The 57,671-nt window shown below is 71.1% G+C and carries 48 protein-coding genes (1 of these 48 running past the window's edge); 20 read left to right on the top strand and 28 right to left on the bottom strand.

From position 1 onward, the window contains the following. The 3 genes in view from ADK66_RS10100 to ADK66_RS10090 are tightly spaced (at most 10 nt apart) and all read right to left on the bottom strand, a layout consistent with a single transcriptional unit that may run on beyond the window. Positions 1–464: the 5' portion of a carbohydrate ABC transporter permease gene (locus ADK66_RS10100; protein WP_231639991.1), read on the bottom strand. It extends 445 nt beyond the left edge of the window; 464 of the gene's 909 nt are visible here — the first part of the coding sequence; the start codon lies at positions 462–464; its stop codon lies off the left edge, out of view. Beyond that, a complete protein-coding gene (locus tag ADK66_RS10095) occupies positions 461–1,450 on the bottom strand; it encodes a sugar ABC transporter permease (protein ID WP_053653777.1) in 990 nt (329 codons plus the stop codon). The genes ADK66_RS10100 and ADK66_RS10095 overlap by 4 nt, the downstream gene beginning before the upstream one ends. A 10-nt stretch (positions 1,451–1,460) precedes the next feature. Next, positions 1,461–3,863: a glycoside hydrolase family 3 N-terminal domain-containing protein gene (locus ADK66_RS10090; RefSeq protein ID WP_053653775.1), complete on the bottom strand. Its 2,403-nt coding sequence runs from the start codon at positions 3,861–3,863 to the stop codon at positions 1,461–1,463. Positions 3,864–4,175: 312 nt separating this feature from the next. Between ADK66_RS10090 and ADK66_RS10085 the strand changes: the two genes are divergently transcribed. The 3 genes from ADK66_RS10085 to ADK66_RS10075 all read left to right on the top strand — a co-directional run bounded on the left by ADK66_RS10085 (position 4,176) and on the right by ADK66_RS10075 (position 7,716). After that, the gene (locus tag ADK66_RS10085) at positions 4,176–5,210 is read left to right on the top strand and encodes a LacI family DNA-binding transcriptional regulator (RefSeq protein WP_053653772.1); all 1,035 of its coding nucleotides are present in this window, start codon (positions 4,176–4,178) and stop codon (positions 5,208–5,210) included. A 55-nt stretch (positions 5,211–5,265) separates the two neighbouring features. Next, positions 5,266–6,276, top strand: a complete 1,011-nt coding sequence (locus ADK66_RS10080) for an acetylxylan esterase (protein WP_053653770.1) — start codon at positions 5,266–5,268, stop codon at positions 6,274–6,276. Positions 6,277–6,444: 168 nt separating this feature from the next. Further along, positions 6,445–7,716, top strand: a complete 1,272-nt coding sequence (locus tag ADK66_RS10075) for a cellulose binding domain-containing protein (RefSeq protein WP_369814774.1) — start codon at positions 6,445–6,447, stop codon at positions 7,714–7,716. A 52-nt stretch (positions 7,717–7,768) separates the two neighbouring features. On the opposite strand, the gene ADK66_RS10070 is transcribed toward ADK66_RS10075, so the two are convergent. Then, entirely contained in the window at positions 7,769–8,710 is a 942-nt protein-coding gene (locus ADK66_RS10070) for a nucleoside hydrolase (RefSeq protein ID WP_157552379.1), read from the bottom strand. Positions 8,711–8,804: 94 nt separating this feature from the next. On the opposite strand from ADK66_RS10070, the gene ADK66_RS10065 reads away from it, so the two are divergent. Next, on the top strand, positions 8,805–9,596 hold the full coding sequence (locus tag ADK66_RS10065) for an aminoglycoside adenylyltransferase domain-containing protein (RefSeq protein WP_053653766.1): 792 nt from the start codon (positions 8,805–8,807) through the stop codon (positions 9,594–9,596). 58 nt (positions 9,597–9,654) lie between these two features. Beyond that, positions 9,655–10,515: a PhzF family phenazine biosynthesis protein gene (locus ADK66_RS10060; RefSeq protein WP_053653764.1), complete on the top strand. Its 861-nt coding sequence runs from the start codon at positions 9,655–9,657 to the stop codon at positions 10,513–10,515. Between the two features lie 87 nt (positions 10,516–10,602). Here the strand turns inward: ADK66_RS10060 and ADK66_RS10055 are convergent, their stop codons facing one another. The 4 genes from ADK66_RS10055 to ADK66_RS10040 form a co-directional block, all read right to left on the bottom strand. Next, entirely contained in the window at positions 10,603–12,813 is a 2,211-nt protein-coding gene (locus ADK66_RS10055) for a glycoside hydrolase family 3 N-terminal domain-containing protein (protein WP_231639990.1), read from the bottom strand. A gap of 152 nt (positions 12,814–12,965) precedes the next feature. Then, positions 12,966–13,832 carry a carbohydrate ABC transporter permease gene (locus ADK66_RS10050; RefSeq protein WP_053653760.1) on the bottom strand — a complete coding sequence of 289 codons (867 nt, stop codon included), beginning with the start codon at positions 13,830–13,832 and terminating at the stop codon, positions 12,966–12,968. Further along, complete coding sequence (locus ADK66_RS10045; RefSeq protein ID WP_053653758.1) at positions 13,829–14,827, bottom strand: carbohydrate ABC transporter permease; 999 nt, start codon at positions 14,825–14,827, stop codon at positions 13,829–13,831. Before ADK66_RS10045 ends, ADK66_RS10050 begins: the two co-directional genes overlap by 4 nt. Then, positions 14,824–16,008 carry an extracellular solute-binding protein gene (locus tag ADK66_RS10040; RefSeq protein ID WP_231639989.1) on the bottom strand — a complete coding sequence of 395 codons (1,185 nt, stop codon included), beginning with the start codon at positions 16,006–16,008 and terminating at the stop codon, positions 14,824–14,826. The genes ADK66_RS10045 and ADK66_RS10040 overlap by 4 nt, the downstream gene beginning before the upstream one ends. Positions 16,009–16,295: 287 nt before the next feature. Between ADK66_RS10040 and ADK66_RS10035 the strand changes: the two genes are divergently transcribed. Next, complete coding sequence (locus tag ADK66_RS10035; protein ID WP_209274173.1) at positions 16,296–17,276, top strand: LacI family DNA-binding transcriptional regulator; 981 nt, start codon at positions 16,296–16,298, stop codon at positions 17,274–17,276. A gap of 22 nt (positions 17,277–17,298) precedes the next feature. Here the strand turns inward: ADK66_RS10035 and ADK66_RS10030 are convergent, their stop codons facing one another. From ADK66_RS10030 to ADK66_RS09980, 11 genes are all read right to left on the bottom strand, one after another. Next, positions 17,299–17,763 carry a MaoC family dehydratase gene (locus ADK66_RS10030; RefSeq protein WP_053653752.1) on the bottom strand — a complete coding sequence of 155 codons (465 nt, stop codon included), beginning with the start codon at positions 17,761–17,763 and terminating at the stop codon, positions 17,299–17,301. 17 nt (positions 17,764–17,780) lie between these two features. Then, entirely contained in the window at positions 17,781–18,929 is a 1,149-nt protein-coding gene (locus tag ADK66_RS10025) for an acyl-CoA dehydrogenase family protein (protein ID WP_053653750.1), read from the bottom strand. A 59-nt stretch (positions 18,930–18,988) separates the two neighbouring features. Beyond that, complete coding sequence (locus ADK66_RS10020; RefSeq protein WP_053653748.1) at positions 18,989–21,775, bottom strand: AAA family ATPase; 2,787 nt, start codon at positions 21,773–21,775, stop codon at positions 18,989–18,991. A 51-nt stretch (positions 21,776–21,826) separates the two neighbouring features. After that, on the bottom strand, positions 21,827–22,438 hold the full coding sequence (locus ADK66_RS10015; protein WP_053653746.1) for a TetR/AcrR family transcriptional regulator: 612 nt from the start codon (positions 22,436–22,438) through the stop codon (positions 21,827–21,829). A 94-nt stretch (positions 22,439–22,532) separates the two neighbouring features. Further along, the gene (locus tag ADK66_RS10010) at positions 22,533–23,300 is read right to left on the bottom strand and encodes an SDR family oxidoreductase (RefSeq protein WP_053653744.1); all 768 of its coding nucleotides are present in this window, start codon (positions 23,298–23,300) and stop codon (positions 22,533–22,535) included. Positions 23,301–23,467: 167 nt separating this feature from the next. After that, complete coding sequence (locus ADK66_RS10005; RefSeq protein WP_053653844.1) at positions 23,468–24,757, bottom strand: ABC transporter substrate-binding protein; 1,290 nt, start codon at positions 24,755–24,757, stop codon at positions 23,468–23,470. An 85-nt stretch (positions 24,758–24,842) separates the two neighbouring features. Further along, positions 24,843–25,955: a branched-chain amino acid ABC transporter permease gene (locus ADK66_RS10000; RefSeq protein ID WP_053653742.1), complete on the bottom strand. Its 1,113-nt coding sequence runs from the start codon at positions 25,953–25,955 to the stop codon at positions 24,843–24,845. Then, entirely contained in the window at positions 25,952–26,830 is an 879-nt protein-coding gene (locus tag ADK66_RS09995) for a branched-chain amino acid ABC transporter permease (RefSeq protein ID WP_053653740.1), read from the bottom strand. The genes ADK66_RS10000 and ADK66_RS09995 overlap by 4 nt, the downstream gene beginning before the upstream one ends. Before the next feature lie 29 nt (positions 26,831–26,859). Next, positions 26,860–27,582, bottom strand: coding sequence for an ABC transporter ATP-binding protein (locus ADK66_RS09990; protein ID WP_053653738.1), 723 nt, complete (start codon positions 27,580–27,582; stop codon positions 26,860–26,862). After that, entirely contained in the window at positions 27,579–28,379 is an 801-nt protein-coding gene (locus ADK66_RS09985; protein ID WP_053653736.1) for an ABC transporter ATP-binding protein, read from the bottom strand. The genes ADK66_RS09990 and ADK66_RS09985 overlap by 4 nt, the downstream gene beginning before the upstream one ends. A 172-nt stretch (positions 28,380–28,551) precedes the next feature. Then, complete coding sequence (locus ADK66_RS09980; RefSeq protein ID WP_082377379.1) at positions 28,552–29,451, bottom strand: alpha/beta hydrolase; 900 nt, start codon at positions 29,449–29,451, stop codon at positions 28,552–28,554. Between the two features lie 175 nt (positions 29,452–29,626). On the opposite strand from ADK66_RS09980, the gene ADK66_RS09975 reads away from it, so the two are divergent. Then, positions 29,627–31,888: a catalase gene (locus ADK66_RS09975; RefSeq protein WP_053653734.1), complete on the top strand. Its 2,262-nt coding sequence runs from the start codon at positions 29,627–29,629 to the stop codon at positions 31,886–31,888. Positions 31,889–31,960: 72 nt separating this feature from the next. Here ADK66_RS09975 and ADK66_RS09970 read toward each other — a convergent pair whose 3' ends face one another. Continuing rightward, a complete protein-coding gene (locus ADK66_RS09970; RefSeq protein WP_053653732.1) occupies positions 31,961–32,836 on the bottom strand; it encodes an LLM class F420-dependent oxidoreductase in 876 nt (291 codons plus the stop codon). Between the two features lie 148 nt (positions 32,837–32,984). Between ADK66_RS09970 and ADK66_RS09965 the strand changes: the two genes are divergently transcribed. Genes ADK66_RS09965 through ADK66_RS09955 form a run of 3 tightly spaced genes read left to right on the top strand, consistent with a single transcriptional unit; the run spans position 32,985 to position 36,297 of the window. Continuing rightward, positions 32,985–34,160: an acyltransferase family protein gene (locus tag ADK66_RS09965; protein WP_053653840.1), complete on the top strand. Its 1,176-nt coding sequence runs from the start codon at positions 32,985–32,987 to the stop codon at positions 34,158–34,160. Further along, complete coding sequence (alr, locus tag ADK66_RS09960; RefSeq protein ID WP_082377371.1) at positions 34,157–35,290, top strand: alanine racemase; 1,134 nt, start codon at positions 34,157–34,159, stop codon at positions 35,288–35,290. The genes ADK66_RS09965 and alr overlap by 4 nt, the downstream gene beginning before the upstream one ends. Next, positions 35,287–36,297, top strand: coding sequence for a D-alanine--D-alanine ligase family protein (locus ADK66_RS09955; protein WP_053653730.1), 1,011 nt, complete (start codon positions 35,287–35,289; stop codon positions 36,295–36,297). Before alr ends, ADK66_RS09955 begins: the two co-directional genes overlap by 4 nt. Before the next feature lie 101 nt (positions 36,298–36,398). On the opposite strand, the gene ADK66_RS09950 is transcribed toward ADK66_RS09955, so the two are convergent. The 4 genes from ADK66_RS09950 to ADK66_RS09935 are packed head-to-tail and all read right to left on the bottom strand — an operon-like array spanning position 36,399 to position 40,060. Further along, on the bottom strand, positions 36,399–36,905 hold the full coding sequence (locus ADK66_RS09950; protein WP_053653729.1) for a hypothetical protein: 507 nt from the start codon (positions 36,903–36,905) through the stop codon (positions 36,399–36,401). Then, the gene (locus tag ADK66_RS09945) at positions 36,902–38,368 is read right to left on the bottom strand and encodes a HAMP domain-containing sensor histidine kinase (RefSeq protein ID WP_053653727.1); all 1,467 of its coding nucleotides are present in this window, start codon (positions 38,366–38,368) and stop codon (positions 36,902–36,904) included. Before ADK66_RS09945 ends, ADK66_RS09950 begins: the two co-directional genes overlap by 4 nt. Further along, complete coding sequence (locus tag ADK66_RS09940) at positions 38,365–39,060, bottom strand: response regulator transcription factor (RefSeq protein WP_053653725.1); 696 nt, start codon at positions 39,058–39,060, stop codon at positions 38,365–38,367. Before ADK66_RS09940 ends, ADK66_RS09945 begins: the two co-directional genes overlap by 4 nt. 16 nt (positions 39,061–39,076) lie before the next feature. After that, positions 39,077–40,060 carry a phosphatase PAP2 family protein gene (locus ADK66_RS09935; protein ID WP_053653723.1) on the bottom strand — a complete coding sequence of 328 codons (984 nt, stop codon included), beginning with the start codon at positions 40,058–40,060 and terminating at the stop codon, positions 39,077–39,079. A 302-nt stretch (positions 40,061–40,362) separates the two neighbouring features. Here ADK66_RS09935 and ADK66_RS09930 point away from each other — a divergent pair, with 302 nt between their 5' ends. Then, positions 40,363–40,869, top strand: coding sequence for a winged helix-turn-helix domain-containing protein (locus ADK66_RS09930; protein WP_053653721.1), 507 nt, complete (start codon positions 40,363–40,365; stop codon positions 40,867–40,869). A 136-nt stretch (positions 40,870–41,005) separates the two neighbouring features. Here ADK66_RS09930 and ADK66_RS09925 read toward each other — a convergent pair whose 3' ends face one another. Continuing rightward, positions 41,006–45,415 (bottom strand): S8 family serine peptidase, encoded by a 4,410-nt coding sequence (locus ADK66_RS09925; protein ID WP_053653719.1) that lies wholly within the window; start codon positions 45,413–45,415, stop codon positions 41,006–41,008. A 288-nt stretch (positions 45,416–45,703) separates the two neighbouring features. On the opposite strand from ADK66_RS09925, the gene ADK66_RS09920 reads away from it, so the two are divergent. Then, positions 45,704–46,270 carry a winged helix-turn-helix domain-containing protein gene (locus tag ADK66_RS09920; protein ID WP_231639987.1) on the top strand — a complete coding sequence of 189 codons (567 nt, stop codon included), beginning with the start codon at positions 45,704–45,706 and terminating at the stop codon, positions 46,268–46,270. 148 nt (positions 46,271–46,418) lie between these two features. Here the strand turns inward: ADK66_RS09920 and ADK66_RS09915 are convergent, their stop codons facing one another. After that, complete coding sequence (locus tag ADK66_RS09915; protein WP_053653715.1) at positions 46,419–47,309, bottom strand: diiron oxygenase; 891 nt, start codon at positions 47,307–47,309, stop codon at positions 46,419–46,421. Positions 47,310–47,357: 48 nt separating this feature from the next. On the opposite strand from ADK66_RS09915, the gene ADK66_RS09910 reads away from it, so the two are divergent. The 8 genes from ADK66_RS09910 to ADK66_RS09875 all read left to right on the top strand — a co-directional run bounded on the left by ADK66_RS09910 (position 47,358) and on the right by ADK66_RS09875 (position 55,903). After that, positions 47,358–48,086: a TetR family transcriptional regulator gene (locus tag ADK66_RS09910; RefSeq protein WP_053653713.1), complete on the top strand. Its 729-nt coding sequence runs from the start codon at positions 47,358–47,360 to the stop codon at positions 48,084–48,086. Continuing rightward, entirely contained in the window at positions 48,083–48,382 is a 300-nt protein-coding gene (locus tag ADK66_RS09905; protein WP_053653710.1) for a DUF4873 domain-containing protein, read from the top strand. The genes ADK66_RS09910 and ADK66_RS09905 overlap by 4 nt, the downstream gene beginning before the upstream one ends. Then, complete coding sequence (locus ADK66_RS09900; protein WP_053653708.1) at positions 48,382–49,875, top strand: NAD(P)/FAD-dependent oxidoreductase; 1,494 nt, start codon at positions 48,382–48,384, stop codon at positions 49,873–49,875. Before ADK66_RS09905 ends, ADK66_RS09900 begins: the two co-directional genes overlap by 1 nt. Next, positions 49,865–50,737: an SDR family oxidoreductase gene (locus ADK66_RS09895; protein ID WP_053653707.1), complete on the top strand. Its 873-nt coding sequence runs from the start codon at positions 49,865–49,867 to the stop codon at positions 50,735–50,737. Before ADK66_RS09900 ends, ADK66_RS09895 begins: the two co-directional genes overlap by 11 nt. Then, a complete protein-coding gene (locus ADK66_RS09890; RefSeq protein ID WP_053653705.1) occupies positions 50,734–51,576 on the top strand; it encodes an alpha/beta fold hydrolase in 843 nt (280 codons plus the stop codon). The genes ADK66_RS09895 and ADK66_RS09890 overlap by 4 nt, the downstream gene beginning before the upstream one ends. A 40-nt stretch (positions 51,577–51,616) precedes the next feature. After that, a complete protein-coding gene (locus tag ADK66_RS09885) occupies positions 51,617–52,237 on the top strand; it encodes a TetR family transcriptional regulator (protein ID WP_053653703.1) in 621 nt (206 codons plus the stop codon). Positions 52,238–52,324: 87 nt separating this feature from the next. Next, complete coding sequence (locus ADK66_RS09880; RefSeq protein ID WP_053653701.1) at positions 52,325–53,902, top strand: MDR family MFS transporter; 1,578 nt, start codon at positions 52,325–52,327, stop codon at positions 53,900–53,902. A 444-nt stretch (positions 53,903–54,346) separates the two neighbouring features. After that, positions 54,347–55,903 carry an OFA family MFS transporter gene (locus ADK66_RS09875; RefSeq protein ID WP_053653699.1) on the top strand — a complete coding sequence of 519 codons (1,557 nt, stop codon included), beginning with the start codon at positions 54,347–54,349 and terminating at the stop codon, positions 55,901–55,903. Between the two features lie 55 nt (positions 55,904–55,958). Here the strand turns inward: ADK66_RS09875 and nrfD are convergent, their stop codons facing one another. Beyond that, on the bottom strand, positions 55,959–57,020 hold the full coding sequence (nrfD, locus tag ADK66_RS09870; RefSeq protein WP_053653697.1) for an NrfD/PsrC family molybdoenzyme membrane anchor subunit: 1,062 nt from the start codon (positions 57,018–57,020) through the stop codon (positions 55,959–55,961). Next, positions 57,017–57,671, bottom strand: a 655-nt coding sequence (locus ADK66_RS09865; RefSeq protein WP_157552377.1) for a 4Fe-4S dicluster domain-containing protein, incomplete at its 5' end; no start/stop codon positions are given. The genes nrfD and ADK66_RS09865, both read right to left, overlap by 4 nt.

Genomic DNA, 57,671 nt, shown 5'->3' with positions numbered 1-57,671 from the left:
GCCCAAATGGTGTTCTTCATCCCCAGGCTCGTGACCAGCACGTAGTTGGGGATCAGGCCACCGGAGAAGAACATTGTGAACAGCGCGATGCCGACGAGGAGGCCACGCCCCTTGAGCTGCGGCTTCGACAACACGTACGCGTAGCAGGTGGTCAGGACTATCGAGATGATCGTGGCGACCACCGTGTACACGACGGTGTTGCGGTAGTTCGTCCAGAACATCGCATCCGACATGACCAGCTTGTACGCGGTCACGTCGAACCCGCGCGGGACCAGGGTCACCTTCCCCGCGATGATGTACGCCTCGTCGCTGAGCGAACGGGCCACGATGGTGAGGAACGGATACAGCGTCACGATCACCACGCCGGTCAGGACCACCGCGTTGACGACCCGGAAGACCCGGTAGCCACGGCTGTCCACCGGCCCGCGCGTGGTCGGGGCGTCCGCCTTCCGGCCGAGGATCACCACAGGCTCGTCCCCACCGTGCGACGGGAGATGAGGTTCGCCGACAGGACCAGAATCAGCCCGATCACCGCCTCGAAGAGGCCGATCGCTGCCGCGTAGCTGAAGTTGCTGGACTGGAAACCCATCCGGAACAGGTACGTGGAGATCACGTCCGCCGTCGGGTACGTCAACGGGTTGTACAGCAGCAGGATCTTCTCGAACCCGACGGCCATGAAGCTGCCGATGTTGAGGATCAGCAGCGTCACCATCGTCGGCCGGATCCCGGGCAGCGTCACGTGCCAGGTCTGCCGCAGCCGGTTGGCGCCGTCGATCCGGGCCGCCTCGTAGAGGTCCTCGTCGATCGTGGTGAGCGCCGCGAGGTAGAGGATGGTGCCCCAGCCGACGGTCTGCCAGACCTCGGAGGAGACGTAGATGGTGCGGAACCACTCGGGCTGTTGCAGGAACGCCACCGGGTCGCCGCCGACCAGCCGGACGAGCTGGTTGGCGGTGCCGTCGACCGAGGTCAACTGCATGACCATCGCCGCCACGATCACGATCGACAGGAAGTGCGGCAGGTAGGACACCGACTGGACGAACCGCTTGAACCGGCGGGCACGCACCTCGTTGAGCAGCAGCGCCAGCACGATGGGCAGCGGGAAGCAGAACAGCAGGGTCAACGCCCCGAGCACGAGCGTGTTGGTGAACACCTCCCAGAACGTGGGGTCGGTGAAGAACATCCGGAAGTACCGCAGCCCGACCCAGTACTCGCCGAAGATGCTGCCGCCCGGCTTGAACCGGCGGAACGCGATGACGTTCCCGATCATCGGCAGATAGCGGAAGATCAGGAAGAACAGCAGCGGCAGGACGGCGAGTGAGTAGAGCTGCCAGTCCCGGCGCAGCGCCTGCCGCCAGGTCCGACGGTGTCGCCGCGAGCGCGGGGCGGGTGCGACAGTGGCCGCCGGAGCGGGAGGCGGTGCCGGCGGCGGCCGCAGCGTCTCGGATGTCATGAGCGGCCTCCTATGCGGAGTGCGGGACGGCCAGGAGGTGCTCGATCCGCACCGACGTGAGCAGCTCCCGGTCGTGGCCCACCTGGCGTTCGACGCCTGTCAGCCGCAGCGCGAGGGCGGCCACCGTTTCGCCGCTGGACCGGCCGAGCCGCAGCTCGACGGCGCCGGGCTCGACGATGCGCCGCCCGGACCGCCCGGTGAACGACGTGACATCGGCGGGTACGTCGAACGTCACGTCGGCAGCCGCGCCGGGCTCCAACGGCACCCGGGCGTAGCCGACGAGCCGCGTCACCGGTCGGGTGGTCTGCGCCACCGGGTCGTGCAGGTAGAGCTGCACGACCTCGGTGCCGGGTCGGGAGCCGGTGTTGCGGACTGTGACACGTACCCGCGCCTCGCCGTCGACCGGCCAGGTGACCGGGTCGGCGGGATCGGCGTACGCCTCGCCGGCCAGCCCGACGGCCGAGGCGTCGGACCAGTCGAAGCTCGTGTAGCTCAGCCCGTGGCCGAACGGGTACGCGGGCGTCGGGTCGATCGAGGACACCTGGTTGGCGTGCCCCAGCGGTGGCGCCAGGTAGGTGCCCGGCAGGCCACCCGCGTCGCGGGGCACGCTTACCGGCAGCCGCCCGGACGGGTTCACCGCGCCGGTGAGCACCTCGGCGAGCGCCTGCCCGCCCCGTTGGCCGAGGAAGAACGCCTGCACCACTGCCGCCGCCGCGTCGAACTCCGTGCCGAGCGCGTACGGCCGGCCGGTCATCAGCACCAGCACGACAGGGGTGCCGGTGGCCAGCACGGCGCGGACCAGGTCGGACTGCACCCCGGGCAGTGTCAGGTCGACGGCGTCGCAGCCCTCACCGGAGGTGCCCCGGCCGAACATGCCCGCCCGGTCGCCGACGGCGAGCACGCACACGTCGGCGGCAGCGGCCTCGGCGACCGCAGCAGCGATGCCCGAGCTGTCGTCGCCGGTGATGGCGCAGCCGGGCTCGTAGCTGAGCTGCGGGACGTGCCGGGCCAACTCGTCGCGGAGCGTGGGGATGTCGACGCCCATCTCGAACTCGCTGTGCTTGACACCCACGTGGTTGGGGAAGGTGTAGCAGCCGAGCATTGCCATCGGATCGTCGGCGACCGGGCCTACGAGCGCGACCCGGCGACCGGCCGGCAGCGGCAGCACACCGGTGTTGCGCAGCAGCACCACTGACTCCCGGGCCAGGCGTACGGCGACGTCCTGGCTGGCCTCGTCGTCGAGGCGCAGGCCCGCCACGTCGTCGGGCAGTTCCTGCCAGCCGTCGTCGAGCAGGCCGAGTTCGATCTTCTGGATCAGCACACGTCGCAGCGCCCGGTCGATGAGCGCCTCGTCGACCTCGCCGGCGCGGACCGCCGCCAACAGCGGGTCGCCGAAAGTGTCCACTGTGGGCAGCTCGACGTCGATTCCGGCGCGCAGGGCGAGCCCGGCGGCGTCGGCGGAGCGTTCGGCCACCCCGTGCAGGGTCTGCAGGAACCGGATGGCGAAGTAGTCGGCGACAACGGTGCCGGTGAAGCCCCACTCGTCGCGCAGGAGCACGGTCAGCAGTTCCTCGTCGGCGGCAACGGGCAGGCCGTCGATCTCGGCGTACGAGTGCATCACGGAGCGGGCACCGCCGAGCCGTAGCGCCATCTCGAACGGCGGCAGGATGACGTCTGCCAACTCCCGGCGGCCCATCGGCACCGGCGCGAGGTTGCGCCCGCCCCGGGAGGCCGAATATCCGGCGAAGTGCTTGAGGGTGGCCACGATGCCTGTGCTCTCCAGCCCCCGCACGTACGCCGCGCCGGTCGTCCCCACCAGGTACGGGTCCTCGCCGATCGTCTCCTCGGTACGTCCCCAGCGGTAGTCGCGGGTGACGTCGAGGACCGGTGCGAGCCCCTGGTGTACGCCTGCGGCGCGCATCGACCGGCCGATCTGGGCGGCCATCTCCTCGACAAGCTCCGGGTCGAAGGCGGCGCCCCAGCTCAGCGGGGTCGGGTAGACGGTGGCCCGCCAGGCGGCGAAACCGGTGAGGCACTCCTCGTGCACCTGCGCCGGGATGCCGAACCGGCTGGCCGCCACGATCTGCGCCTGGGACGCGGCAAGCGATCGCGCGCCGCGTACCGGGTCGACGGGTGCGGTGCCGAACGGTCGGGTGAGCTGGCCCAGCCCGTACCGGATGACGGTGCTCCACGGCGGCAGCTCGTTGAGCATGTCGGCCTGGTGGGGAGCGACGCCCTCGCCGGACGCGTCGGCGCCCACCCACACCCCGACGAGCTGGGCGAGCTTTTCCTCAAGCGTCATCTGCGGCAGCAGCGCCTCGGCCCGTTCGGCTGGCGACAGCCGTGCGTCGCGCCAGGGCGTGACGTCGCGGGACGCCGCCGGTGCGCCGTCGACGGGCACGTTACTTCTCATGCCGAGACCCCTTAGCTCCGGCCACGTCCCGCACCCCCGTGGGACGGTTCCGTGGCGGGTGACCACGAGCCGAAACTTTCCGGAAACCCGCGTAACCTTTTCGGCAACCTAAGTGCACCGTCTGAGCGTGTCAAGACCTTCGATGCGTCGATGGTCAGCTCGGCCATCCAGCCGGTGACACCGAACCTCCGCGATCCACTGCCGACCGACATACCGGAGCAAGGCATCGAACATACCGAATGGCGTGCACCAGGCCGTCCGATCAGTCGTGTTATGGTCGTCCGAAATTTTCGGATGCTGTATGGGGCTGCGATGACAGAGCACCGCCCGCTCGGCCCACAGGCCTCCACCATCGCGACGATCGCCAACGACGTCGGCGTGTCCGTCGCGACGGTGTCCAAGGTCCTCAACGGGCGCGAAGATGTCGCGCCCGCCACCAGGGCCCGGGTCGAGGCGAGCCTCGACCGCCACCAGTACCAGCGCCGCAACCGACGGCCGTCGACCGGCCAGCGCCGGATCGACCTGGTGTTCCACGAGTTCGACACCGGTTGGGCACTGGAGATCCTGCGCGGGGCCGAGGCGGTGACCGCCGCCGCCGGAATCGGCCTCGCCGTGTCCCAGCTCGACGGTGCGCACCGACCGCCGTCGCGATGGATGGACGCGCTGCTCGCCGACCGTCCGCTCGGCGTACTGCTGGTGCTCTGCCACCTGACCGACAGCCAGCAGCAGCACCTACGGCGGCAGGGCATCCCGTTCGTCGTCGTCGACACCGACAGTGCCACCTCCGCCTCGGTGCCCACCGTCGGCTCCAACAACTTCAATGGCGGTCTGCTGGCCGCCCGACACCTGCTGGAGCTGGGCCATCGGCGGATCGCCGTCATCTCCGGGCCACCCGACATGCTGTGCAGCCGGGCCCGCGCCGCCGGTTTCCACTCCGCCCACGAGGAGGCCGGGGTCACCGTCGACCGCGAGCTGGTCTGCTACGGAAGCTTCTCCGCGCATGCCGGGCACGCCCACGGCCTGCGGCTGCTGAGCCGGCCGGACCGGCCCACGGCGATCTTCGCCGGCTCGGACATCCAGGCCATGGGGGTGCTGCGGGCCGCCCGCAAGTGCGGCCTGCGAGTGCCCGAGGATCTCTCGGTCATCGGGTACGACAACCTGCCGGTCTCGGCCTGGACGGACCCCGCCCTGACCACGATCAACCAGCCGCTGGGCGACATGGCCGGCATCGCCACCCAGATGCTGCTCGACATGGCCAAGGGCAACGAGCTGGCGACCAGCCGGATCGACCTGGTGACCGAGCTGATCGTGCGGGAGAGCACCGCCCCGCCGGCCCACCCGCGCTGACCCCACGCCGCCGCGACAACCGCCCCGATCCGCGCCCCCGGACCCACGAGGAACCATGACCGACTTCACCCCCGCGCTCGACGAACTCCGGCGCTACGCGCCCACCGTCGTCGAGCCCGACGATTTCGACGGGTTCTGGCGCGACACCCTCACCGAGGCCGCCGCCCGACCGGCGCTCGTGGACGTCCGACCGGAGCCCACTGACCTGCGACTGCTCGACTCGTGGGACGTCACGTACGCGGGCTTCGCAGGCGACCCGGTGCGGGCCTGGTACACGCGCCCGGCGGGCGTGCTGGACCCGCTGCCCACGGTGGTCGAGTACGCCGGCTACGGGCGCGGCCGGGGCCTACCGCACGAGCGGCTGACCTGGCCGGTCGCCGGGTACGCCCACCTGCTGATGGACAACCGGGGGCAGGCCGGGCAGTACGGCGCCGGCGACACCACGGACCCGCACGGCGCGCCCGGCGGCCCGTGGCCCGCCACCTGGGGAATCCTCGACCCGCACGACTACCACTACCGTCGCCTGATCACCGACGCCGTCCGGGCCGTCGACGCGGTCCGCGCCCTGCCCGGGGTCGACGCGGGCCGGGTCGCCGTGGTCGGCAACAGCCAGGGCGGCGGTCTCGCCCTGGCGGTGGCCGGTCTCGCCGGCGACCTCGCGGCGGTGCTGACCACCGCCCCGTTCCTCTGTGACGTCCAGCGGGCCGTCTCGCTCACCGACGCCTCGCCGTACGGGGAGATCGCGCGCTACCTGTCGGTGCACCGCGAGGCCGAGGAGGCCGTGCGGCGCACGCTGTCCTATGTCGACGGAGTGAGCTTCGCCCGCCGGGCCACGGCTCCGGCGCACTTCGGGGTCGGCCTGCGCGACACGGTGTGCCCGCCGAGCACCGGCTTCGCCGCCTACAACCAGTATGGCGCGGCCACCGGTCGGCCCACCCCACCGGAGCGCGAGATGCACGTCTACCCGTTCAACGGGCACGAGGGCGGTGAGGCCGTCCACGTCCGGCGGCAGCTGCGCTGGCTCGCGTCGATACTCGACGCGACGGTCACCGCCAGCCCGCACTGACCGCACCGCCAGCCCGAACCGACACTGCCATAGTCGCATGTCGATCGATTGCCTTTGTTAGCGATAACACGCTATCGTGCGACCGACGGGGTGCAGGGCACACTTCCGTCGCGGTTCGTCGATCCGTCGCAGCCGGCCCGTCGACGACCATGGCAACCTCGACCAGCAGTGCTGACGTCCGGGCTCGTGGTCGCCTGCCAGCTCGCTCCCGCGTACCGCGAAGTGGTGGCGACCCCGCACGGCGCCGCCCGCTGGCGCACGCTCCCCCACCACCGGAGGAAGCCCATGAACGTCCCGCAACTCGACCACCCCGTCCCTCCGACACCCGCGACCACCGCCACGACGCCGAGGCCCCGACGGGCCCGCCTGTGGTGGGCGGCCCTGGCCGCCGTCGCGGCCGTCGCCGCCGCCGTCCCGGTGGCGACGATGCCCGCCAGCGCCGAATCCAACGGCGGGGTACGCGTCATGCCGCTCGGCGACTCGATCACCGACGGCTTCAACGTCCCCGGCGGATACCGCATCGAACTCTGGCAGCGGTTCACGAGTGGCGGATACCGGGTCGACTTCGTCGGCTCCCAGTTCAACGGCCCGGCCAGCCTCGGCGACCACGACCACGAAGGTCACTCCGGCTGGACGATCGCCCAGATCGACGCCAACGTCGTCAACTGGCTGCGGGCGACGACCCCCCGGACGGTGCTGCTGCACATCGGCACCAACGACATGTACGGCGACACGTCCGGCGCGCCGGGCCGGCTCGCCGCACTCGTCGACAAGATCACCAACAACGCGCCGAACGCCGATGTGTTCGTGGCGACGATCGTCCCGAAGTCGGGCGCCGACAACCAGGTGCGCGGATACAACGCGGCGATCCCCGGGATCGTCCAGACCAGAGCCGCCGCCGGCAAGCGCGTCCACCTTGTCGACATGTACCGCGCCCTGACGTTGAGCGACCTCGCCGACGGCGTCCACCCCAACGCCACCGGCTACCGCAAGATGGCCGACGCCTGGTACACGGCGCTCCGCGCGGTGCCCGGCAGCATCGGCGGTGACACGCCGCCCACGACACCTCCGCCCACCACGGCCCCGCCCACGACTCCCCCGCCGAGCACGCCCCCGCCGGCCGGTGGGTGCCAGGTCTCGTACACGGTCAACGCCTGGAACAACGGCCTCACGGCGGCCATCTCGGTGACCAACACCGGCAGCGCGCCGATCAACGGCTGGTCGTTGGCGTTCACGCTGCCGAGCGGGCAGACCATCACGGGCGGCTGGAACGCCACGTACTCCCCGACCAGCGGGGCGGTGACCGCACGCAACGTCTCCTACAACGGCACGATCGCCCCGAACACCGCTGTCGACATCGGCTTCCAGGCCACCCACAGCGGCAACGCCGGTCGGCCGTCGGCCTTCACCCTCAACGGCGCCGCCTGCGCGGTCGCCTGACACACCGTGTCGCGGTGCCGGGCGGCAACGGCTGCCCGGCACCGCGTCCAGGTCACCTGATCGTCAGCGACGCCAGCCGACAGGTGATGAATTCCAACGCGGACGGCACGTCGACGTCCACCGCCACCTCGGCGGTCGGCTGACCCCGCAGGTCCACGAGGGTGTTGCCGCGGCTCGGCCCGGTCGTGGTGTCCACCTCGATGTACGCCGGCTCGGCGGTGACCAAACCCGGCCGGATCGCCTCCGCCATCGCCAGCGGGTCGTGCAGCGGCACGGCGTCCATGCCGTGGTCGCGCCGGTAACCCGCGAGGTAGTACTCGAGCGCGTCCGCGCAGAGAGCGGCGACGCTGCCGGCCGAGCGGAGCCGCCGCAGGTCGTCCGGACCGTAGGTGGTGCGGTACGTGACGTCCAGCCCGACAAGCGTGGTCGGCACCGGCCGGGGCAACCCCGGTTCGGTGAGCACCCGGTAGGCGGCCTCCGGGTCCGCCCAGATGTTGAACTCGGCGGCCGGAGTCCGGTTGCCGGCGCCGATCGAGCCGCCCATGACCACCAGCCGGGCCAACCGCGACGCCACCTCGGGGTGCACCGCGAACAGGTGCGCCACGTTCGTCAGGGGTCCCGTCGCCACCAGCGTCACCGGCTCGGCGCAGGAGCGTACCGTCTCGACGATCAACTCCAGCGCGGTGGCGTCGACCGGGCCGACGGCGGAGGTCGGCAGCGTGATGCCGCCCAACCCCCGGTCCCCGTGCACCGACGCGGTGCGGTTGCCCGTCGACCGCAGATAGGGGCGGTCCGCGCCACGGGCAACGGGGATGTCGGCCCGGCCGGCCAGGGCGAGCACGTCCAGCGCGTTGCGGGTGGTGATGTCGATTCCGACGTTGCCGCCCACTGTGGTGACCCCGACGAGTTCCACCTCCGGGCTGGCCACCGCCGTGAGGATGGCGACCATGTCGTCGATGCCGGGGTCACAGTCGAGCAACACTGGGCGAGTCACGCGCAGGACCCTATCGCCTGAACATCGCCGCCCGGCGTCGACCACGAGCCGCACCTTCTGGTGGGGCGGACGGTCCGCAGCGGAGGATGACCTGATGGCATCGCCCGAAATGGTTCTCGCCGATCTTCGTGACGCGTGGAGTGCCTCGTTGTCCCGCACGCTTCTGGGCCTGTACCTGCACGGCTCACTGGTCGCCGGCGACTTCGCCCCGGATCGCAGCGACCTTGATCTGCTCGCGGTACTCGACAGCGACCCGGACGAGACGCTACTCGCCGTGCTCGCCGGTCTGCACGCGGACCTTGGTCGACGGCACCCGCAGTGGGCCGGCAGGATCGAGGTGGAGTACGTGTCCCTTGGCGCCACGCGCGACGCCGCGCTCGGCCGTGCCAGCCAGACCCACGCCATCGCCCGGATCAGCCCCGGCGAATCGTTGCACCTGTTACCCGCCACCATCCATCGCGTCGTCACCTGGTCGGCCGTCCGCGATCACGGCCGCGTGCTCGTGGGGCCCTCAGCCGTCGCACTGCTACCCGCCGTCGCCCCCGACCTCGTCCGATCGGCTCTGCTGGCGCACGTCCGCGACTGGCCGATCTGGGTGACCCGGATGACCACCCCCGGAGCTCAGTCCTACGCAGTACTCACCCTCTGCCGGGCCCTGCATCGTCTTCAGAACGGCCGGCAACTGTCCAAGCGACGGGCCGCCGACCGGACCATCGCCGCCCTTCCACAGTGGGACGGCTTGATCACCTGGGCGCGCGATTGGTGGTACGACGGCGGCAAGGACGCCGACACCGGCAGGGCAGACGACATCCACACGTTCGTGCACGAGATCAGTTCCACCATCCTGGCCTCGGAACCACCCACCAATGCCGGTCTTCCCCGATGATCTCGTCATGGTGATGCGGTGCGCCGACGCTGACGCCGGCCGAAGCTAGAATCCGATCATGGAAATCCTGCGGTACGCCGCCTTCACCACCGACCCAGCCGGTGGCAACCCGGCCGGTGTGGTCCTCGATGCCACAGGGCTCGACGACGCGGAGATGCAGCGGGTGGCGGCCCAGGTCGGGTATTCCGAAACGGCATTCCTCACGCCCGGCCGCGATGGGCACTTCACGGTGCGCTATTTCAGCCCGAAGGCAGAGGTTCCCTTCTGCGGTCATGCGACCATCGCGTCGGCAGTCGCCTACGCCGAGCGGCACGGTCCGGGAGCCCTGCGTCTGGACACCCGCGCCGGCCTCGTTGAGGTCACCACCGAGGTACGGGCGGACGGGACCACCACCGCCACGCTGATCAGCGTCGAACCGCAGAGCAGACCCATCGCCCATGGCGACCTCGCGGCGCTGCTGGACGCGCTGCGCTGGAAGCTGGACGACCTCGACCCGACGCTGCCGCCGCGGATCGCGTTCGCCGGAGCATGGCATCCCATCGTGGCCGCCGCGAGCCGGCAGCGCCTGGCCGACCTGGACTACGACATGGCGGCGTTGGGCAGCCTGATGGCCGAGCGAGACTGGACAACCATCGACCTGGTCTACCGCGAATCGCCGCTGGTGTTCCATGCGCGCAACCCGTTCCCACCCGGTGGCGTCGTCGAGGACGCCGCGACAGGTGCGGCCGCTGCGGCGTTGGGTGGCTACCTGCGCGAGCTGCACCTGGTGACTCCGCCCGCGACGGTCACCGTGCGGCAGGGCGACGACATGGGCCGTCCAAGCCTTCTCGCGGTAGGGATCCCCGCCGAAACCGGCAGCGGGATCGCGGTGACAGGCACCGCCGTTGCCCTCCCTGACGTCCTGACGAGCGGGGCCTGACCTGGTTTCACGCCCGTCGGTCCCGGTCAGCGACGCCGGACGTCCGAAGCGGTCCGCCGACGTCCCCCAGACGTCGGCGGACCGGCCTCAGCGGATGTCGGCGGTGCTCCAGCGGGGGGATGCGTTGGTGACCGCGACGGTGTCACCGACAAGCGTGGTCACCGCCTCGGTGGCACGCTGCGCGCTGGTACCGACCCAGACTTCGATGTCGCCGGGCTCCACGACGCGGGTGAAACTGCGATCGGAGAACGCCAGGCGGGTGGTGGGGACCGTCAGCTCGACCGTGACGGACTGGCCCGGTGCGAGGTGGACCCGCCGGTAGCCGAGCAGCTGCGCCACCGGCCGGGTCACCGAGGCGACCAGGTCGCGACCGTAGAGCTGGACCACGTCGTCGCCGGCGACCGCGCCGGTGTTCGTCACCCGCACCGTCACGGCCACCGCCCCGTCGGTGGGCACCGTGGCGGGCACGGTGAGGTCGGTGTACGCGAAGGTCGTGTACGACAGGCCGTGGCCGAACGGCGCCACGGGCGTCGCCGGCAGGTTCGTCACCTCGTTGCCCGCACCGAGGGTGGGGTGCAGGTAGGAGTACGGCTGCGCGCCGGCCGACCCGGGCAGGGTGACCGGCAGCCGGCCCGACGGGTTGACCCGCCCGGAGAGCACCCCCGCGATAGCGCCGGCGCCCTCCTCGCCCGGGAAGAACGCCTGCACCACCGCCGCACAGCCCGCGAGCGCCCAGCCGAGGGCGTACGGCCGGCCGGTGAGCAGCACGAGGACAACCGGCGTGCCGGTTGCCTGCAGCGCCTCGACCAGGTCGCGCTGGACGCCGGGCAGCTCCAGGTCGTCCCTGTCGCAGCCCTCCCCGACCGTGCCGCGCCCGAAGAGGCCGGCGTGGTCGCCGACGACCAGGACCGCGACATCGGCGGCGGCGGCCGTGGCGACAGCCTCGTCGAAGCCGGACCTGTCGTCGGTGTCCACGTCACAGCCGCGTGCCCAGGTGACGAGATCGTCGCCGAACTCGGCCCGTACGGCGTCGAGCACGGTGGGCACCTCGATGCCGGTCTCCACGCCGGGATGCTGGACGAGGACGTGGTTGAGGAAGGAGTAGCACCCGAAGAGGGCGCCCTGCCGGTCGGCGTTCGGGCCGATGACTGCCACCCGTCGCCCCGCCGGCAGCGGCAGCGCGTCCCGGTTGGTGACCAGCACGATCGACTCCTCGGCGAGCCTGCGGGCGATCGCCCGGTGCTCGGGCGAGTCGAGGTCGATCGCCGAGGGCGGCTCGTCGTCGAACGTGGCGTCGAGCAGACCCAGGTCCTGCTTCTGGCGCAGCACCCGCAGCACCGCGCGGTCGAGGAGCGCCTCGTCGATCCGGCCCGCCCGCACCGACTCCCGCAGGGTCAGATAGGCGTCGCCGGTAGGCAGTTCGACGTCGACACCTGCCGTCAGCGCCTGGCCGGCCGCCTCGGCGTGGTCGCCCGCCACGTGGTGCAACAGGTTCAGGAACGCGACCCCGTAGTAGTCGGCCACCACCGTGCCGTCGAAGCCCCACGTGTCGCGCAGGATGCCGGTCAGCATCGTCGGATCGGCAGCGACGGGTACCCCGTCGATCTCGGCGTACGAGTGCATGACACTGCGGGCGTCACCGTCGAGGATCGCCATCTCGAACGGGACGAGCAGCACGTCGGCCAACTCCCGGCGGCCCATGTGCACCGGGCCGAAGTTGCGCCCCGACTGCGACGCGGAGTAGCCGGCGAAGTGCTTGAGGGTGGCGTGCACCCCCTGCGACTGCAGCCCGCGCACGTACGACGTGCCGATGGTGCCGACCAGGTACGGGTCTTCGGCTATGCACTCGTCCACCCGACCCCAGCGGGGGTCACGGATGACGTCGAGCACCGGAGAGAGCCCCTGGTGGATACCCAGGGTCCGCATCGAGGCGCCGATCGCCGCGGCCATCTCGGTGACCAGTTCGGGGTCGAACGCGGCGCCCCAGGCCAGCGGCGTGGGGAAGGTGGCCGCCTTCCACGCCGACAGCCCGGTGAGGCACTCCTCGTGGACGATCGCCGGGATGCCGAGCCGGGTCCCCGTGACAAGCTCCCGCTGGAACTTCCACAGCCAGGACGCGCGTGCCGCCGCGTCCACCGGGCGGGTGCCGTAGGCGCGGGTGAGGTGACCGAGCCCGTGCCGGGAGAAGTCCCCGAGCTTCACGTCCTCGCCGAACTCCCCCTGCAACGGCGCGACGGCCTCGCCGTCCTCCTTCTCCCAGAAGCCGACGATCTGAGCGATCTTCTCCTCGATCGTCATCCGGCCGAGGAGATCGCGTACGCGTGCCCCGCCGTCGTGCCCATTCGGTCGACCGTGGTCCGGACCTGTTTGAGCCGGCGCCGGCCCGTCCACCAGTGCGTGGACCTCAGTCATGCTGTGCCTTCCTCTGGTTGTGCTCGTACCGCTGCCGCTCAGCCCTTGACCGCACCCTGAAGGCCACCGACGATCTGCTTCTCCGCGAGCGTAAAGAAGAGCAGCGCCGGAAGCATCGCCAGCGAGGTGAAGGCGAGGACGCCCGCCGTGTCGGTGGTGTACTGGCTGGAGAAGTTCTGCACCCCCAGCGGCAGGGTGTGCAGGCTGACGTCGCTGAGGACGAGCAACGGCAGCAGGAACGCGTTCCAACTCGCCACGAACGCCAGGACGCCGACCGTGACGAGCGCGGGCCGCGACAGCGGCATCGCGATGCGCCAGAGGAACCCGAGCCGGCTCGCACCGTCGATGGCGGCGGCGTCCTCCAACTCCTTCGGGATCGCCGCCAGGAAGGGCCGCAGGATGACGATCGTCAGGGGCAGGGAGAAGGCCACCTGCGGGAGGATGACCGCGTAGTAGGAGTTGGTCAGATTCAGGTCCCGCAGCATGAGGTAGAGCGGCAGGATCGCCGCGCCGGCCGGAAACAGCAGGCCGAGTGTGAAGAAGGTGTAGAGCCCCTCGCGCCCACGGAAGCTGTAGCGGGCGAGCACGAACGCGGCGGCCAGCCCGAGCACGACGACGGCGAGTGTGGTGCCGAGGGCGATGACCGCGCTGTTGAACGCCTGCTGCCAGAAGTTGCTCTGGGTCAGCACCCTGGCGTAGTTGTCCCAGACGAACGGGTCGGGCAGGCCGGCCGGGTTCGCGACGATCTGCGGGGTGGTGCGGAAGCCGCCGATGACCACGTAGACGACCGGGGCGATCGACACGGCCGCGATCGCGAGCGCGATCGCGTAGGTGAGCGGCGTGCCCCAGGACACCTGACGGCGCCCGGCGGACGGGGAGGGAACGGAGTTCACAGCCATCGTCACTTCACCTTTCCGGTGATGGCGCCCTCGATGTCGCGGCGGAGCAGGAACCGCTGGAACAGCAGTGCCGCCACGAAGGAGATGGCGAACAGGATGACAGCCACAGCGTTGCCGTAGCCCCACAAGCGGGCGAAGAACCCGTTGTCCACCATGTAGGTCGCCATGGTGGCCGACGCGCCGAGCGACCGCACCGCGGGCACCGAGGTCACCCAGATCATGTCGAAGATCTGCAGTGAGCCGATCATGGACAGGAACATCCAGATCCGGATCGTCGGGCCGAGCAGCGGAATCGTGACGTGCCGTTGAATCTGCCACCAGCTCGCGCCGTCGATGGCCGCCGCCTCGGTCAGCTCGTCGGGCACGTTGGACAGCCCGGCGAGTAGCAGGATGATGGCGAAGCCGACGTACTTCCAGGTGAGGATGGCCAGCAGCGTCCAGATGACCAGGTCCAGGTCCGCGAGCCAGGGCTGCACCAGACTGCCCAGTCCCAGTGACTCCAGCATCGCGTCGACCGTGCCGCCGCCGGTCAGGAGCAGCTTCCACATGATGCCGACGGTGACCTCGGCGAGCACGTACGGCACGAACACCAGCAGGCGGAACACGGAGCGCCCACGGAATCGGCGGTTGAGCAGCAGGGCGATGGCCAGGGCGATCGGGCCCTGGATCAGCAGCGACCCGAACACGATGATGGCGTTGTTGCGCAACGCGTCCAGGAAGATCGGGTCCTGGAAGGCGAGGGTGTAGTTCCGCAGGCCGACGAACTCGGTGGGGGGCCCGACGCCACGCCACCGGTAGAGGCTGTAGTAGACCGCGAAGCCCATCGGCACCAGCACGAACATCACGTAGACGGCGATGGCCGGCGCGGTGAGCCCGATGATCTCGTACCACTTGCGGCGTGTGTCGGCTTGGCGGGCGGATGGACGCCCCGCGCGGTGGGGGCCCGCCGGCGACGCGGAAGCGTCGCCGGCGGACGTACGGATCTGGTTGGCGGAGGTCACTTGCTTGCGGCCGCCTTCATCGCCGAGACGACCTTCTCAGGAGTCCCGTTACCCGCGAAGATGGCGACGACCGCGTCGTTCATCGCGGTGCCGACGGTGCTGCCGTAGGCCGTGTCCAGCCAGAGCTGGACGTAGCTCGCGTTGGCCGTGGCCTCCAGGATGGACTTGAGCGCGGGGTCCGTCACACCGTCGGCCGCGCCCTTGACCACAGGCAGGCCGGTGCCGGTCTCGGCGTAGCCCTTCTGCACCTCGGGGCTCACGATGTACTTGAGGAACTCGACGCACTCGGCGGGGGCGTTCTTGGCGCAGGAGAAGCCGTCGCCACCACCGAGGGCCGCCTTCGGGTCACCCGGGGAACCTTCGATCGCCGGCACCGGGAACCAGCCGAGGAACGAGGCGAGCTTCGCCTTGTCCGTGGCGACGGTGTCGAGCGTGCCGCGGTTCCAGTCACCCATGAGCTCCATCGCGGCCTTGCCGTTGGCGAGCATGCCGTTGGCGCTGGTCGGGTCGTTCTGGCCCGGCGTGGCGATGAAGTTGGGCTGGAACGGCTTGGTGTCGATGAACGCCTTCAGGTCCTGGCCGGCCTTGACGAAGCACGGGTCGTCGAAGACCTTGTCGGTGGACGCCTTCTTGAGCGTGTCGACCGAGCAGGCACGCAGCGCCATGTTGTACCACCAGTGCGCGGCCGGCCACTTGTCACCGGCGCCCACCGCGATCGGGACGACGTTGATCGCCTTGAGCTTGGTGACCGCCTCGTTGAGCTCTGCGAAGGTGGTCGGCGGCGCCGCGATGCCCGCCTGAGCGAACATGTCCTTGTTGTACCAGACGCCTTCGATGCCCATCCGGAACGGCAGGCCGTACTGCTTGCCCTTGACCTGCCAGATCTCGGCGGCGCTACCGATGTTGCCCACCTCGGTCTTGACCTGGTCGGTGATGTCCTTGAGGTAGTCGGCCTCCACCTGCTCGACCATCTCGCCGCCACCCCAGGCCTGGAAGATGTCCGGCGGGTCGCTGCTCAGCAGCGCGGCGGGGAGCCGGGTGCGCTGGAGTTGGTTCGTCTCGATCGCCTCGATCTCGATCTTGACGGTCGGGTGGAGCGCGGAGAAGTCCTTGGCGACCTTCTCCCAGTAGGTCTTGCCGGGCCCGTCCTGTGAGGCGTTGTGCCACCAGGTCAGGGTCACCGGGTCCTTGTACAGCTCGCTCTGAGGGGCTGCCTCTTCGCCGCCGCCGCTGCACCCGGCGACTACGAGAACACTTGTCATTAGTACTGCCAGAACGGCACCTGCGCGGCGCTTCGTTGCCATCGATGTCTCCTCGACTAGTCAGTCGCGGTACTCGGCCTGCGGCGAAGTTTTACAGTCACGTAACTTGATGTCAATCGGTATCGATAACGTTTTCGATTCACTCGCGACGGGTCGCCGCCGACGGCCCTATCATCATCGGCGTGGTGTTTCAGCAGCGCGTCAAGATGTCAGATGTCGCACGCACTGCCGGCGTCTCGGTTGCCACCGTATCGAAGGTTGTCAATGGACGATACGGCGTGGCCCAGGCAACCGTGGAGCGCGTCCAGCAGGTCATCCACGAGCTTGGCTACGAGGCGAGCCTGGGGGCGCAGAGCCTGCGCAGCCACCGCACAAACGTGCTCGGCATCCTGGTCGCCGAGTTCGAGCCGTTCTCGACCGAGCTGCTCAAGGGGGCGTCCCAGGAGGTCGCGGGCAGCGGATACCAGCTGCTGGCCTACTCCAGCGGCGACGGCGAGGGCGCCGCCGTGGGGTGGGAGCGGCGCTCGCTCGCCCGCCTCTCGGGCACTCTCATCGACGGGGCCGTGATCGTCACGCCGACCGTTGTCGAGACCAAACACAGCTTCCACGTCGTAGCCGTCGACCCGCACACCGGGCCGTCCGACCTGCCCACCGTCGATTCGGACAACTTCGCCGGCGCGGTGCTGGCCACCAACTACCTGCTGTCCCTCGGGCACCGGCGGATCGGGCACATCAGTGGACGAGCCGACCTGAAGTCGGCGCAGCTGCGCGAGGCAGGCTTCCGCAGTGCGATGGCCGACGCCGGCGTGCCGGTGGACGAGCGGCTCGTCCGCGTCGGCGGGTTCCGGATCGAGAGCGCCGCCGGCACGGCCGCGGAGCTTCTCGCCCTCACCGACCGGCCGAGCGCGATCTTCGCGGGTAACGACCTCTCCGCGATATCCACGATGGACGTAGCCCGCGACATGGGCCTCTCGGTGCCCGACGACCTGTCGGTGATCGGCTTCGACAACGTACCGGAGTCGGCGCTGGTCAACCCGCCGCTGACGACCATCATGCAACCGCTGCAGCGGATGGGCGCCGAGGCGTTGCGCCTGCTCATCGACCTGATCGCCGGCGTCGAACGCGACACCCACATCAGGCTCCCCACCGAGCTGGTCATCCGTTCGTCCTGCCGCCCGCGCCACTGACACCCGAACGGCGGCGCGAGGGTCAGCGATCCGTACGGGGGTAGAGGCGGCTGATCGTCTCGGCGACGCAGACCGGCTTGGCGCCCCCCTCGGCCTCCACGGCGACCGCCATCACCAGTTGCACACCGCCACTCACCTGGGACACCTCGGCGATGGTGGCGGTGGCCCGCACGGCCGTACCGACGCGCAGCGGCGCAGGGAAGCGCACCCGGTTCAGCCCGTAGTTGACACCCATCGCGATCCCCTCGACCCGGTAGAGCTGCCCGGCCAGCGCCGGCAGCAGCGACAGGGTCAGGTAGCCGTGCGCGACGGTGCCCCCGAACGGCCCCGACGCCGCCCGTACCGGGTCGACGTGGATCCACTGGTGATCGTCGGTGGCCTCGGCGAAGAGGTCCACCCGGCTCTGCTCGACCTGCCGCCAGGGCCCGGGGCCGATGCTCTCGCCGACCGCGGCGGTCAGGTCGTCGAGGGAGGTGAAGACTCGCATCCGGATGTCCTTAGCTGTCAGAAGGCGTTGACGCCGGTGAGCGCGCGTCCGATCAGGAGCTGCTGGATCTGGCTGGTGCCCTCGTAGAGGGTGGCGACGCGGGCGTCGCGCAGGTACTTGCCGACCGGGTACTCGTCGATGTAGCCGTACCCACCGAAGACCTGGACCGCGTTGTTTGCCGCGCGGACAGCGGCCTCGCTGGCGAAGAGCTTGGCCATCGACGCCTCGGTGGCGAACGGCTGGCCGCGGTCGATCAGGTCGGCCACCTGCCAGACCAGCAGCCGCGCGGCGGCGGTGTCGACGGCGATGGCCGCGAGCAACTGCTGGACGAGTTGGTGGGCGGCGATCGGCTTACCGAACTGGGTCCGCTGCCCGGCGTAGCCGACCGCCGCGTCGAGGCAGCCCTGGGCGATGCCGACGCAGCCGGCGGCAACCGACATCCGGCCTTTGGCAAGCGTGCCGAGGGCCAGGCGGAAGCCGCTGCCCTCGTCGCCGAGGCGGGCCGCGTCGGGGACGCGTACCTCGTCGAGGCCCAGCTCGCCGGTGGCCTGCCCGCGCAGGCCGAGCTTGCCGTGGATCTCCCGGCGGGTCAGGCCGGGGCTGTCGGTGGGCACCAGGAAGGCGGTGATGCCGCGGTGCCCGGGGCCGCCGGTGCGGGCGAAGACCAGTGCGACGTCGGCGGTGGTGCCGTTGGTGATGAACATCTTGGTGCCGGTGAGCAGCCAGTCGTCGCCGTCGCGGACGGCGCGCGTGCGCAGCGCTGCGGCGTCCGAGCCGCTGTCCGGTTCGGTCAACGCGAAGCAGCCGAGGGCGTCGCCGGAGCAGAGCCGGGGCAGCCACTCGGCCCGCTGCGCGGCCGAGCCGTGGGCGGCGATGGACTTGGCGACGAGGCCGAGCGAGACCGAGACGATGCCGCGCACCGCCGAGTCGCCCCGGCCGAGTTCCTCCAGGACCAGGCAGTACGCGAGGTGGTCGCCGCCGGAGCCGCCGTCGTGTTCGGCGATTGTCAGCCCCAGGAAGCCCAGCTCGCCGAGTTTGCCGACGATGGCAGGGTCGACCGACTCGCGCCGGTCCCATTCGGCGGCGTACGGCAGCAGTTCCCGGTCGGCGAACTCGGCGGCGAGCTGGCGGACGGCTGCCTGCTCGGCGGTGAGGGTCAGCTCCATGGCGAATAAACTAGCGGTGATAGTTTACGTCGTCCAGAGCGGACGGCGACCGACCTCGCTCACCTGTCGGAGGCCAGACCGACGTGCCGGTCGGTGGCGAACGCACGGACCAGTTCGGTACGCGATCGGATGCCCAGCCGGTGGAACACGTTGCGCAGGTGGTGGTCGACAGTGCGGGTGGACAGGAACATCCGGGCCGCGATCTCCCGGTTGGTGGCCCCCTCGGCGACCAGTTGGGCGATCCGCAGTTGCTGGCCGGTCAGCAGCCGCGCGGCCGGCAGGTCCGGTGGGCCGACCGACTCTCCGGCGGCCCGCAGCTCCGCAGTCGCCTGCTCGGCCCAACGGCTCGCCCCGAGCAGCGTGAACGTCTCCCGGGCCTGGTGCAGGTACTCCCGGGCGTCGCGCGGACGACGGCTGCGTCGCAACTCCTGTCCGAAGAGCAACTCGGTGCGCGCACGCTCGAACGTGCCGGCTTCGGTCGGGTGCAGTCGCAGCGCGGTCCGGAACTCGCGCTCCGCCTCGCCGCTCCCCCGTGGCGCGAGCAGCGCGTGACACCGGGCCGACAGTGCCCGCCGCAGCGGGCTGGCGGTGCTGCTTGCCCATCTGTCGAAGACAGCGAGCGCGGCCGTCGCCGCCGGCCGGTGCGCCAGGTGGGCGGCGGCCTCCACCAGGTACGGGGTTGCCATCACCTGGACGAGCACCTGACCTCGCCCGGTGCCGAGTCGGGCCAGCGACGCCAGCCTGGTCGCCGCCTCGGCATGCCTGCCGTCGGCCAGGTCGAGGACTGCCCGCGCCCACCCGGCGAGCGCGTGCGGCCGGCTGCCCGGTGTCGGAGCCTCCCCGATCTCCCGGATCCGCCGCAGGCTGGTCTCCCGGTCCGCTCGTACGGCGGCCAGCACGGCGAGCATGCCCAGGTGGACGTTGGCACAGTTGACCTGGCCTGTGGCACGGGCAACCCGCAGTCCGTCGCGGGACGTCTCCGCCGCCGCCTCGTGCCGACCCAGCCAGTACTCGGCGACCGCCCGCAGCTCCAACGCCCGGGACAGCATTGACAGTTCGCCCCGCTCGCGGGCCAACCCGACGGCACGCTCGGCGAGCCGGTGCGCCGCGCCGTCCACCGCCACCACCAGTCCGGCCGCCGCCGCGCAGGCGAGCGCGGTCGGGGTCAGCTCCGACCCGTTCAACCGGCCACCGAGCACGACAGCTCGGCGCAGCGCAGGACCTGCCCGCTCATGGTCGCCCCGCAGCGTGGCCGCCACACCGGCGACGAGCGAACTCGTCAACTCGACAGCCGGTGGGTCGTGCGGGCGCCGTAATTCCGCGGCCCGGCGGCCGACCTCCGCGTACCGGTACTGGTCACCGGCGAAGCACACTGCCTCGCCGGCCCGCGCCAACGCCTGCACGGCAAGCGCGCGGTCGGTGGTCGCGACAGTCCCGGCGGCGGCCAGCAGCGTGGACGCCGCGCCCGAGGCGGCGTCGCAGCGCAACTCCAGCTCACCGCGCAGCAGGTCCGCGTGCCCGGCGACGGCCGGGTCGGCGCAGGTGGCGCGGAGCCGGTCGAGCAGCAGACGTGCCTCGGTGGGCTGGCCGGCGGTCCACGCGTACCGGGCGGCGGTCAGCAGCCGGCCGGCGGCGTCGCGCGGGCGGTCGCTGAGTTCGGCTGCCCGACACAGCGCGGTCGAGGCCATCGCCCAGTCGGTCGGTACGCCTACCGCCGCGCGCTCCAACTCGTCGGCGAGGGCAGCGTCGGTGCCCGCCGTCGCGGCGGCGAGGTGCATGGCCCGGCGCAGCCGCTGCGCATCCGCGTCGAGCACCCCGGCGAGCAGCCGGTGCGCCTGCCGTCGCTGCGCGAGCGGTGCGCTGGCCGCGACCATCGCCCGGACCAGCGGCTGCCGGAACGTGACGCCCCCGGGCTCGACCCGGACCAGGCCGGCGACCTCCGCCGGGGCGAGCGCCTCGACGACCACACCGGCGGCGTCGGCCGCGCGGGCCAGTGTCGCGGGCTCGTTCGGCTCGTCGAGCGCGGCGAGCAGCAGCATCCGGCGGGTGTCCGGCGGCAGGCGGTCGAGGCGGGCCCGGTAGGCGCGGCCCAGCGCGCCGTCGGCCGGTGGCGTGGCGGGCAGCAGTTCCTCCCCCCGCCATTGCCCCGGGCTCAGCGCGTCGGCGAGGTCCACGAGCGCCTGCGGGTTGCCGCCGCCGATCACGGCGAGGGTGGCCGCCACCGGCTCGGCAGGTGGTTCGGGCAGCCGGTCGGCCAGGACCGCAACGCTGTCCCGCTCACTCAGCGGCCCGAGCCGGCACGTCGCGACCCCGTCGACAGTGGCGGTGACGTCGGCGGTGAGCAGCACGGCCATCGGCAGGTGGCGCAGACGGCGGGCCACGAACGCCAGCACCTGCGCGGTCTGCCCGTCACCCCTGTCGAGGTCGTCCATCGTGACCAGCAGCGGGCGTTCCCGGGCGGCGGCGCCGAGCAGCCCGAGTACGGCCACCGAGAGGGCCAGCCGACGGTCGGGCGGGCAGCCCTCCCCGTCCAGCGCGCGACGCAGCAGGTGCCGCTGCGGCTCCGGCAGGTCGGCTGTCCGGTCGCGCACCGGGTCGAGCAGGCGTTGCAGCCCGGCGTACGGCAGCGTCGCCTCGGCGGGCAGCCCGGCCCCGGCCAGGACGACACAGTTCTCGGCGTACCGGTGGGCGTAGGTGAGCAGAGCCGTGCGCCCCGACCCCGGCTCGCCGTGCAGCAGCAGCGCCCCACCGCCGTCGGTCACGCCGTCGAGAAGGCTCCGGACGGCCCGGCACTGGTCATCCCGGCCGCGCAGCACAGTTATTTGCACTCGTGATGCAGTAACCATGCGTCACAGTGTCACTCATCGATAAGCGGAAGGAAAGAGGACAGGCCGGGATCAGTCGGCCGCCACCTCCGCCAACAGCGCGCCGACCGTCCGGGTCATGACCCCCCGGGCCTGGTCCACGCCCAGCCCGAGGCCGTACCGCAGCATCGACCACGCCTGCCACATGCTCGCCGCGACCAGCGCGTTGAGCAACTGCTCGCGCCCTCGCCCGGCCCGCGCCAACTCGGTGGCGAAGAGCTGTTCGACCTCGTCGCGTACCCGGTCGATGTGCTTGAGGCGGTTGAGGTGCAGCTGCTCGGAGACCGGCTCGCGCATCTGCGCGGCCCGCGCCGACGGCGCGATGAGCTGGAGCAGCCGGGCGCGCTGCCGGCAGTATGCGTCGACGCGCTTGGCCAGGGGCAACGCTGGCGAGATGGGCCGGTACGCGGCGTCCTGCTGACGCAGCACCTCCGCGCCGCTCGCCTCGAACAGCGTCTCCATGTCCTTGAAGTTGGTCCAGAGCGTCCGCAGCGAGATGCCGGCCCGCTCGGCGATGCGTTCGCCGGTCGGCCGCAGGTCACCCTCGGCGATGAGCGCCAGGTGCGCCTCGACGATGGCTGCCCGGGTGCGCTCGGCTCGGGCCGTACGCCCGTCGACGCGGCCCGGGGCCTCGACCTTGTTCATCCGCCCCCGCCCCCTCACCGCCATGGCGTCCCCCGACGCACCGCCGAGTCTAGACAGGCGATGATCAGGCGACCTCGGGCGACCAGTGGCGGCGTCATCCCGACCGGCCGCCAAGCGTGACGCCACCGTCGCAGACGATCGTCTGCCCGGTGATCCAGGCGGCGTCGGCGGAGGCCAGGAAGGCGACAGCGCCCGCCACGTCGTCGGCGACGCCGAGCCGGCCCAGCGGGTACCGCGCGGCGACCTCCTCCTCCCGGCCCTCATAGAGGGCGGCGGCGAAGCGGGTCTTGACCACGCCGGGTGCGACGGCGTTGACCCGGACCGTCGGCCCCAACTCCACGGCGAGGCTCGCGGTGAGGTGGTTGAGCGCGGCCTTGCTCACCCCGTAGAAGGCGATGCCGGGTGCCGGTGCGAGACCGGCGATCGACGACACGTTGACCACGCAGCCGCCGCGCTCGGTCATGCCGGCGGCGCAGACCGCCTGCACCCAGCCCAGCGCGGCCACCAGGTTGACGTCGAGGATCTTGCGGGCCGCCGCCAGGTCCAGATCGACGAGCGGGCCGTGCACCGGGTTGATGCCTGTGTTGTTGACCAGGAGGTCGACAGGCCCGAATGCCGCACTGACCTGGCGTACCGCGTCGGCCTGGTGCGCGGCGTCGTCGGCCCGGCCGGCAACGGCGACCGCGTACGCGGGACCGCCGAGGGCGGTGACGGCCTCGTCCAGCGCCTCGGGGTGGCGGGCCGTGAGACCCACCCGCGCGCCCTCGGCCACCAGCCGCCGCGCGATGGCCAGGCCGATCCCCCGACTGGCGCCGGTGACGATGGCGACCCGACCGACGAGCCTTCGTGATTCTGCATCCACAGTGCAGATAGTAGGAGTGGTGATCGGTGTCGGTCAACGCCTTCCCGGCAGCGCCGCCGAAGGACCGCCAGCACCGCCGAGAGTCCCGACGCGCCGCCGGACGCAGCCGTACGACCGGGCGCGGTCGACGGTGACCACGACCGGTCGACGGCCGGGTGTACGAGTCGTCAGGAGACGGTCGGCACCCCGTTGGCGGGCGGCGCGACCGGGGCGGTCGAGAACTCGGTGACCGGGCCGTCCTCCTCGTCGGTCTCGTACGTCGGCCCGAAGTAGCTCTGCGCTCCCCCGCTCACCCGGGTCAGGCGCTGACCGCCGTACCCGGAGTGGTCCTTGTCGGAGAAGCGCAGCGGCGCGAGGCCCGGCCCCTGGAAGCCACCCTTCTGCACCGCGGTGAGCACCTTCTCCCGGGTGAGGTCCTTGCCGGCGGCGAGCAGCACCTGCACGAACAGGTAGCCGACGGACATGCCGTAGACGGTGTTGCCGTCGAACGGCGCGTCACCGTTGTGCTCCTTGTTGATCTTCGTGAAGAGCTGGATCCACGGGTTCGCCGTGTCGTTCTGCATCGGCAGGTAGTTGGCGCCCACCATGCCCTCCAGCAGCGGAGCCGCCTCGCCGAGCTGCTTGGCAAGGGTCGGGTGGTCGCCGCCGACGTTCGAGACCAGCCACTGCGGCTTGAAGCCCAGCCGCGCGGCGGTGCCGACGGACAGGGCGGTGAAGCCGGGCACCGTGGCGAGCACGACGACCTGGCAGCCGGCGGCCTTGAACGCGCCGATCTGCGGCGCGACGTTGGTGTTGCTGGTGACGTACGTCTGCTTGACCGCCACGCCCCCGGCGCCGAGCACCTTCTCCACGCCCACCAGGCTGTCGCGGCCGAAGTCGTCGTCCTGGCCGAGGAAGCAGACCTTCTGGCCGGCGTGGTTCGCCTTCACGTAGTTGGCGAGGATCTTGCCCTCGACTGTGTAGTCCGGGTTGAACCCGAACGTGCCCGGATACTTGTCCGGCTGGTCCCAGCTGCGGCTGCCGGAGGCCACGAACAGGTCGGGCACCCTGTTGGTCTTGAGGAAGTCGAGAACGCCCGTGTGGGTCGGGGTGCCGAGCCCGTTGAGGACGGCGAAGACCTTGTCCTGAAGGACGAGCTGCCGGACCACCTGCTGGGTGTTCGCCGGGTTGTAGCCGTCGTCCATGATCTTGTAGGTGATCTTCCGGCCGTGCACACCGCCGTTGGCGTTGACGTAGTCGAAGTACGCCTTCGTCGCCGGCGCGATCTTGGAGTAGCCGGCCGAGGCCGGCCCGGTCAGCGGCATGTGCGTACCGACGACGATCTCGGTGTCGGTGACCCCCGGCACGGATGCCCCGCCGGAGGAGGAGCCGCCGTCGTCGCCACTGCAACCGGCGGCGGCGATGAGCAGGGCTATTGTGCTGGCGATCGCGAGACCGCGTTGTGCCGTACGGTGCATGAGGAACACCGACCTTTCTCGGTCCGATTCTCGGGGAACGGTGTGGTGTGGTGGGGCGCCCGGCCGAGGCCGGGCCGAGAACAGCTCAGGAACGCCGTGCCGGCCATCGGGCCAGCAGGGCCCGGCCGAGACGGGACAGCACGCCCTGCACGCCGCCCGGCGCGGCGATCATCACGACGATCAGCGTGATGCCGAAGATCGCCAGCGGGAGGTTGCCCTCCAGCCGCTGCGCCACCGCGGGCGAGAGGGTGAACAATTCGGTCACCGAATGGGTGAGGTCCGGCAGGGCGACAAGCAGGACAGCCCCCCACAACGCTCCGGCGAGCCGACCGAGGCCGCCGATCACCACGGCCATCAGCAGGAACAGCGACAGCGTCAGCGAGAACGCGCCCGGCGAGACGCTCTGCGCGAGCACCGCGAGCAGGGCGCCGCCGAGCCCGGCCGTGGCGGCACTGACCACGAACGCGAGGACCTGGGTACGCGCCACGTGGATGCCGGCGAGGCGGGCCGCCACCTCGTCGTCGCGGACCGCCCGGAACGTGCGCCCGTACCGGCTGCGGATCAGGTTGGCCAGCAGCACCAGGGCGAGCAGGGTGGCAGCGCCCGAGAGCCAGAGCTGCCACCGCTCGTAGGGGAAGTACGCGCCGAGCGCCATCGGTGGCGGTTCCACAGGCACCGACAGCCCCTGCTCACCGTTGAACACCCCGTCGAAGGTGACGGCAAGCGCCGGCACGACGACGGCCACGGCGAGGGTCACACCTGCCAGGTAGGGACCCCGCAGCCGGGCGGCGGCCACACCGACCACCGCGCCGACAGCCACCGTGCTGACGATCGCCGCGACCAGCGAGACCGCCAACAGCCAACCGCCGGTCATCCCCCTGTCGAGGAACGCGGTCTGGCACAGAGCCACCGTGTACGCGCCGACGGCCATCAAGGCCCCGTGCCCCAGCGACAGCTGACCGTTGAGCCCGGTGAGGACGGTCAGCCCGGCTGTGGCGCAGAGGTACGCCGCCACTGTGGCGAGCTGGAAGTTGCGGAACGGCTCGACGGCGTAGCTGACCGCCACCAGCGCCAGCCCCACGGCGAGCGCCACCGCGAGATGCCGCAGCAGTGTCGAGCCGCGCCGACCGTCGACCGGGCGGTCACCGACCCCCGCGGATCGCTGCTTCGGCGGCACTGCCGCCCGGGTGGCGCTCACACTCGCCTCGCAGCGACCGGGGCGAACAGCCCACCGGGCCGGACCAGCAGCACCGCCAGCAGCAGGACCAGCACCGCGAGGGGGGTGACGTCACTGCCGACGTAGCCGCTCACATAGGACAGCAGCAGACCCACCACCAATCCACCGACAACCGCGCCCGGTGGGCTGTCCAACCCACCGACCACCGCCGCCGTGAACGCCGAGACGAACACCAGGTCCATGGCGTGCGGATGCAGACCCAGCTCGGTGGGGAGGACAAGCATCGCGGCCAGCGCGCCCACGCCGGAGGCGAGCGCCCAGCCGAGCGTCAACATCCCGCCCACGTTGACACCGAGCAGGCGGGACACCTCCGGCGCGAAGGCCGCCGCCCGCATCCGCAACCCCACGGGTGTACGCGCGAACATCCACGCCAGCGCACTCACCACCACACCGATCGTGGCGAAGACGAACAGGTCGTACGGCGACAGCACGGCGACCCCGCCCACGGTAAGGGCGGACCGGCTGAACGGCGCTTCGGCGGGACGGAACTCGTTGCCGTACACCATGCCCAGCACGGCCTGGATCAACAGCACCAGCCCGAGCGCCACGATCACCGGATTGAGCGGTGAGGCGTGGTCGACGTGGCGCATCACGACCCGGTCCACGAGCGCGCCGAGCACAAGCCCGGCGACGATCGCGACAACGAAGCCCACCCAGTAGGAGCCGGTCGCGGCGGACACTGTGTACGCGACGTACGCGGCGGCGACGGCCATCGCTCCCTGGGCGAAGTTGACGACCCGCGCCGCCCGCCAGATGAGCACCAGGGCCAGCGCGAACGCGGCGTACACCGCGCCCCGGGACAGGCCGTCGATGGTGAGGAAGACGAAGCGGTCCAACAGTCCTCCCTTCGGAAACGAGGTGGTGGTCAGAAGCCGAGGTACGCGTGGCGCAGGTCGTCGTCGTCGCGCAGCGTGGCGGCCGGGGCGGCGATCACGACCCGGCCCAGCGACATCACCACGCCCTGGTCGGCGACGGCGAGCGCGCTGCGCACGTTCTGCTCGACGAGCAGCACCGTCAGGCCGGTGCTGTCGCGCAGTTGCCGCAGCAGGGCCATGGTCCGGGCGACCACCCGTGGGGCCAGGCCGAGCGAGGGTTCGTCGAGCAGCAGCAGTCGTGGCCTGCCGACAAGCGCCCGACCGAGCGCGAGCATCTGCCGCTCACCGCCGGACAGCTGGTGACCGAGGTGCCGGCGACGCCTGGCGAGCGGCTCGAAGAGCTGGTAGACCTCGTCGAGGGCGCGGCCGGCGTCGGCCCGGTCCCGCCGCCACAGGCCGCCGAGCCGCAGGTTCTCGTCGACGGTGAGTTCGCTGATCACGCCCCGCCCCTCCGGCACGTGCGCCATGCCGCGTCGGACGAGCTGCTCCACCGGCGTATCCCGCAGGTCCTCTCCGGCGAGGACGACCTGGCCGGAGGACGGGCGGATCATGCCAGAGAGCGCGCGCAGCAGTGTCGTCTTGCCGGCGCCGTTGGCGCCCACCACCGCCGCTATGGTGCCGGCGGGCACTGTCAGGTCGATGGCCTGCAACACCGGCGCGGCACCGTAGCCGGCCACCAGCCCGCGCACCACGAGCAGATCGGGCGCGCTCACGAGGTGACACCGTCGACAGCGGCGTCCTCGATCGCGGCGCCCAGGTAGGCGTCGGTGACCGCCGGATCGTCGCGGATCTCGTCCGGCGTGCCGGCGGCGATCACCCGGCCGAAGTCGAGCACCACGATCTCGTCGCAGACCGCCATCACCAGGTCCATGTGGTGCTCGACGAGCAGCACCGCGCACGGGTCGGCGTCGCGGCGGGGCAGCTGCCGGACCAACTCCGCCAGCTCGGTGATGTCGTCGGCGCCGAGGCCACCGGCCGGCTCGTCGAGCAGCAGCAGCCGCGGCCGTGCGGCGAGCGCGCGGGCCAGGGCGACCCGCTGGCGTACGGCGAAGGGCAGCGTGGTCGGCGCGGCGTCGGCGTACCCCGCGATGCCGAGGTCGTCGAGGATGTCCACTGCCTGCCGGCGCAGTCGCTGCTCGTCGCGGTCGCTGCGGGGCAGCCCGAACAGGGCGGAGGCGAAACCCGCACGAGCGGTGTGCGAAGCGCCGGTCATCACGTTCTCCAGCACGGTGAGCCCGGCGAAGAGCCCGGTCCCCTGCAGGGTCCGCGCGATGCCCAGCCGGGTCAGGCCGTGCGGCCGTGGTCGCAGCGGCCGACCGTCCAGGGTGAGCGAACCCGTCTCCGGCGTCACGAAACCGCAGATCACGTTGAACAGCGTGGTCTTGCCGGCGCCGTTGGGCCCGATCACGCCCACCACCCGGTTGGGTGGCACCCGCAGCGAGACGTCGTCGAGGGCGGTGAGGCCGCCGAAACGGACGCCGATGTGGTGCAGTTCGAGCCCGCGTTCCATCACCCATCCCTCGCGTCGTGGCGGGGTGTTATTTACACTCGCAGTGTACGTTTCTCGGGTACGGCGTCAATACCTTCAATGCCCCCGACCAGCACGCCGTCGGGCCGGCACGCCGTCGGGCCGGCACGCGACCGGGGCGGCCACCAGCAGTGGCCGCCCCGGTTTGACGTGCTCAGTAGCTGGGGCAGGTGTTGCGGTACTCCTGGATCTGCGAGCCGCTCGGGCCCGGGCAGAGGAACTGCTCGTAGCGGGTGTCGTCGTCGACGAACCGCTTCAGCCAGGCCACCATCTGCCGCGCGGTCGGCGTGTTCGTCGTCTGCGGGAAGAAGTGGCTCGCCCCGTTCAACTCCAGGTACGCCTTCTCGGCGGAGGCCGGGATGCTGTTGTAGAACGGCACCGAGTGCGACGAGACCGGCGCGACCGAGTCGCTCTCGCCACCGATGATCAGCGTCGGCACCCGCAGCTCGGACCAGCTCTTGTCCAGGTTCCAGGGCGCCAGCGGCACGGCGGCCTGCAACGACGGCCGGGACGAGGCCGCCTCCAGGCTGCCGCCGCCACCCATCGAGTGACCGGCCACGGCGAGCCGGCTGCTGTCGATCCGGCTCCGCACCGAACTGCGCTCGGTGAGGTAGTCAAGCGCGGCCAGCAGCTGCCGGCCCCGGCTGTCCGGCTGGTCCAGCCGGGTGTTGGTCTCGATGCCGATCACCACGAAGCCGTGCGAGGCGATCCGCGGGCCGAGCCAGCTGATGCTGGACCAGGAGGCCGTGTAGCCGGGCGAGATGGCGATGGCGCCGAAGGTGCCCTCGCTGGTGCTGGTCGGGTAGTAGATGACGCCGCCGCCGAAGCCGGTCACGCTCAGCGAGGAGACGCTCTGCGAGGCGGTGGTGAAGGGGCCGCGGCTGGCCTCCAGGATCGCGGTGGTCGGGGCGGGGCCCCGCTCGTACGGGCTCGCCGCCTGGGCGGCACCGGAGGGTCCGGCCAGGACGCCGCCGGCGACGAGGGTGGCGGCCAGCGCGAACCGGACGGCTCGGGCTGCCACGGAACGGGGACGGGTGGTGGTTGGTGACGGCACGTCGGGCACTCCCTAGAGTCGAGCGATATCGACGTCCGTCAGTGTTGTCCGCTCGGCGCGCCCCCCGCATCGGCGAAATCACCAGTCCCGCCCACCGCTGTTGTGTTTTGACCCCCTGACCAGGGGTAGCAGGGCAGACGCCCGCTCATAACGCTCAACGGAGGGGTTCCGTTCCGTGGATTCCAGCAAGCCCGCCGACGCGGTCAAGAACGTCGTCAAGACCGCCACCGAAAAGATCACCGACGCCCTGACGCCGGAGGTGCCCGGCGCACCCGGCAGCGCGCCGCCGACCGTCGACGAGCCGACGACGCCCCGCGACCCGCTGCCGCCCAAACCGGAGCAGGGCGCGCCGCAGACCCGTACGCCCACGGGCGCGGAGACCGGGGTGCCGAAGACCGCGAAGGGTCAGCAGGGCGCGTACCTCACCACGGCGAACGGGGCGCGGCTGCGCGACACCGACCACTCCCTCAAGGCCGGGCCGCGAGGGCCGGTCCTGCTCCAGGACCACCACCTGCGCGAGAAGATCACGCACTTCGACCACGAGCGGATCCCGGAGCGCGTGGTGCACGCCCGGGGCGCCGGCGCGCACGGCCTGTTCACCGCCTACGGCACCGCCGAGGCAGTCACCCGGGCCGGCTTCCTCAAGAAGGGCCGGGAGACCGAGGTGTTCGTCCGGTTCTCCACGGTCCTCGGCTCGCGGGGCTCGGCCGACACGGTCCGCGACACCCGGGGCTTCGCGACGAAGTTCTACACCGACGAGGGCACCTTCGACCTCGTCGGCAACAACATCCCGGTGTTCTTCATCCAGGACGCCATCAAGTTCCCCGACGTCATCCACGCCGGCAAGCCGCACCCGGACCGGGAGATCCCGCAGGCGCAGAGCGCCCACGACACCTTCTGGGACTTCGTCTCGCTGCACACCGAGGCGCAGCACCACGCCCTGTGGAACATGTCCGACCGGGGCATCCCGCGCTCGTACCGGACCATGGAAGGGTTCGGCGTGCACACCTTCCGCCTCGTCAACGAGGCCGGGGAGACGGCGCTTGCGAAGTTCCACTGGAAGCCGAAGCTCGGCGTGCACTCCCTGGACTGGGAGGAGGCGCAGATGCTCAGCGGCATGGACCCGGACTTCCACCGCCGCGACCTCTACGACGCCATCGAGGCCGGCGCGTTCCCCGAGTGGGAGCTGGGCATCCAGGTCTTCCCCGACACCCCCGAGGAGACCTTCGCCGGGATCGACCTGCTGGACCCGACCAAGATCGTGCCGGAGGAACTCGCGCCGGTGCAGCCCGTCGGCCGGCTCGTCCTCAACCGGACGCCTACCAACTTCTTCGCCGAGACCGAGCAGGTCGCCTTCCACCTCGGCCACCTTCCGCCGGGCATCGACGTCACGAACGACCCGCTGTTGCAGGGCCGGTTGTTCTCGTACGTCGACACGCAGCTCACCCGACTGGGCGGCCCGAACTTCACGCAGATCCCGATCAACCGGCCGCACGCCGCCGTCAACGACATGCTGCGCGACGGCTTCCACCAGCACGCCGTCCACGCCGGGGTGGCGCCGTACCGGCCGAACTCGCTCGACGGGGGCAACCCCTTCCCGGCCGGTGACGCCGAGCACGCCTTCCTGGACGTACCGGTGACTGTGGCGCAGGCGCCCAAGGTACGCGCGAACCCGGTCTCCTTCGACGACCACTACAGCCAGGCACGCCTGTTCTGGCTGAGCATGTCGCCTGTCGAGAAGGAGCACATCATCAGGGCGTACACCTTCGAGCTGGGCAAGTGCTACCACCAGGCGATCAAGGAGCGTCAGCTCCAGTGCCTGGCCAACATCGACCCGGTGCTGTGCGAGCAGGTCGCCACCGGTCTCGGCCTGCCCGCGCCGCAGCCGACGGTGCCGCTCGCCGATGTCACGCCGAGCCCCGCGTTGTCGCAGGTCGGCCAGGAGTGGCCGGCCGACGGCCGGATGGTCGGGATCGTCGTCGACCCCGACGGTGGCCTCGACGACCTGCACGAGGTACGCCTGGCCGTGTTCGCGGCCGGCATGGTGCCGCTGCTGATCGCCCCGCACGGTGGCCTGGTCGGCGACATGCCGGTGCAGCGGACCTTCGCCACCGGCCGGTCGGTCGAGCTGGACGCGCTCCTGCTGGCCGGCGCACCGGCTCCCGCGCCGGACGCGCTGCCCGCCCGCGACGCCAAGGCCGGCAAACCCGGCCCGACGGCCGTCGACCCCCGCGTGCTGCTGCTCGTCGAGGAGTGCTGGCGGCACGCCAAGGCGATCGGCGCCTGGGGTGCCGGTGTCGGCGTCCTGGAGCAGGCCGGCGTGGCCGGCGCCCCGGGCGTCGTGTCAGCCGACTCCGGTCCGGAGGCGCTGACGGCGGTGCAGCAGCTGCTGGCCGCGCACCGGGTGTGGGAGAGGTTCCCCGCAACTGTCGCCTGACCTCGTACGGCTCGACAAGGGGCTGCCCTCCACGCCGGTGGAGGGCAGCCCCTTGTCTGTCGCCGTCGCGGATCAGCCGAGGTCGGCCAGCCGGGGCACCACCTCGTCGCCGAGCCGCTGCGCGAACTCCACAGGGCGCCGGTCCGGCGTTACCTGCACCTCGGTGACACCGAGCGCGGCGTACTCGGCGACCTCGGCGAGGAACGCGTCGACGTCGTCCAACGGCGGCCGGTGGGCGACAACCGTCTTGACGATGCTGTCGTAGTCGCGGCCCTCGGCGGCACAGTGCTCGCGCAGCACGTCCAACTTGCGCGCCACCTCGCCGGCGCCTTCGGCCGTGCCGAACAGGTTGCAGGCGTCGGCGTACCGGGCCACCAGGCGCAGGGTCTTCTTCTCTCCCCCGCCGCCGATCATGATGGGCGGGCGGGGACGGCTCAACGGCTGCGGCGAGTTGATCGTCTCGGCGAGCTGGTAGTGCCGCCCCTCGAACGGCCCGTTGTCGTCGCTCCACATCTGCAGGCAGATGCGCAGCGTCTCCTCCAGCCGCTCGAACCGTTCGGCCACCGGCACCACGGGCACGCCGAGGCCGCGCTGCTCCCGCTCGTACCAGGACGCCCCGATGCCGAGGCGGGCGCGACCGCCGGAGAGCACGTCGAGGGTCGTCACGGTCTTGGCGAGCAGACCCGGATACCGGTACATCACACCGGTGACCAGCACGCCCAGTGTCATCCGCTGGGTGTTCGCCGCCACGTAGCCGAGCGTCGTGTACGCCTCCAGCATCGGCTCCTCGGCCGGGGCCACCGCGTCCATCTGGAAGAAGTGGTCCATCACTGTGAACGAGGCGACGCCCGCCTGCTCGGCGGTGGTGGCCGCCTCCGCAAGTGTCGGCGCGATCATGGCCGGATCGGCCGGGTTCGAGAAACTCCAGTAGTGCAGACCAAGCTTCATCTGGGCACCTCCGGAGCGAGCCTAGTGGCCCGCGGCGTCACCGGCACGGCTGTCGGCGGTGTCCGCGCGACGGATCCGGCGACAGCCATTACCTGTTCATGACATCTCGTGGTTCATGCGTGGATATCCCGCTGGCAGCTTCTGGTGGGTGACCCGAACGCTTACCTCCACCGTCGCCCGGCCCGCCGAGCACCAGCCCGACGCGCCGCGTGACCGATTCCGTCACCGCCGGCCAATGGCCCTGGCCGCAGCCGCGCCGGCGGCGTCGGGACGGGTGCGGTGGGCCGACGCCGCGAAGGGCGTCTGCATCATCCTCGTCGTCGCCTGGCACGTGATCGTCAAGGACTACCTGCAGATCGACTGGCACCTCGACGTACCTGTGCCGGGCCTGTGGGGCGCGCTCGGCGAGCAGTTCCTGCCGCTGCGGATGCCGCTGTTCTTCACCATCTCCGGGGTCTTCGCGGCGAACGCCGTCACGCGGCCCTGGCGACGCGTCGCCCGCAGTCGTGTCGCCGGCCTCCTCTACCTGTACGCCCTCTGGCTGCTGATCCACACAGTGGTCCTCGCGGCGGCACCGGACTTCCCGACCGACCGTGCCACCTCCGCCCTCGGCCTGCTGGAACAGCTCACGATCACCCCGTCCAACCTGTGGTACCTGTACGCGCTGGCGCTCTACTTCACGCTTGCCAAGGTGACCAGGCGGGCGCCCCGGGCGCTGGTGCTCGTACCCGCCGCCGTGTTGTCGGCCGTCGCCGCGGCCGGCCTGCTGGACACCCCGGGCAACCGGGCCGGCCTCTACCAGAACCTGGTCTTCTTCCTCGCCGGCCTGCACCTGCGACCCCTGATCGAAGAGTGGGCGGCGACCGCCACCCGACGCCGGCTGGTGCTGACCTGCGGGGCGTACACCGTGGTTCTCGTCGCGATGGCGGCGGCCGGCGCCCAGCGGTGGTTCGGCGTGTGGCCGGCGGTCTCCGTCGTGGCGGTGGCCTTCGGCGTCACCGCCGCCGCCCGGTTGTGCCGGTGGCGTGTCCTCGGCGACTGGCTGGCCACCCTGGGGCGCATCACCCTGCCCATCTACGTCATCCACATGCCCGTCCTGGCGCTGCTGCACCGACTGCTGCACTCCCCCGTGTCCAGGCTGGGCCGAATCGGTCAGGACCTGGTGGTGCTCGGCTATCCGATAGTGCTGACCGGGCTCGTCATCGGTCTGAGCCTGGCCATCCACCGCTGGCTGCTGGCGGTACGCGCCGGTTGGCTGTTCGCGCTCCCCGGCCCCCGCCGGCCGGCGGCCCCGGTCGCCGCCCACCCAGAGCCCGCCAGATGAGCGCGCTGGCCGAGGCGGTGGTCGACCTCGCAGCGATCGCCGGCAACGTCCGGACGGTAGCGGCGGTCACCGGCACCGACCTGATGGCCGTGGTGAAGGCGGACGGGTTCGGTCACGGCGCGGTGCCGGTGGCGCGGGCAGCGCTGGGTGCCGGCGCCGGATGGTTGGGCGTGACCTCGGCGGCTGAGGCGCTGGCCCTGCGCGACGCCGGCATCACCGCGCCCGCGCTGAGCTGGCTGCATCGCCCGGACGACGACTTCGCCGCGCTGATCAGAGCGGGTGTCGACGTCGGCGTGTCGACGACAACCCACCTGCACGCGATCGTCGACGCGGCCCGCCAGGTGGGCGTGCCCGCGACGGTGCAGCTCAAGGTCGACACCGGGTTGTCCCGCAACGGGGCCAGCGGCGACGACTGGCCGGAAATGGTGGCGTGGGCCCGCAAGTACGAGGTGGAGGGCGGCATCCAGGTTCGCGGCGTGTGGTCCCACCTGGCCGACGCGGACGTACCGGGCAGTCAGTGCCTGCCCCGGCAGGTGGCCACGTTCGAGGAGGCACTGCGGATAGCCCGGCACGCCGGCCTGCACCCCGACCTCGTGCACCTTGCCAACTCGGCGGCGGCGCTGTCGGCGGCCGACACCCGCTTCGACCTGTGCCGGGTCGGGCTCGCCCTGTACGGCGTGGACCCGTTCGGCGCGAGCGGGCCCGGCGCGTTCGGGTTGCGGCCCGCCCTGACGCTGCGGACAGCGGTGGTCAACGTCAAGCGGGTGCCCGCCGGCACCGGCGTGTCCTACGGACCGGAGTACGTGACCGGCCGGGCCGCGACGCTGGCGCTGCTGCCGCTCGGTTACGCCGACGGCCTGCCCCGCGCCGCCGAGGGTCGCGCCCAGGTGTGGCTCGGCGACCGACGCCGTCCGATCGTCGGTCGCATCGCCATGGACCAGTGCGTCGTCGACGTCGGCGACCTGCCCGTGGCCATCGGAGATCCGGTCGTGGTGTTCGGCGCCGACGACGCCGCGCCGAGCGTCACCGAGTGGGCGCGGTGGGCCGGCACCAACCCACACGAGATCTTGACCGGCATCGGGGCCCGGGTGGGCCGCCACCACATCCACGAGGGAGCACACATCTCATGACCACACGACTGGCAGTGCTGTACGGCGGGCGCAGCGGCGAGCACGCGGTGTCGCGCCGGTCGGGCGAGAGCATCCTGGCCGCGCTGGACCGCGAGCGGTACCAGATCACCGAGGTGCTCATCGGCACCGACGGCGCGTGGCACGTCGACGGCCGTCCGACACCGCTGCCCCAGGCGCTGCGGGTCGTACGCGCCCAGGACGTGGTGTTCCCGGCCCTGCACGGCCCGTACGGCGAGGACGGCACCGTCGCGTCGCTGCTGGAATGGCTCGGCGTGCCGTACGTGGGCAACGGTGTCTTCGCCAGCGCGGCGGGCATGGACAAGGGCGTCACCAAGCGCCTCCTCGCGGCGGAGGGCCTGCGGGTCAGCCCTGGGGTGACCCTGCGGCCCGGGGAGGACCTGTCGCCTGCCGACCAGCGGCGTCTCGGTCTGCCGGTCTTCGTCAAGCCAGCCCGTGCGGGGTCGAGCCTGGGCGTGGTCAAGGTGACGGACTGGGCGATCCTCCCGGCGGCGCTGGAGCGCGCCCGCGCTGTCGACCCGAAGGTGCTCGTCGAGCAGGGCGCGCGGGGCCGCGAGATCGACGTGGCGGTCCTTCAGCACCCCGACGGCCGGGTGCAGGCCGGGCCGCCCCTGGAGATCCGGGTGGTCGGCGATGGTTTCTTCGACTACGACGCGAAGTACGACGGCGGGGCGGTCTTCGAGATCCCCGCCCCGCTCGACGCCGCCACCACCGAGGTTCTGCGGGACCGTGCGATCCGCGCCTTCCACGCCCTCGACTGCCGAGGGCTGCTCCGGGTCGACTTCTTCCTGCCCGGCGAGGGCGCGGAGCCGATCGTGAACGAGGTCAACACGTTCCCCGGGTTCACGGCCGCGTCGCAGTTCCCGCAGATCTGGCGGCGGGCCGGCATCGGGTTTCCCGCTCTGCTCGACATTTTGATCGACGGCGCTCTGGCCGACGCGGGCCGACGCGCGTCCAGTGGACTGCCGCAGGCTGTCGCTTCGGCGTAGACAGCCACGGTCACGTCCGGCGTAGACAGCCGCGGTCGCCGGCGTAGACAGCCGCGGTCGCCGGCGTAGCCAGCCGCGGTCGCCGGCGTAGCCAGCCGCTGTCACGTCACGGGACAGGTCCGGGCCGGGCGGGTGCCGTCCGGCCCGGCCAGCGTGACCGGGGCGAAACTCCTGCCCTGCGCGCTGCGCGCCAAGGCATCGGCCACTGTGCAGGCGATCTGGTCGACGGCGAGTGGCGACAGCGGCTTCACCGCACTCGCCACCGTCACTGTGACGCCGTTTCCGTCGGCTGTCGGGCCCACGTTGGCCGGCACCAGGTCGGTCGGCACGTCGCTGGTGATCCCCGCACTCCGCTCGCTCTCGGTGGGTCCCTGCGCGAGCAGTGCCAGCGTCTCGGCCGGCGACAGGGACAGCGGCGGCGACGGCGGCTTCATCGAACGGATCGCCAACACGACCTGTCCCTGCGACAGCAGGTAGATCCCCGTGCCCTCGGCCGGGCCGCTCACCGCGGGGCGGCCGTTTATGACGTCGGTGGGCCGGACCCCGCAGCCCGTGGCGAGCAGCGCGAACAGGAGCCCTCCCGCGATCAGCGGTGCTCGGCGGCTCACCGTACGTCTCCGTCGGCTGCCGTCTCCGACGCCAGGCGCGGCAGGCGGAGCGTGAACACCGCGCCGCCATGCTGGCCGTTACCGGCGATGAGGCTGCCCGTCTGGCCGTCGCGCCGGTGCAGGCGCGCGTTCTCCCACGCGATGGCGAGGCCGAGTCCGCTGCCCTCGGAGCGGGTCCGGGCCGTGTCGGCCTTGTAGAAGCGGTCGAAGACGTGCGGCAGCACCTGCGGATCCAAGCCCGGGCCATGGTCGCTGACCTCGATGGTGAGCCAGTCCGCGTCGGCGTCCAGGCGTACGGACACCGGTTCGGCACCGTGCCGGAGGGCGTTACCGACCAGGTTGGCGACGATGACGTCGAGCCGGCGGGGGTCGAGCCGGGCGACCACTCCCGGTGCCAGCTCCGTGCGTACCCGCTCGGCCCAGCCCCGCACCCGCAGGGTCGCGGTGATCGCCGCGGCGACGTCGACGTCGTCGAGGGCGAGCCGCGCCGTGCCCGAGTCGAACCTGCTCACCTCGATGAGGTCGTTCACCAGTTGGGTGAGGTTGTGCGTCTCCTGACTGACGAGCCGGGCGGCCCGGCCGGCATCCCCTGGCAACCGGTCGGCCTCCTCGTCGAGCACGTCGGTGACCGCCGTCATCGCGGCCAGCGGTGTGCGCAGTTCGTGTGACACGTCGGCGACGAAGCGCCGGGCGTCGGCCTCCATCCGCCGCAGTTCACCAACCTGCCTCTCCAGTCTCCCGGCGGTGTCGTTGAAGGTCCGCGCCACGTCGGCCAACTCGTCCACGCCCCGGACGGTCAGCCGGGTGGACAGGTCGCCTTCGCCGAGCCGGCGGGCCGCCTGACCCAGCTCCCGTACCGGCCGCAGCACGCCCCGCGCGGCCAGCAGCGCCAGCAGGACCGCGAGGATCAGGGACAGCCCGCCGGTCAGCCACGCGAAGGTGGCGAGCCGGTCGATGCTCTGCTGCTCGGACGTGAGACTGCGTGTCGAGTAGACCTCCAGCCCGGACGGCACGGAGGAACCGTCGGCGCGTTCGATCCTCAGCTGGGTGCCGATGAGCAGCACTGGCACACCGTCGCGAACGACACGTTGCCAGGCGATGCGACCATCGGCGACCGCCTCCCGCAGCTCCGGGGTGACGGGGTCGGGCGCCTGGATGCCCTGCGACCACACGCCCCGGTAGTGGATGAGCGTGGTCTCGTTCCGGTCGGTGAGGCGCTGCGCCAACACGTCTAGCTCCTGCGGGTTGGACGGCAGGCTGGTGATCGGGTAGACCTTCGCGATCCGGTCGGTGAGCGACGCCACCGCCGCGTCCTGCGCCTGCTGGAGGATCACGGTACGCGCCTGGACGTAGCTTCCACTGGCCACCACGGCCGTGGTGGTGACGCCCAGCAGGGCGAACGCCAGGACCAGCCGGAGCCGCAGGCCCGAAGCCCTGGTGCCGGCCCCACGCCACAGCGTCACAGGGGCCCGAACCGGTAGCCGAACCCGCGGACCGTCTGGATGAAGACCGGGGCCGACGGCTCGTCCTCGATCTTGGCGCGCAGCCGCTGCACGCAGGCGTCGACAAGGCGCGAGTCGCCCAGGTAGCCGTGCTCCCACACCGCCTCCAGCAGCTGCTGACGGCTGAGCACCTGCCCCGGCGTGTGGGAGAGTTCGAGCAGCAGGCGCAGCTCCGTCGGGGCCAGGCTGACCGGCGTGCCGTCCTTGCTGACCACCAGTGCGGCCCGGTCGATGGTCAGGGCGCCGTGCTGGCGCAGGCCGGGCCGTTCGGTGTCGGCGCGCCGCGACTCGACTGTCGTGCGGCGCAGCACCGCGCGGATGCGTGCCTCCAGCACCCGGGGCTGCACCGGCTTGACCACGTAGTCGTCGGCGCCGGCCTCCAGGCCCGCCACCACGTCCATGTCGTCGTTGCGGGCGGTGAGCATGATGATCGGCAGGTCGCCGAGTTGGCGGATCCGCCGGCAGACCTCGAACCCGTCCATACCGGGCAGCATGAGATCGAGGACCACGACGTCGGCAGTGGCCGCGCGCAGTCGTTCCAGCCCCTGCTCACCGGTTGCCACGGCGTCGACAGTGTGGCCCTGTCGGGTGAGCGCCAACTGCAACCCGTCACGGACCGTCTGGTGATCTTCGATCAGCAGGACCTGGGACATGCCGCCAAGTATCCCATCACGGAAATATCCTGCCTTTCGCCTGCGGGCGGCTCGTTTGCGGGCGGGCCGGTGCCGCGAAATCGACCGACCGCACCACGAACACCGCCGCGCCCACCGCCAGCATCGTCAACCCGGTGGCAGCGCCGATGGCCAGCATCGGACCCCGCCGCACCTCGGCGGCCAGACCGGGCGCCACCGCCAGCGACACCCCCACGAGGACGACGAGCCCAGCCGCGGCCTCGGCCAGTAGGCGTCCGACGGCCGCCAGCCCATCAGGCGGGCGGGGCACGGCACCACAGTGCCTGCCGGCCAGGACGGCCGCCGCCAGGCAGAACAGCGTCACGCTCAGCAGGACGCCGCCGAGCACGTCGCTGAACCGGTGCCAGCCCGCGATCATCGTGGCCGCGCCGATCACCGAGACGCCCGCCGCGCCGGGCAGCGCCAGCCACCGCCGAGCCGGTCCGGGCAGCACCAGCAGGTACGCCAGCAGAATGGCCGCCGCGACAGCGACGTGGCCGCTGGGGAAGCTGTTGTGTGTTGTCGAACTCGGGATCGCCAGATCCGGGCGGGGCAGCGCCGACTTCGCCGTGCCGGCCGCCACGACCGCGCCGAGCACCATGACGACACCGACGACGCCGGCCAGCAGCCGTCGGCCGAGCAGGCCCACCAGCAGCACCCCGCCGAGCAGGGCGGCCAGGAACAGCGGGTCGCCGAATGTCGCCAGCACGGCCTGCGCGGGCACCACCAGATCGGTCTGCTGCTCGTAACCTCCACCTGACTCGGCGCGTGGCAGGAGCAGACCGTCCCACCACTGACCGGGGTACGTCCACACGAACAGCGCGCCGGTGAGAGCCAGTGTGAGAAGGAAACACACTGCCGCACCGAGCAGCCGCAGGACCAGCGGCGTGGACACGCGGTCGGGCGCTTCCGGTCGCGCGATGCCGACCGGCGCGGGGGCGGCCGACGACCGGTCGACGGGGTACGACGATCCGATGGACATGCCGGCCATCGTCGGCCGGCCAGGTCCGGACGCCGTCCGCGCTGTGTCTTGGTTCTGTCACAACCGCCGGCGCTCGTCCCGGAACAAACCGGGCGATCCCACCAGGGAGCCGCCCGGAAACTCGCCGTTGTCGCCCAACCGACCGACGAGGTACGACCCCGAGCCGCATCCACATGCTTACATGCAACTATGTTTTACCTTGCCGAGACGCACCGCCACTAGGGTCAAGATGCTGATCGATGTTTCGGTCGGCGGCACGAAACCATCCGGAGTGAGTGTGGGGAACCGGAAGGGGTGGGGCAATGCATGGGATCCCAGTCGCCTCGCTTGTCATCGGCATCGCGTCGTCGGCAGCCGAGCGCCGGCAACTGGCTCGGCTGCTCGGCGGAAGCGACGCCTTTCTCATCGTTTCGAACGTCGACCAGGCGCGGGAGTTTCTCGGGGTGGTCGAGATGCCGCCTGTCGCCGCGCTGCCGGCACAGACCGTCCGCGCCGAGGTGGTGCCTGCTCCGCAGCCGCCGCCACCCGACCTGTCCGTCGACTCCGACCGTCGGGTCCTGCGCTGGCGTGACCAGGAGATCGACCTGACCCGGCTGGAGCACGACGTGCTGCTCTGCCTGGTCGACGCCCCCGGGCAGGTCTGGACCTACGAGCGGCTGCACCTCGAGGTCTGGGGCAACCGGCACCTGGGCCGCGGGTCGGACATGCACTCGGTCGTCCGGCGGGTCCGTCGCAAGCTCGCCAGGCTCAACGCCGCAGCCACCATCCACTCGGTCCGCGGGGTCGGCTTTCGGCTCGTAGCCGTCTGAGGCATCACCCGACGCGAACGCCGTCCCCTGCGGCAGGGCCGGCCAGCGCGGCCGTGCGGCGCCGGCCTTCGGAACGGGTCCGGCCCGCCTGGTCGGTGACCAGGCGGGCCGGATCTTGTGCACTACCGATCAGGTGTCAGCACCGGATGGGAGACAGCCCGAAGTCCTCCACCGTCGGAGTGGTGGTGTCGATCCTCGCCTGCCGGGTCTGGGGCTTCCAGCCGTCCTTGGCGACGATCATCGTGAGCGGGTTGTTGCGACGGTCCATCCAGTAGGCGTACTTGCCGGCCGCGTCCGTCGCGAACGTGAACGACATCGCCCACGAGTCGACCTGGACCACCGCGCCGGAGATCGGCGAGGTCGCGCCCTGGCAGCTCGTGCCGGTCACCGTACCCATCAGCTTGCCCCAGGTCTTCGGGGGCGTCGCGGTCATCGTCACCTCGACGGGCGCCACCGAGTACGGCGTGTTCTCCTTGATCGCCACCGCGCCGGAGTAGGTGCCCGGCTGGTCCACGTTCGCCGTCATCCCGACGGTGACAGTGACCTTCGCACCCGGTGCGAGGGTGACCGACGACTTGTCGATAGTCATCCAACTGACGTCGGCCGCGGCCTCGGCGCAGCCCTCGAAGCCCGGCAACACCTCGCTGTCGGCAGCCGCGTTGAAGCTGCCCGACGAGCCGCCGACCTTGTAGAAGCCACACGCCGCGGCACCCCGGTACCGGGCGGTGTTGGCGTTCGGCAGGTTCGACCACGAGCTGGTGGCCGGGTCGAAGGCGAAGCCCGCGTTGGTGATGGCCCCACCCTGCGAGCCGCCGACCACGAGGAGCTTGCCGCTTGCCACCGCGTACGAGCTGGCCCAGTTGTCGGCCGGCGCGTCGGCGATGGCGGTCCAGGTGTTGGCACCCGGGTCGAAGGCGTAACTGGACTTCTGCGCCACCGAACCGTCGTTGCCGCCGGTGCAGTAGACGACACCGTCGATCCCGCCGCAGGAGGCGAACGCCACCGACTTCGGGTAGTTGGCGAGCGTCTCCCAGGCGTTGCTGGCCGGGTCGTACCGGACGACGGTGTTCGACATCGGCAGGCAGTTAGCTGTGGTGCAGCCACCGATGGCGTACAGCTTGCCGTCGACGACGGCCTGCCCGGCCGCGGCCCGCGGCGCCGGGTTGGCGGCCCGTGCCGTCCAGGTGTTGGCCGCCGGGTCGTAGGACCAGGTGGCCGCGTCCGGGCCGTTGTCACCCCAACCACCCGAGGCGATGATCTTCCCGTCCACGACGCCCACCGTCAGGGCGTTGCGCGCGCCGGGGAGGTCGGCGATCGCCGTCCAGGTCTGCGCGGTCGGGTCGTAGGCGTAGTTCTTCGTGGTGGAGGCGCTGCCGTCGCCACCGCCGATCGAGTACACCTTGCCGTCGAGGGTCACCACCCGGTTGTCCATGATGTTGGCCGGGTAGTCGGCGATGTCCGTCCACGGCGCCGCCTGCGGACCGACCGCGGCGGGCACCGCCGTCGGCGCCTTGCCGGACGCCTTCGCGGCGAACGACGTCGCTACGGTGAGCCGCTGCTCCGGCGCACCGGGAGCACCGAGCACCTGCTGCCGGGTCACCCGGGAGCCGTCCGCCCGCAGCAGCTCGAAGCCGTTGTCCCGCTCACTGAAGCCGACCTCGACGGGCGCGCCGCCGGTGTTCGTCACAGTGAACTTCTTGCTGGTCTTGCCCCCGGGCATCTGGAGCGTCGCGCTCAACTCGGTGGGCGTCACCGACAGTTGACCCGCCGCGAGGACGAAGTTCGCTGTGGTCGCCCAGTCGGGCTCCACGTCGACCTGCTTGCTCTGGCTGACGTAGTTACCGGCCGTCGCGGTGAACTTGTGCGTGCCGGTCAGCGACGAGTAGAGCCAGTAGAAGCCGTCGGCAAGCCCCGGGTCGTCCGGGGTCGCCACTGTGACGGCCTTCTCGCTGGGCCGGTCGCTGCTGGTGACGGTGGCGCCGTTGAGGTAGCTGTTGTCGTTCTTGTCGCGGACGTTGCCCACGACCAGGCCACCGTCGACAGGCACACAGGTGACCTGGCTGCCGATCAGGACGTTGTCGACCTCCCACCACCACTCGTACGAGGCGTCGTAGTAGCGGAACCGCACCTGGACCTGCGCCTGGCCGGCGGCCTGCGGGATCGGGACCTCGGTGACCCGTGGCCCTCGTACGTCGGTCTCCTGCCGCAGCACGTTCGTCCAGGTGGTGCCGCCGTCGATGCTGAGGTCGACGTCGGCGGTGTCCTCGTCCAGTTGGTTGAAGTCCTGGTTGAACCGGATGACCGGGGCGGTGACGCCGGTCAGGTCGACCACCGGGCTGACCAGCGAGGTGTCCTGGCTGTTGCCGGCGCCGTAGTCGTCACTGTCGATCATCGCGAAGTTGCCGGCGCCGCCGGTCAGGTTGCCCCGGCCGCCGTCGTCGGTGAACTTCCACACCTGGCCGGTCCCCGCGTTGTCCACAACGGTCCAGCCGGCCGGCGTGGTCGTGCCGTCGAAGGTCTCGTACTCGCCGTCCGCGCCGAACGCGTAGCCGGGCGCCGTCGTGCACCTTGTGGTGTCCACCGGCATCGCGACGTTGGCGGTCACGTTCCGGGTGCCGACCACGACCTCCTTGGTCACTGCCGGGTAGCCGGGGTACTGCGACTCGTACCTCAGGGTGTACGTCTGCCCGGCCGGCAGCTTGATGGTGTAGCGGCCGGTTGACGGCGCGGTGTAGTCGTAGACACCCGACACGCCGGTGACCGTCACCTTGGCGTAGAGCGGCCAGCCGTGACCGGAGCCGTCGGTGACCGCGCCGGTGATGTTGACGCTCGCCACCGCCGTCAGCGCGACGTCGAGCGTCGTGGTGGCGCGGTTGGTGACAGTCGCCGACTTCGTGGTGGCGCCGTAGCCGAAGGCGGACACGACGACCTGGTAGTCACCGGTCGGCAGCTGCGTCGAGTACGTCCCGTCCGCCCCGGTGGTCACCTCGCGTGCGGCCGGGCCGGTGAGCGTGAGGGTCGCGCCGGCGATCGGGGCGCCGGTGGCCGCGTCGGTGACAGTGCCGGCGAGGGTGCCGACGTCGCCGGTCGGTGCGGCGTCGAGCAGCGCGAGGGCGTCCAGCCGGCCCTCGCCGTAGACGTTGTTGTCCGCCGCGGTGCCACCGCACTGGCTGTCGTCCTTGTCGATGGCGGCGCCGTTGAGCAGGGTACGGGTCGCGTTGACGTCACCGACGAGCGACGGCGCGGCCGAGTACAGCAACGCGATGGCGCCCGCGAGGTGCGGGGCTGCCATCGAGGTGCCGCTGATGCTGCCGTACGTGCTGCCCGGGATGCTCGACCGGATGTTCACGCCCGGCGCGGAGATGTTGGGCTTGATCTCACCGTTCTGCCCGGCGCCACGTGCCGAGAAGCCCGCGACGTTGTTGTTGACGTCGTACGCGCCTGTGGAGTAGTTGCTGGCGAGGCTGCCCGGCGAACCGCTCGTCTGGCAGGCCGGCCCGCTGTTGCCGTTGGACCAGACACCGAAGATGCCCGACGCCGTCCAGGCCAGCGTCACGTCCTCCATGAAGGGCTCGTTCGACGGCAGCCGGGTGCCCCAGGAGTTGTTGATGATGTTCGGCCGCTTGCTGGCGTCCGGGTTCTGGCCGCCGAGGTCAGTCGGCTCGAGCATCCACTGACCGGATTCGATCAAGGCGGCATCGCTGGGGCAGCAACCGTTCGCGGCGATCCACTTGACCCCGGGCGCGACGCCGATCTGGTTCGCGCCAGCGGAACCGGCCATGGTGCCCATGGTGTGCGTGCCGTGGCCATCGTTGTCACAGGGGGCGGTCGAACATTCTCCGGCGGCGTCGAACCAGTTGTAGTTGTGGTCGAACGTGCCGTCGCCGTTGTTGCCGCGGTAGGAGTTCACAAGCGCGGGGTGGTCGAACTGCACGCCGGTGTCGATGTTGGCGATGGTGATGCCCTCACCGGTGACGCCGTACTGGGACCAGACGTCGTCGGCGTTGATGTTGGCGATGCCCCACTCGAGCGCGTTGACGGTCTTCTCGTCGGCGCCCTTGATGGTCTCCGGGACCTTGTACTCGACCGGGGCGTAGAGCCCCTCGACCTCCGTGTGGGCGGCGAACTTCTGCGCCATGTCGAGCGAACCGCTGTTCACCTTGATGGCGTTTGTCGCCCAGAAGGTCTGGTACTTGGTGCCCGAGCTGTCGAGTTCGGCACGGATCTTGCCCTGGCTCGCTGCGGCGGTGGTGCGCAGCGCCTCGGCGACGGCCGCGCCGCGCTTCGTCCAGTCCTTGATGGAGCTGGCCTTGCTGAGGTCCGCCCGGTCCTTGAACCGGATCCAGAAGTCCCCAGCGCTCTTGGCCTGGAGCTGCTTGGCGAGGTCCGGCCGGATCTTGTCTCCCGGAGCGGTGCCCACTCCCATCCCGGGCGCGGCCTGCGCGCCCGTGCCGATACTGACCAGACCCGTCGCGGCGAGGATCATCGCCGCGCCGGCGCTCACCAGTGATCTGGCGGTGCGCCTCCATCGTGGACGTCTGAACATCGGTGCTGCCTCCCTCAGAACGACCCAGGGGTGTGATGGGCCATGGTGAGGGTGCGGAGGGTCCGCCTCGACGGAGTCGAGCAGACCAACCCTTCATGCCCCTCCATGCACCGCGCGGGTCACGCCGGTTGCCCGAGTGGACACTATGATCGAGAGGAAAGGACGATCAAGAACTTGCCGTGAGCAACTTGTCGCTAACGGTTGCCCTGCCGGCGGCGCGCTTGCCAATCACTGTCAGGGCCATGACTGAAGTTGGGCAAAGATTTCCATCGATCCCGGGCGGGTGTGGTGGCCGAGGACGACGAAGCTGCGACGGGCGGGCCCGCGACGGCCGACGAACCCTTTCCGCTGCTGATCGCGGTGACCCCGTCGCCGACCGAGCGCATCCGCCTCGCGGAGCGCCTCGACGGCATCGCACCGTTGCTGCTGGTGGCCGACCTGGACGAGCTGCGCCGGCTGATCGCGCCGTCACCGGCGGCCGCGTCACCCGCGCCGTCACCGACCGCGCCGTCACCGACCGCGCCGCCGCCCGCCGTGCCGGCCGACGCCGTCCTGGTCATCGACTCGACCCGGTCCACCGCACGGTACGGCGGGCGCGAGGTCGACCTGACCCGCCTTGAGCACGACCTGCTGACCTGCCTGACCACCGAGCCGGTCCGGGTGTGGAGCTACGCCGAACTGCACCGGACCGTCTGGCACGACGAGGGACGCGAGCGCAGGGCCGACGTGCAGTCGCTCGTGAAACGCCTGCGGCGCAAGCTGCTCGACCTCGGCACGGCTGCCACCATCGAGGCGGTACGCGGCGTCGGCCTGCTGCTCAGCGACAGGCAGGAGCCCCGGATCGGGCGCGCCTGACGTCTGCCTGATGTAGGCAGTTCGTCAGCGCGGCACCACGACCGACGACAGCGCGCGACGCCGACGACAGTGCCCCGCACCGACGAAGGCGCACCACGACCGACGCCAGCGCGCGACGACAGCGCTGCGGCGGCTGGCGACGGCGCCGTCAGATCAGCCCGGCGCGTACCCACAGCAGCCGACCCGGCCCGGCCACCAGACCGGCGTCCGCGAGGTGGTCGTGCACCCGGGCTGCCGACCAGCGCAGGGTGGCCTGCCAGTGCGGGTTTGCACGGGCGGCCGCCCGGCCCACCTGCGGCGCGATGCCCACCGCCGCGTAGGCGCTCGGGTGGACCAGGCGGTTGGCGATCGTGTAGGCGGCGCGACCGATCAACAGCCGGGCGTACGCCATGCCGACCGGACCGGCGGCGGCGACCTGGCGGGCCAACTCGTCGCGGGCGAAGCGGACGTGCCGCGCCTCCTCCACGACGTGGATGCGCGAGACCATCCGGATCAGCGGTTGGAGTGACTCGTCGGCCATGATCTCGCGCTGGAACGCGTCGAGGATCTCCTCGGCGATGAGGATCGCGGCGTACATCCGAGGGCCGCTGGCGGTGGTCTTGAGGAACCGGCCGAGCCAGTGGTCGACGGCGCTCGCCCGGTAGACGGGGCAGCCCATCGCCTCGATCAGTCGACCGAACATGATCGAGTGCCGGCACTCGTCGGCGACCTCGGTCAGCGCGTACTGGGCGTGTCGGCTGGTCGGGTCGTCGTCGTAGTACTGCCGGATCAGCATCTGCATGAGGATCGTCTCGAACCACAGCCCGGCGCTGGCGGCGCTTGCCACCTCGTGTTTGGTGAGCTCGACGCGCTGCTCCTCGGTCAGCCCCGACCAGAGTGGAGTGCCGTAGAGGCTGCTGCGATGCGGCGGGAGCCAGTAGGCGCCCGGAGTGTGCGGTGCGTCCCAGTCGATCTCGACGACGGGGTCGTAGCTGGTCCGCAGCGACGACGTGAGCAGTCGATCGGCGACCGCCGTGCTCTCGGGTTCCGTCGTCTCCATGGCGCCTCCATATTGACGTGACGACCGGTAACTGTTACGAGTGGTAGCATGCAAGCGCCGCGCAAGGATGTCAATGGATCCGACCCGCCGACGGTGGCCTCCGAGGGTGTCCCGAAGGCGAAGACCAACGGCCGTCGGGACCGCTGGGCCGACCACCGTGAGCAGCGCCGGCAGGCACTGATCGGCGCGGCCGTGCAGGCCCTGTTGCGACACGGGCCGGACGTCGACATGGACCAGGTGGCCGCCATGGCCGGCGTCAGCAAGCCGGTCCTCTACCGCTACTTCGCCGACAAGTCGCAGCTCTGGGTCGCGGTGAGCGAGGTGGTGGCGGGCCGGGTCGTCGACGCCATCGCGCCCGCGATCGACGAGGTCCGAGAGGAACGCGACCTCGTCCGGGCGACTATCGACGCGTACCTCGGGGTGATCGAGTCACAGCCCACCCTCTACCGGTTCCTGATGCGCCAGTCCGGCCAGCCCGGCATCCACCAGGTCGTCGCCGGCACCAGCCGGCAGGTCGCGGCCGGCCTGGCCCGGGTGATCGGCGACCGCCTGCGCGCGCTGGGCCTCGACGCCGGCCCGGCCGAACCCTGGGCGTACGGCCTGGTGGGGTTCGTGCAGGCGGTCGGCGACTGGTGGACCACGCACGGCCAGCCGATCAGGCGGGCAGCGCTCACCGACTACCTGACCACCCTGCTGTGGAGCGGGATCGAGGGAGTCCGGGCCAGCGCCGACCTGCCACACGAGCTGACCCGCGCCCACGAACGGATCGAGCAGTGAGCTACCACGGGCCGGCGACCGTCGCGGGCACTCCGGTCCGGGCGCACCTCAGTGGACGGTGGGAGCCGGTCGACGGCCGCTACCACTGGGGTGGACGGATCGAGCCCGACCCGACGGTGGCGACGCTCCTGCGCTCCGGCCGGCGCGACGTCGAGCTGCGCATCGCCGACCGGGCCCGACCCGCCCGACTTGCCGAGATCGACCCGTGGGGCGGCGTACGGGTCACCGGCGTGGGCGAGCCGCCCTGGCCGCCACCGGCCGAGCCGGGCACCGAGTGCGAGACCCCGGAGGAGTGATGGAGACAGACATCGCGATCGTCGGCGCCGGCTTCGGCGGCCTGGGGGCTGCCATCGCCCTGCAACGGGCAGGCTTCACCGACTATCTCGTCTTCGACCGCGGTGACGACGTCGGCGGCACCTGGCGGGACAACACCTACCCCGGCTGCGCCTGCGACGTGCCGTCACACCTCTACTCCTTCTCCTTCGCCCCCAACCCACGCTGGTCGAACACGTTCTCCAGCCAGCCGGAGATCCGGGACTACCTGCGCGACTGCGTCGACCGCTTCGGGATACGCCCGAAGGTACGTCTGCGTCACGAGGTCCTCGACGCGCGCTGGGACGAGCAGCGCCAGCGCTGGCTGCTGCGGACCTCCGGGGGCGACCACAGCGCCCGCGTCCTCGTCTGCGCGGCCGGCCCGCTGAGCGAACCCGCCGTCCCCGACCTGCCGGGCATTGACGACTTCGCCGGCACGGTCTTCCACTCCGCGCGCTGGCGGCACGACCACGACCTGAGCGGTCGCCGCGTCGCGGTCATCGGCACCGGCGCGTCGGCGGTCCAGTTCGTGCCGCAGATCCAGCCGGCCGTCGAGAAGCTGACGCTGTTCCAGCGGTCCCCCGCCTGGATCATGCCCAGGCGCTCGCGCCGCATCAGCCGGGTCGAGCAGGCCGCGTTCCGCACCGTGCCCGGCGCGCAGCGGGCCGCGCGAGCCTGGCTCTATCTGGTACGCGAGGTCATGGGCCTTGGTTTCCTGCACCCGACGGTCAACCGCCTCGCCTCGCGGCTGTCCCTGCGGACGCTGCGACGTCAGGTCAGCGACCCGACCCTGCGGGACAAGCTCACCCCCCGGTACGCGATGGGCTGCAAACGGGTGCTGATCTCCAACGACTACTGGCCGTCGCTCACCCGCCCGAACGTCGACGTGGTCACGGCCGGCATCACCCGGATCGTGCCCGACGGCCTGGTCACCGCCGACGGTGTGCACCACAGGGCGGACACGATCATCCTCGGCACCGGCTTCCACGTCACCGACTCCCCCGTCGTACGGCTCATCCACGGGCGGGACGGGCGCAACCTTGGCGATGCCTGGACCCCCAGCATGCACGCGTACCGCGGCACCACAGTCGCCGGCTTCCCCAACCTGTTCTTCCTGCTCGGCCCCAACACCGGGCTCGGGCACACCTCGGTGGTGCTGATGATCGAGGCGCAGCTGCGCCTGATGCTCGCCGCACTGCGGCACATGCGGGCCAGAGGCGTCCAGTCCATCGAGCCGACCCCGCAGGCGCAACGACGCTGGACGCAGCGGGTCGACCGGAAGATGACCGGGACCGTGTGGCAGACCGGCTGTTCGAGCTGGTATCTCGACGCCACCGGCCGCAACACCACCATCTGGCCGGGCTTCGCCACCGGCTTCCGGCTGCGGCTGCGCCGGTTCCGCCCCGCCGACCACCGGATCATTCCGGCCGACACCACACCCAACGAACCGGAACGGGAGCACGCCGATGCGGTATGACCTGGCGGGCAGGACTCTGCTCATCACCGGCGCGGCACGCGGCATCGGGGCGCAGCTGGCCCGCGACGCCGTCGCCCGGGGCGCGCAGGTCGCCCTCGTGGGCCTGGAGGGCGAGCGGCTCCGGCAGCTCAGCGCCGACCTCGACGCCCACTGGTACGAGTGCGACGTCACCGACCAGGCGGCGCTGGACGAGGCGGTCGCCTCCACGGTGGACCGTTTCGGCGGCATCGACGTGGTCGTCGCCAACGCGGGGATCGCGAACCTGGGCACCGTGGCGGTCGGGCCTGTCGACGCGTTGGTGCGTACCGTCGAGGTGAACCTCTGCGGCGCGATCCGCACTGTCAGCGCGGCCCTGCCACACGTCACCGCCGCCCGTGGTCACGTCCTGATCATCTCGTCGGCCGCCGCCTTCGCGGCCATGCCCGGCATGGCCGCCTACTGCGCGTCCAAGGCGGGCGTGGAGCAGTTCGCAAACGTGCTGCGCCTGGAGACCCGGGCACGAGGCGTCACCGTCGGCACGGCACATCCGATCTGGATCGACACCGACCTGGTCCGCGACATCCGCGACGACCTGGCGTCGTTCCGCGCCACACTGAGCCGGCTGCCGTGGCCGCTGTCCACCGTCGTCCCGGTCGAGCAGTGCGCCGACGCCCTGCTGCGTGGCATCGAGCGCCGAAAGCGCAAGGTGTACGTCCCACGGTCGCTCGCCCTGGTGCAGGCGCTGCGACCGGTGGTGCTGAGCAGCTTCTCGGACGCCTTGATCTCCCGTTTCGGGGGCCGGACGATGGTCGGCGAGATGGAGGACGAGGTCCGCCAGCTCGGACGCTCCTTCGGCAGGACGTCGGTGGGGGGCCGGTCGTGAGCGTTCACGTCCGTCGTGGGGGCAGCGGTGAGCCGCTCGTGCTCATCCACGGCATCGGCCACCGCCACCAGGCGTGGGAGCCGGTGTTCGACAGGCTCGCCGCCCACCACGAGGTGATCGCGCTGGACCTGCCCGGCTTCGGTAACTCCCCGATGCCCGGCACCGGGATGCCCGCCGACATGGCCGCCACCGTCGCCGCGATGCTGCCCGTCCTGACCGAGTGGGGGCTCGATCGTCCGCACGTGGCCGGTTACAGCCTCGGTGGGGCGATCAGCCTGGAGCTTGCCGCCAGCGGGGTCGTCGCCTCCGCAACTGCCTTCTCCCCCGCCGGTTTCTTCACGCCTGCCGAGTGCCGCCGGGCACTGACCATCCTCCGGCTCCTGCGGGTCAACTCGTACCTGCCCACTCCACTCATGCGGGTCGCGCTGCGCTCGTCGTACCTGCGGGCGATGTGCTTCGGGTCGCTTGTGGCCCGCCCGACGCTGCTGGACGCCGACCGCGCGTTGGGCGACGCGCTCGCCCTGCGGCGCGGCCTGGGCTTCGCCGCCGTGGCCCGGGCCGCCCGCGACTACCGGTTCGATGGTGTACGGCTCGCCGACGCGGCGGTGCCGGTGACAATCGGCTGGGGCGACTGTGACCGGATCTTCGGTGTCCACCAGGCCGAACGCGCCCGGGCCGGGCTGCCGGCTGCCCGGGTGGTGACGCTGCCCGGCTGCGGACACGTACCGATGAGCGACGACCCGGACCTGGTGGCCGAGTTGATCCTGGAGACCACCGGCGCCGTACGACGTCGGTTGCCGGCTGGCGACCAGGGTCACGAAAATCACTTCACAAAATAAAAACTTGCAGGCTCTGCAGGTTTGCTTCTAGCCTCGCCGGGTGACCGACACCGACCGCGTGACCACCGGGCGACGGGACCGCAAGAAGGCGCAGACGCGGGCCGCGCTGACCGCCGCAGCGCTACGGCTGGTCGCCGAACGTGGCCTGGAGCACGTGACGGTGGAGGAGATCAGCGAGGCCGCCGACGTCTCCTCGCGGACGTTCTTCAACTACTTCGCCTGCAAGGACGAGGCGATCACCGACGATCCGGCGCTCGACGGCAGCCGGGTCGTGGCGCGGCTGGCCACCGTTCCCGCGCAGGTGCCGGCGCTACGGGCCGTCCGCCTCGCCCTCGACGAGGCGATCGGCCCCATACAGGCCGACCGGGAGCTGTGGCGGCTGCGGCTGACTGTCATCACCGAGAACCCAACCCTGCTGCCCCGGCTGATCGCGGGCAACGTCGCCACCGAGCGGGCCATGGTCTCGGTCATCGCCGCCCGCCTCGGTGTTGGTCCCGAGCACCCGTACCCGCCGCTGGTCACCGCCGTGGCCGGTGCCGCCTTCCATTGCGCGACGATGCGCTGGGCCGCCGACGACGGGACACCGCCGCTCGCCGAGCTGGTGGACGAGGCGTTCGCCGGCATCGCCGCCGGCCTGCCCGATCCGCCACCCCGAGGCTGACCCCAGCCCTCTCCTGACCACGTTCAGCCTCGTCGCATCCCGCCCGAGGCCCACAGCACCCTGTGCACACCCGACAAGGGAGCGTCAATGACCAGCACCATCCCGCCCACCGACACCGCCGCCGTCGGCACGCGCATGTCGCGTCGGGAGGTTCTCCAGGCCCTATCCGGGCTGATGGTCGGCATGTTCGTGTCCATCCTCGCCTCCACGGTGGTGGCAAACGCCCTGCCGCGGATCATCGCCGATCTGAACGGCAGTCAGACCGTCTACACCTGGATCGTCACCAGCGAACTGCTCGCCATGACGGCGACGGTGCCGCTCTGGGGCAAGATGGCCGACCTGTACAGCAAGAAGCTGCTGATCCAACTCTCGCTCGGATTGTTCGTGGTGGGTTCCCTCATCGCGGGCTTCACACCGAACGTCGAGGTGCTGCTTGTCAGCCGTGTCGTCCAGGGCATCGGCGCCGGCGGCATGACGGCGCTGGCCATGATCGTCATGGCGGCCATGATCCCGCCGCGTGAGCTGGGCCGCTACGCCGGCATCTTCGGCGCGGTCTTCGGCGTCGGCACCATCGCCGGTCCGCTGATCGGTGGGGTTCTCGTCGACACGTCATGGCTGGGCTGGCGCTGGTGCTTCCTCATCGGCGTCCCGTTCAGCATCATCTCCATCGCCCTGCTCCAGCGGACCCTGCACCTTCCGGTCGTCCGCCGCAAGGTCACGATCGACTGGCTGGGTGCTCTGCTCATCACCTCGGGTGTCTCCACGCTGCTGATCTGGTCGTCCCTGGCCGGCAACAAGTTCGACTGGGCATCCGGCTGGACGGCGCTGATGGTCATCGGCGGCCTGGCCCTGCTGGGATTGGCGGTGTTCGTCGAGTCGCGGGCGGCGGAACCGATCATCCCGCTGACGATCTTCCGCAGTCGCACGGTCTCGCTGACCACGATCGCCAGCGTGCTGGTCGGTGTCGCGATGTTCGGCGGCACGGTCTTCCTGTCGCAGTACTTCCAGATCTCGCTGGGCAAGTCGCCGACCGTCGCGGGCCTGATGAGCCTCCCGATGATCTTCGGTCTGCTCGTGTCGTCGACGGTGGCCGGCCAGCTCATCACGAAGTACGGCCGGTGGAAGGCCTATCTGGTGGCCGGCGCCGCGGTGATGACCGTCGGGATGGCGCTTTTGGGCACCATCGACGCCCAGACCAGCGTCGGCGTCCTGTCGATCTACATGGCCGTGCTGGGCGTCGGCGTCGGCATGCTCATGCAGAACCTCGTGCTCGCCGCGCAGAACGACGTCCCCGCCCACGAGCTCGGCGCCGCGACCTCCGTGCTGACGTTCTTCCGCAGCATGGGCGGCGCCATCGGCGTCAGCGCGCTCGGCGCGGTCCTGGCGAGCCGGGTGACCTCGCTGACGACCGAGCGACTCGGCCCGGCGGCGACGGGCGGCGGCACCGCCGAGGTGCCCGACCTGTCCACCCTGCCCGAGCCGGTGCGACTCATCATCCAGGACGTGTACGGCATCGCGACCGCCGACCTCTTCCTGGTCGGTGCGCCGATCGCGCTGGTCGCGTTGATCGTCGTGCTGTTCATCAAGGAAAAGCCGCTGCACACCCTCAGCGGCGACGAACGACGCGCCCAGGAGGAGGCGGCCGCGAAGGCCGCGGTTCACTGAGCCGTACCACCACAGTGAGGGGGCGGGCCGAACGGCCCGCCCCCGTTCTGCGTCCGCCCGGACGGCGAGCAGGGGTGCGTGCGGGCGTGCGAGGTGCGGGCGGGCGGCGTGCGGGCGGGGCAGGCGGCGCGCGGGCCCCTTCTCTGCCGCCTTTGCTCTGCTTCAACCCACGCAACACTTTGGGCCGGTGACTGTTGCGCCGGTTGAAGCAGAGCAAAGGACACGAGCTGATACCGGTCCCCTCCGCTGGCGGGCCGACGTCTCGCGTTTCGCGGTAATGACAAGCCGCCAACCGACCGCCACGTAACGTGAGAATGCAGCCGGCCAACGGCTGACGCAGGCGTGCACGGGCCCGCCAATCGGGCGGCGCTCGGTCGAGCACCGGGACGGACAGCCCTGCACCGCCGCCGGCCTACTCAGCCGCAGGAGGCGCGGACGATGTCCATGCTGTCGGTATTCAACCCTCGGCACACCGTCGCTCCCCCGGGATACAGCCGCTGGCTCATCCCGACAGCGGCGCTGGCCGTGCATGTCTGTATCGGGCAGGTCTACGCCACAAGCGTCTACAAGAACTCCCTCATCGCGCACTTCGACACCAGCCAGACGGCGATCGGGGCGATCTTCAGCATCGCCATCGTCATGCTGGGGTCGTCCGCCGCCGTGGGTGGCCGCTGGGTGGAGCGCAACGGACCGCGCCGGGCCATGTTCGCCTCCGCCTGCTTCTGGGCCACCGGGTTCCTGGTGGGCGCGCTCGGCATCGCGACCCAGCAACTCTGGCTCCTCTACCTCGGGTACGGCGTCATCGGCGGTATCGGACTCGGCATCGGCTACATCTCGCCCGTCTCGACCCTGATCAAGTGGTTTCCGGACCGGCCAGGTCTCGCCACCGGGCTGGCCATCATGGGGTTCGGCGGCGGCGCCCTTGTCGCCGGCCCGCTCGCGCGGCAACTGCTCTCCCTCTACGACTCCGGCTACAACCCGGACAACCCGGGTGCCGTGGCGTCGGGAAGCGCCCTCGTGGCGCTCTTCGTCACGTTCGGCATCGGCTACTTCGTGATCATGATGTTCGGCCCGTTCAACGTCCGGGTTCCCGCGCCGGACTGGCGGCCCGCCGGGTTCGACCCCGCGAGCGTCGCCAGCCGGCCGCTGGTGACGAGGGCGAGCGTGTCCGCGACGAGTGCCGTGCGTACGCGGGCGTTCTGGCTGCTGTGGATCGTGCTGTTCTGCAACGTCACGGCGGGCATCGGCATCCTGGAACAGGCCAGCCCGATGATCCAGGACTTCTTCCGGGACAACGGGACCACTGCCGTCTCGGTGTCGGCGGCAGCCGGTTTCGTGGGTGTGCTGTCGCTGTTCAACATGGCCGGACGGTTCGTCTGGTCGACGACGTCCGACCTCATCGGCCGCAAGCCCATCTACATGGTCTACCTCGGCCTCGGCATGGTGCTGTACACGCTGCTCGCCGTGGCGGGGCACTCCGCGACCGCCGTCTTCGTGCTGATCGCCGCCGCGATCATCTCCTTCTACGGCGGCGGGTTCGCCACCATGCCCGCGTACCTGCGCGACCTCTTCGGCACCTTCCAGGTCGGCGCCATCCACGGCCGGCTGCTGACCGCCTGGTCAGCTGCGGGCGTCGCCGGTCCGCTGATCGTCAACGGCATCCTCGACACGCAGGGCAAGCCCGGCACGCTCACGGCGTCGGCGTACCGGCCGGCGCTGTTCACAATGGTCGGCATCCTCGCCATCGGCTTCATCGCCAACCTGCTGGTCCGTCCGGTGCCCGAGCGGTTCCACGAGCCGGACCGGGGGTCGACGTCGCCCGTGGCGAGGGCAAGCGTCACCGAACCGGTCGCCCTCGGCCCGCAGAGCAACCCTCCGGTGCCCGACCACGTGGGTGCCCAGACCGGGCGGCTCTGGTTGTCGTGGCTGCTCGTGGCGCTTCTCCTCGGGTACGGCATCGTCCAGACCGCCATCACCGCCGCGAAGCTGTTCACCGGCTGACGCGGTCATACCCGGACAACAGGGAAGGCACCCCGAGGGGGTGCCTTCCCACTGTTCAGAGCCGGGTCGTCGACGTCTCGTCGAGGCGTTCGCGCTGGGGCACGACCGTGTACTTCGGATCGCGCGCCGACACCTTGCCGGCCTCGAAGACACCGAACCGGGTGGCGGCCGACGACGCCACCAGGACCGCGCCGGAGACCGCGGCCAGGAATCGGCTGCGGCGGCTGACCAACGCCGCTGCGGTACCGACGGCGAGCAGCACCCGACCGGCCTTGACCAGGCGGCCACTGCGCCCGCGCGTGTAGGGCTCGCCGACCAGCCCCATCCGCTCCATCCGGTGGCCGCCGGCGAACTCGACGGCGGCGGCGGCGAGTGCGAGTCGCCGCAGCGGCGCGGTCTGGGTGGCCGGCGCCGCTATCAGGCCGACCCCCGACGCGGCAGCGAGCGCGCTGCCGGCGAAGACGAACGGCAGCGACGGGTACGCCTCATGCCAGGACGGCACCGCGGTGTCGGCGAGCAGCACCCCGGTGTACGTGGCCAGTGCCGGCGCGGTGACTGCGGCGGCCAGGCCGGCGGCGTTGCCGACAGGAGGTGCCAGCCTGCGGGCAAGACCGAGCACGCCGTGCGGTGGGAGCCGGTGCGCGAGTTCGGCGACCGCTGCCACGCCGGCCAGTGGCCCGAACGCGGCGAGGATCCAGGTGCCCACCGACATGGGCGAGGTCAGCTTGGCGACCCGGAGCATGTGGTGGAACCGGTCCGGCCGGCCGAGGTCGTGAATCAGCAGGTACGTGCTGGCGACGACGCCTCCGAGGGCCGTCCACCGGCCGACAGCGCGCAGCTCGGGGCGCCCGGTCAGTTGTGCGCCCGCTCCGATGAGCGCGCCTCCGGCGGCGAGGCCGCCGGTGAAGAGGTAGCCGGCGATGTCGTACTTCCACACGGGCGGTTTGAGCACCGGTCGGCCGTAGTAGGAGCTGAAGTCGGCCGGCGGCACCGTGAGCTGCTCACCGCCGCCGCGCCCACGTCCGCCCCCGCCCTCGCGTCCGCGTCCGTCTAGTCGGGTCTGGAACTCGCGGAACCGGGAGCCGACGGGCTCGTTCGGTGGCGTCGCGCCGGTCATGGTCGCCTGCCGAGGAATGCGACGGCCGTGACGGCGGCCATCGTCAGTGCGGCGAGGCCTGCCAGTGCGGCGAGGCCTGCGCGTTTCCACATCGCCGGCAGATCCCGCGTCGTCACCACCGGATCCGGCGGCAACCCATACACCTCCGGCTCATCCAACAACAAAAAGAACGCCCCATCACCACCCACACCATCGTTCGGGTCATGCCCATACAACCGCGCCTCGGACACCCCCCGCCCATGCAACGTCGCCACCCGCACCGCAGCCCGCTCCCGCAACTCATCCAAGGGCCCGTACTGGATCGACTCCGTCGGACACGCCTGCGCACACGCCGGCGTCATCCCCGCACCCAACCGGTCATAGCACAGCGTGCACTTCCACGCCCGACCATCACCCCTACGCTGATCGATCACCCCATACGGACACGCCGAAATGCAGTACCCACACCCATTACAGATGTCCTCCTGCACCACCACCGTCCCGAACTCGGTCCGAAACAACGAACCCGTAGGACAGACATCCAGACAAGCCGCATGCGTGCAGTGCTTACACACATCCGACATCATCAACCAGCGGAAATCCGTACGCCCCTCCGCGCCCGTTCCCCGACCCGGCGGCTGCGCACCCGGCATCCCCAGAAACTCCGGACCG

Origin of the sequence: Micromonospora sp. NRRL B-16802, assembly GCF_001279555.1 — a bacterium.
Classification (GTDB): domain Bacteria; phylum Actinomycetota; class Actinomycetes; order Mycobacteriales; family Micromonosporaceae; genus Micromonospora; species Micromonospora profundi.
This window is presented reverse-complemented; position numbering and strand designations above follow the sequence as displayed.

What these genes read in the sequence shown, in the direction of transcription:
- ADK66_RS10095 (WP_053653777.1), bottom strand. Translation starts at nt 1,450, where the DNA reads ATGACATCCGAGACGCTGCGGCCGCCGCCGGCACCGCCTCCCGCTCCG.
- ADK66_RS10090 (WP_053653775.1), bottom strand. Translation starts at nt 3,863, where the DNA reads ATGAGAAGTAACGTGCCCGTCGACGGCGCACCGGCGGCGTCCCGCGAC.
- ADK66_RS10085 (WP_053653772.1), top strand. Translation starts at nt 4,176, where the DNA reads ATGACAGAGCACCGCCCGCTCGGCCCACAGGCCTCCACCATCGCGACG.
- ADK66_RS10080 (WP_053653770.1), top strand. Translation starts at nt 5,266, where the DNA reads ATGACCGACTTCACCCCCGCGCTCGACGAACTCCGGCGCTACGCGCCC.
- ADK66_RS10065 (WP_053653766.1), top strand. Translation starts at nt 8,805, where the DNA reads ATGGCATCGCCCGAAATGGTTCTCGCCGATCTTCGTGACGCGTGGAGT.
- ADK66_RS10060 (WP_053653764.1), top strand. Translation starts at nt 9,655, where the DNA reads ATGGAAATCCTGCGGTACGCCGCCTTCACCACCGACCCAGCCGGTGGC.
- ADK66_RS10055 (WP_231639990.1), bottom strand. Translation starts at nt 12,813, where the DNA reads ATGACGATCGAGGAGAAGATCGCTCAGATCGTCGGCTTCTGGGAGAAG.
- ADK66_RS10035 (WP_209274173.1), top strand. Translation starts at nt 16,296, where the DNA reads ATGTCAGATGTCGCACGCACTGCCGGCGTCTCGGTTGCCACCGTATCG.
- ADK66_RS10030 (WP_053653752.1), bottom strand. Translation starts at nt 17,763, where the DNA reads ATGCGAGTCTTCACCTCCCTCGACGACCTGACCGCCGCGGTCGGCGAG.
- ADK66_RS10025 (WP_053653750.1), bottom strand. Translation starts at nt 18,929, where the DNA reads ATGGAGCTGACCCTCACCGCCGAGCAGGCAGCCGTCCGCCAGCTCGCC.
- ADK66_RS10020 (WP_053653748.1), bottom strand. Translation starts at nt 21,775, where the DNA reads ATGGTTACTGCATCACGAGTGCAAATAACTGTGCTGCGCGGCCGGGAT.
- ADK66_RS10015 (WP_053653746.1), bottom strand. Translation starts at nt 22,438, where the DNA reads ATGAACAAGGTCGAGGCCCCGGGCCGCGTCGACGGGCGTACGGCCCGA.
- ADK66_RS10005 (WP_053653844.1), bottom strand. Translation starts at nt 24,757, where the DNA reads ATGCACCGTACGGCACAACGCGGTCTCGCGATCGCCAGCACAATAGCC.
- ADK66_RS09985 (WP_053653736.1), bottom strand. Translation starts at nt 28,379, where the DNA reads ATGGAACGCGGGCTCGAACTGCACCACATCGGCGTCCGTTTCGGCGGC.
- ADK66_RS09970 (WP_053653732.1), bottom strand. Translation starts at nt 32,836, where the DNA reads ATGAAGCTTGGTCTGCACTACTGGAGTTTCTCGAACCCGGCCGATCCG.
- alr (WP_082377371.1), top strand. Translation starts at nt 34,157, where the DNA reads ATGAGCGCGCTGGCCGAGGCGGTGGTCGACCTCGCAGCGATCGCCGGC.
- ADK66_RS09955 (WP_053653730.1), top strand. Translation starts at nt 35,287, where the DNA reads ATGACCACACGACTGGCAGTGCTGTACGGCGGGCGCAGCGGCGAGCAC.
- ADK66_RS09940 (WP_053653725.1), bottom strand. Translation starts at nt 39,060, where the DNA reads ATGTCCCAGGTCCTGCTGATCGAAGATCACCAGACGGTCCGTGACGGG.
- ADK66_RS09935 (WP_053653723.1), bottom strand. Translation starts at nt 40,060, where the DNA reads ATGTCCATCGGATCGTCGTACCCCGTCGACCGGTCGTCGGCCGCCCCC.
- ADK66_RS09930 (WP_053653721.1), top strand. Translation starts at nt 40,363, where the DNA reads ATGCATGGGATCCCAGTCGCCTCGCTTGTCATCGGCATCGCGTCGTCG.
- ADK66_RS09925 (WP_053653719.1), bottom strand. Translation starts at nt 45,415, where the DNA reads ATGTTCAGACGTCCACGATGGAGGCGCACCGCCAGATCACTGGTGAGC.
- ADK66_RS09915 (WP_053653715.1), bottom strand. Translation starts at nt 47,309, where the DNA reads ATGGAGACGACGGAACCCGAGAGCACGGCGGTCGCCGATCGACTGCTC.
- ADK66_RS09910 (WP_053653713.1), top strand. Translation starts at nt 47,358, where the DNA reads ATGCAAGCGCCGCGCAAGGATGTCAATGGATCCGACCCGCCGACGGTG.
- ADK66_RS09900 (WP_053653708.1), top strand. Translation starts at nt 48,382, where the DNA reads ATGGAGACAGACATCGCGATCGTCGGCGCCGGCTTCGGCGGCCTGGGG.
- ADK66_RS09895 (WP_053653707.1), top strand. Translation starts at nt 49,865, where the DNA reads ATGCGGTATGACCTGGCGGGCAGGACTCTGCTCATCACCGGCGCGGCA.
- ADK66_RS09880 (WP_053653701.1), top strand. Translation starts at nt 52,325, where the DNA reads ATGACCAGCACCATCCCGCCCACCGACACCGCCGCCGTCGGCACGCGC.
- ADK66_RS09875 (WP_053653699.1), top strand. Translation starts at nt 54,347, where the DNA reads ATGCTGTCGGTATTCAACCCTCGGCACACCGTCGCTCCCCCGGGATAC.
- nrfD (WP_053653697.1), bottom strand. Translation starts at nt 57,020, where the DNA reads ATGACCGGCGCGACGCCACCGAACGAGCCCGTCGGCTCCCGGTTCCGC.